This is a genomic window from Williamsia sp. Y844 (assembly GCF_056786475.1).
In genome coordinates, this window is sequence record NZ_JBXCJB010000004.1 from 803,049 (window position 1) to 859,421 (window position 56,373).

57 protein-coding genes and 1 tRNA gene (1 of these 58 cut by a window edge) are annotated in these 56,373 nt (G+C 64.2%); 27 read left to right on the forward strand and 31 right to left on the reverse strand.

What is annotated here, in order from left to right:
- The 3 genes in view from AC1TQG_RS24950 to AC1TQG_RS24960 are tightly spaced (at most 12 nt apart) and all read left to right on the forward strand, a layout consistent with a single transcriptional unit that may run on beyond the window.
- Nucleotides 1-379 carry the final stretch of an MCP four helix bundle domain-containing protein gene (locus tag AC1TQG_RS24950; RefSeq protein WP_482141483.1) on the forward strand. The gene continues 980 nt to the left of window position 1, outside the view, so the window shows 379 of its 1,359 coding nt (coding positions 981-1,359); the start codon falls outside the window, past its left edge; it ends in the stop codon at nt 377-379.
- Nucleotides 376-1,368 (forward strand): glutamate ABC transporter substrate-binding protein, encoded by a 993-nt coding sequence (locus AC1TQG_RS24955; RefSeq protein WP_482141264.1) that lies wholly within the window; start codon nt 376-378, stop codon nt 1,366-1,368. Before AC1TQG_RS24950 ends, AC1TQG_RS24955 begins: the two co-directional genes overlap by 4 nt.
- 12 nt (nt 1,369-1,380) lie before the next feature.
- A complete protein-coding gene (locus tag AC1TQG_RS24960; RefSeq protein ID WP_482141266.1) occupies nt 1,381-3,717 on the forward strand; it encodes a serine/threonine-protein kinase in 2,337 nt (778 codons plus the stop codon).
- A 9-nt stretch (nt 3,718-3,726) separates the two neighbouring features.
- On the opposite strand, the gene AC1TQG_RS24965 is transcribed toward AC1TQG_RS24960, so the two are convergent.
- Genes AC1TQG_RS24965 through AC1TQG_RS24990 form a run of 6 tightly spaced genes read right to left on the reverse strand, consistent with a single transcriptional unit; the run spans nt 3,727 to nt 9,365 of the window.
- Entirely contained in the window at nt 3,727-4,134 is a 408-nt protein-coding gene (locus tag AC1TQG_RS24965) for a MaoC/PaaZ C-terminal domain-containing protein (RefSeq protein ID WP_482141268.1), read from the reverse strand.
- Complete coding sequence (locus AC1TQG_RS24970) at nt 4,131-4,526, reverse strand: FAS1-like dehydratase domain-containing protein (protein WP_482141270.1); 396 nt, start codon at nt 4,524-4,526, stop codon at nt 4,131-4,133. Before AC1TQG_RS24970 ends, AC1TQG_RS24965 begins: the two co-directional genes overlap by 4 nt.
- On the reverse strand, nt 4,523-5,719 hold the full coding sequence (locus AC1TQG_RS24975; RefSeq protein WP_482141272.1) for an acetate kinase: 1,197 nt from the start codon (nt 5,717-5,719) through the stop codon (nt 4,523-4,525). The genes AC1TQG_RS24970 and AC1TQG_RS24975 overlap by 4 nt, the downstream gene beginning before the upstream one ends.
- Entirely contained in the window at nt 5,712-7,799 is a 2,088-nt protein-coding gene (gene pta / locus AC1TQG_RS24980) for a phosphate acetyltransferase (protein WP_482141274.1), read from the reverse strand. The genes AC1TQG_RS24975 and pta overlap by 8 nt, the downstream gene beginning before the upstream one ends.
- 29 nt (nt 7,800-7,828) lie before the next feature.
- Nucleotides 7,829-8,398 (reverse strand): TetR/AcrR family transcriptional regulator, encoded by a 570-nt coding sequence (locus AC1TQG_RS24985; RefSeq protein WP_482141276.1) that lies wholly within the window; start codon nt 8,396-8,398, stop codon nt 7,829-7,831.
- A gap of 10 nt (nt 8,399-8,408) precedes the next feature.
- Nucleotides 8,409-9,365, reverse strand: coding sequence for a DMT family transporter (locus tag AC1TQG_RS24990; RefSeq protein ID WP_482141485.1), 957 nt, complete (start codon nt 9,363-9,365; stop codon nt 8,409-8,411).
- Nucleotides 9,366-9,419: 54 nt separating this feature from the next.
- Between AC1TQG_RS24990 and AC1TQG_RS24995 the strand changes: the two genes are divergently transcribed.
- Nucleotides 9,420-10,316, forward strand: coding sequence for a LysR family transcriptional regulator (locus AC1TQG_RS24995; RefSeq protein ID WP_482141278.1), 897 nt, complete (start codon nt 9,420-9,422; stop codon nt 10,314-10,316).
- A 33-nt stretch (nt 10,317-10,349) separates the two neighbouring features.
- Nucleotides 10,350-11,168 (forward strand): DUF1206 domain-containing protein, encoded by an 819-nt coding sequence (locus AC1TQG_RS25000; protein ID WP_482141280.1) that lies wholly within the window; start codon nt 10,350-10,352, stop codon nt 11,166-11,168.
- 87 nt (nt 11,169-11,255) lie between these two features.
- Here AC1TQG_RS25000 and fgd read toward each other — a convergent pair whose 3' ends face one another.
- Nucleotides 11,256-12,263 carry a glucose-6-phosphate dehydrogenase (coenzyme-F420) gene (fgd, locus tag AC1TQG_RS25005; RefSeq protein WP_482141282.1) on the reverse strand — a complete coding sequence of 336 codons (1,008 nt, stop codon included), beginning with the start codon at nt 12,261-12,263 and terminating at the stop codon, nt 11,256-11,258.
- Nucleotides 12,264-12,402: 139 nt separating this feature from the next.
- Here fgd and AC1TQG_RS25010 point away from each other — a divergent pair, with 139 nt between their 5' ends.
- Nucleotides 12,403-14,295, forward strand: coding sequence for an ABC transporter ATP-binding protein (locus AC1TQG_RS25010; protein ID WP_482141284.1), 1,893 nt, complete (start codon nt 12,403-12,405; stop codon nt 14,293-14,295).
- Nucleotides 14,296-14,307: 12 nt separating this feature from the next.
- Here the strand turns inward: AC1TQG_RS25010 and AC1TQG_RS25015 are convergent, their stop codons facing one another.
- Together AC1TQG_RS25015 and AC1TQG_RS25020 are read right to left on the reverse strand one after the other, a co-directional pair.
- On the reverse strand, nt 14,308-15,198 hold the full coding sequence (locus AC1TQG_RS25015; RefSeq protein WP_482141286.1) for an oxygenase MpaB family protein: 891 nt from the start codon (nt 15,196-15,198) through the stop codon (nt 14,308-14,310).
- Between the two features lie 55 nt (nt 15,199-15,253).
- A complete protein-coding gene (locus tag AC1TQG_RS25020) occupies nt 15,254-16,228 on the reverse strand; it encodes an alpha/beta hydrolase (RefSeq protein ID WP_482141288.1) in 975 nt (324 codons plus the stop codon).
- A 201-nt stretch (nt 16,229-16,429) separates the two neighbouring features.
- On the opposite strand from AC1TQG_RS25020, the gene AC1TQG_RS25025 reads away from it, so the two are divergent.
- The gene (locus AC1TQG_RS25025; RefSeq protein WP_482141290.1) at nt 16,430-20,296 is read left to right on the forward strand and encodes a Pls/PosA family non-ribosomal peptide synthetase; all 3,867 of its coding nucleotides are present in this window, start codon (nt 16,430-16,432) and stop codon (nt 20,294-20,296) included.
- A gap of 5 nt (nt 20,297-20,301) precedes the next feature.
- Here the strand turns inward: AC1TQG_RS25025 and AC1TQG_RS25030 are convergent, their stop codons facing one another.
- Nucleotides 20,302-20,721 (reverse strand): DoxX family protein, encoded by a 420-nt coding sequence (locus AC1TQG_RS25030; protein ID WP_482141292.1) that lies wholly within the window; start codon nt 20,719-20,721, stop codon nt 20,302-20,304.
- A gap of 196 nt (nt 20,722-20,917) precedes the next feature.
- Here AC1TQG_RS25030 and AC1TQG_RS25035 point away from each other — a divergent pair, with 196 nt between their 5' ends.
- Complete coding sequence (locus tag AC1TQG_RS25035; RefSeq protein ID WP_482141294.1) at nt 20,918-22,282, forward strand: M1 family metallopeptidase; 1,365 nt, start codon at nt 20,918-20,920, stop codon at nt 22,280-22,282.
- Entirely contained in the window at nt 22,283-23,527 is a 1,245-nt protein-coding gene (locus tag AC1TQG_RS25040) for an MATE family efflux transporter (protein ID WP_482141296.1), read from the forward strand. It abuts the gene before it with no gap.
- Here the strand turns inward: AC1TQG_RS25040 and AC1TQG_RS25045 are convergent.
- Nucleotides 23,471-24,331, reverse strand: coding sequence for a glycosyltransferase family 2 protein (locus AC1TQG_RS25045; protein WP_482141487.1), 861 nt, complete (start codon nt 24,329-24,331; stop codon nt 23,471-23,473). The two genes, AC1TQG_RS25040 and AC1TQG_RS25045, sit on opposite strands and share 57 nt — an antisense overlap.
- Before the next feature lie 111 nt (nt 24,332-24,442).
- On the opposite strand from AC1TQG_RS25045, the gene AC1TQG_RS25050 reads away from it, so the two are divergent.
- Together AC1TQG_RS25050 and AC1TQG_RS25055 are read left to right on the forward strand one after the other, a co-directional pair.
- Complete coding sequence (locus AC1TQG_RS25050) at nt 24,443-25,171, forward strand: glycosyltransferase family 2 protein (protein WP_482141298.1); 729 nt, start codon at nt 24,443-24,445, stop codon at nt 25,169-25,171.
- A gap of 8 nt (nt 25,172-25,179) precedes the next feature.
- Entirely contained in the window at nt 25,180-25,557 is a 378-nt protein-coding gene (locus AC1TQG_RS25055; protein ID WP_482141300.1) for a DUF2304 family protein, read from the forward strand.
- Here AC1TQG_RS25055 and AC1TQG_RS25060 read toward each other — a convergent pair.
- Nucleotides 25,551-25,853, reverse strand: coding sequence for an ArsR/SmtB family transcription factor (locus AC1TQG_RS25060; protein ID WP_482141302.1), 303 nt, complete (start codon nt 25,851-25,853; stop codon nt 25,551-25,553). The two genes, AC1TQG_RS25055 and AC1TQG_RS25060, sit on opposite strands and share 7 nt — an antisense overlap.
- Before the next feature lie 33 nt (nt 25,854-25,886).
- Here AC1TQG_RS25060 and AC1TQG_RS25065 point away from each other — a divergent pair, with 33 nt between their 5' ends.
- The 6 genes from AC1TQG_RS25065 (at nt 25,887) to AC1TQG_RS25090 (ending at nt 31,504) form a co-directional block, all read left to right on the forward strand.
- On the forward strand, nt 25,887-27,503 hold the full coding sequence (locus tag AC1TQG_RS25065; RefSeq protein WP_482141489.1) for an ABC transporter substrate-binding protein: 1,617 nt from the start codon (nt 25,887-25,889) through the stop codon (nt 27,501-27,503).
- Nucleotides 27,504-27,520: 17 nt separating this feature from the next.
- A complete protein-coding gene (locus AC1TQG_RS25070; protein WP_482141491.1) occupies nt 27,521-28,492 on the forward strand; it encodes an ABC transporter permease in 972 nt (323 codons plus the stop codon).
- Nucleotides 28,489-29,319, forward strand: coding sequence for an ABC transporter permease (locus AC1TQG_RS25075; protein WP_482141304.1), 831 nt, complete (start codon nt 28,489-28,491; stop codon nt 29,317-29,319). The genes AC1TQG_RS25070 and AC1TQG_RS25075 overlap by 4 nt, the downstream gene beginning before the upstream one ends.
- Entirely contained in the window at nt 29,316-30,083 is a 768-nt protein-coding gene (locus tag AC1TQG_RS25080) for an ATP-binding cassette domain-containing protein (RefSeq protein ID WP_482141306.1), read from the forward strand. Before AC1TQG_RS25075 ends, AC1TQG_RS25080 begins: the two co-directional genes overlap by 4 nt.
- Nucleotides 30,080-30,691: an ABC transporter ATP-binding protein gene (locus tag AC1TQG_RS25085; RefSeq protein ID WP_482141308.1), complete on the forward strand. Its 612-nt coding sequence runs from the start codon at nt 30,080-30,082 to the stop codon at nt 30,689-30,691. Before AC1TQG_RS25080 ends, AC1TQG_RS25085 begins: the two co-directional genes overlap by 4 nt.
- A gap of 126 nt (nt 30,692-30,817) precedes the next feature.
- Nucleotides 30,818-31,504 (forward strand): HEAT repeat domain-containing protein, encoded by a 687-nt coding sequence (locus AC1TQG_RS25090; RefSeq protein ID WP_482141310.1) that lies wholly within the window; start codon nt 30,818-30,820, stop codon nt 31,502-31,504.
- A 290-nt stretch (nt 31,505-31,794) separates the two neighbouring features.
- Here AC1TQG_RS25090 and AC1TQG_RS25095 read toward each other — a convergent pair whose 3' ends face one another.
- On the reverse strand, nt 31,795-31,941 hold the full coding sequence (locus AC1TQG_RS25095) for a hypothetical protein (protein ID WP_482141312.1): 147 nt from the start codon (nt 31,939-31,941) through the stop codon (nt 31,795-31,797).
- Between the two features lie 16 nt (nt 31,942-31,957).
- On the opposite strand from AC1TQG_RS25095, the gene AC1TQG_RS25100 reads away from it, so the two are divergent.
- A complete protein-coding gene (locus tag AC1TQG_RS25100; protein ID WP_482141314.1) occupies nt 31,958-32,425 on the forward strand; it encodes a globin domain-containing protein in 468 nt (155 codons plus the stop codon).
- 265 nt (nt 32,426-32,690) lie between these two features.
- Here the strand turns inward: AC1TQG_RS25100 and AC1TQG_RS25105 are convergent, their stop codons facing one another.
- Together AC1TQG_RS25105 and rfbA are read right to left on the reverse strand one after the other, a co-directional pair.
- Nucleotides 32,691-33,323, reverse strand: coding sequence for a dTDP-4-dehydrorhamnose 3,5-epimerase family protein (locus tag AC1TQG_RS25105; protein ID WP_482141316.1), 633 nt, complete (start codon nt 33,321-33,323; stop codon nt 32,691-32,693).
- A gap of 37 nt (nt 33,324-33,360) precedes the next feature.
- Complete coding sequence (gene rfbA, locus AC1TQG_RS25110; protein ID WP_482141318.1) at nt 33,361-34,236, reverse strand: glucose-1-phosphate thymidylyltransferase RfbA; 876 nt, start codon at nt 34,234-34,236, stop codon at nt 33,361-33,363.
- Between the two features lie 83 nt (nt 34,237-34,319).
- Here rfbA and rfbB point away from each other — a divergent pair, with 83 nt between their 5' ends.
- A complete protein-coding gene (gene rfbB / locus AC1TQG_RS25115) occupies nt 34,320-35,324 on the forward strand; it encodes a dTDP-glucose 4,6-dehydratase (RefSeq protein WP_482141320.1) in 1,005 nt (334 codons plus the stop codon).
- 6 nt (nt 35,325-35,330) lie between these two features.
- On the opposite strand, the gene AC1TQG_RS25120 is transcribed toward rfbB, so the two are convergent.
- Complete coding sequence (locus tag AC1TQG_RS25120) at nt 35,331-35,906, reverse strand: TetR family transcriptional regulator (RefSeq protein WP_482141322.1); 576 nt, start codon at nt 35,904-35,906, stop codon at nt 35,331-35,333.
- A gap of 102 nt (nt 35,907-36,008) precedes the next feature.
- Here AC1TQG_RS25120 and AC1TQG_RS25125 point away from each other — a divergent pair, with 102 nt between their 5' ends.
- Entirely contained in the window at nt 36,009-36,905 is an 897-nt protein-coding gene (locus tag AC1TQG_RS25125; protein WP_482141323.1) for an SDR family oxidoreductase, read from the forward strand.
- Here the strand turns inward: AC1TQG_RS25125 and AC1TQG_RS25130 are convergent.
- Nucleotides 36,890-37,819 (reverse strand): NAD-dependent epimerase/dehydratase family protein, encoded by a 930-nt coding sequence (locus tag AC1TQG_RS25130; protein WP_482141325.1) that lies wholly within the window; start codon nt 37,817-37,819, stop codon nt 36,890-36,892. The genes AC1TQG_RS25125 and AC1TQG_RS25130 overlap by 16 nt on opposite strands.
- Nucleotides 37,819-39,846 carry a DUF6541 family protein gene (locus AC1TQG_RS25135; RefSeq protein ID WP_482141327.1) on the reverse strand — a complete coding sequence of 676 codons (2,028 nt, stop codon included), beginning with the start codon at nt 39,844-39,846 and terminating at the stop codon, nt 37,819-37,821. The genes AC1TQG_RS25130 and AC1TQG_RS25135 overlap by 1 nt, the downstream gene beginning before the upstream one ends.
- An 84-nt stretch (nt 39,847-39,930) precedes the next feature.
- Between AC1TQG_RS25135 and AC1TQG_RS25140 the strand changes: the two genes are divergently transcribed.
- A complete protein-coding gene (locus tag AC1TQG_RS25140; protein ID WP_482141329.1) occupies nt 39,931-40,473 on the forward strand; it encodes a GNAT family N-acetyltransferase in 543 nt (180 codons plus the stop codon).
- 10 nt (nt 40,474-40,483) lie between these two features.
- Here AC1TQG_RS25140 and cysC read toward each other — a convergent pair whose 3' ends face one another.
- From cysC to AC1TQG_RS25160, 4 genes are all read right to left on the reverse strand, one after another.
- Nucleotides 40,484-42,343, reverse strand: a complete 1,860-nt coding sequence (gene cysC / locus AC1TQG_RS25145) for an adenylyl-sulfate kinase (RefSeq protein WP_482141331.1) — start codon at nt 42,341-42,343, stop codon at nt 40,484-40,486.
- Entirely contained in the window at nt 42,343-43,275 is a 933-nt protein-coding gene (cysD, locus tag AC1TQG_RS25150) for a sulfate adenylyltransferase subunit CysD (protein WP_482141333.1), read from the reverse strand. Before cysD ends, cysC begins: the two co-directional genes overlap by 1 nt.
- Nucleotides 43,272-44,075, reverse strand: a complete 804-nt coding sequence (gene stf0 / locus AC1TQG_RS25155; protein ID WP_482141335.1) for a trehalose 2-sulfotransferase — start codon at nt 44,073-44,075, stop codon at nt 43,272-43,274. The genes cysD and stf0 overlap by 4 nt, the downstream gene beginning before the upstream one ends.
- A gap of 82 nt (nt 44,076-44,157) precedes the next feature.
- The gene (locus AC1TQG_RS25160) at nt 44,158-44,928 is read right to left on the reverse strand and encodes an IclR family transcriptional regulator (protein ID WP_482141337.1); all 771 of its coding nucleotides are present in this window, start codon (nt 44,926-44,928) and stop codon (nt 44,158-44,160) included.
- A 153-nt stretch (nt 44,929-45,081) separates the two neighbouring features.
- On the opposite strand from AC1TQG_RS25160, the gene AC1TQG_RS25165 reads away from it, so the two are divergent.
- Both AC1TQG_RS25165 and AC1TQG_RS25170 read left to right on the forward strand, forming a co-directional pair.
- Nucleotides 45,082-45,855 (forward strand): CoA transferase subunit A, encoded by a 774-nt coding sequence (locus tag AC1TQG_RS25165; RefSeq protein ID WP_482141339.1) that lies wholly within the window; start codon nt 45,082-45,084, stop codon nt 45,853-45,855.
- The gene (locus AC1TQG_RS25170; protein ID WP_482141341.1) at nt 45,855-46,523 is read left to right on the forward strand and encodes a 3-oxoacid CoA-transferase subunit B; all 669 of its coding nucleotides are present in this window, start codon (nt 45,855-45,857) and stop codon (nt 46,521-46,523) included. The genes AC1TQG_RS25165 and AC1TQG_RS25170 overlap by 1 nt, the downstream gene beginning before the upstream one ends.
- Here the strand turns inward: AC1TQG_RS25170 and AC1TQG_RS25175 are convergent.
- Nucleotides 46,520-47,296, reverse strand: a complete 777-nt coding sequence (locus AC1TQG_RS25175; RefSeq protein WP_482141342.1) for a PIG-L family deacetylase — start codon at nt 47,294-47,296, stop codon at nt 46,520-46,522. The genes AC1TQG_RS25170 and AC1TQG_RS25175 overlap by 4 nt on opposite strands.
- Before the next feature lie 149 nt (nt 47,297-47,445).
- On the opposite strand from AC1TQG_RS25175, the gene AC1TQG_RS25180 reads away from it, so the two are divergent.
- Nucleotides 47,446-48,678 carry a lipase family protein gene (locus AC1TQG_RS25180; protein WP_482141344.1) on the forward strand — a complete coding sequence of 411 codons (1,233 nt, stop codon included), beginning with the start codon at nt 47,446-47,448 and terminating at the stop codon, nt 48,676-48,678.
- 5 nt (nt 48,679-48,683) lie between these two features.
- On the opposite strand, the gene AC1TQG_RS25185 is transcribed toward AC1TQG_RS25180, so the two are convergent.
- Genes AC1TQG_RS25185 through AC1TQG_RS25200 form a run of 4 tightly spaced genes read right to left on the reverse strand, consistent with a single transcriptional unit; the run spans nt 48,684 to nt 51,093 of the window.
- Nucleotides 48,684-48,986: a cytochrome C oxidase subunit IV family protein gene (locus AC1TQG_RS25185; protein WP_482141346.1), complete on the reverse strand. Its 303-nt coding sequence runs from the start codon at nt 48,984-48,986 to the stop codon at nt 48,684-48,686.
- A 4-nt stretch (nt 48,987-48,990) separates the two neighbouring features.
- A complete protein-coding gene (locus AC1TQG_RS25190; protein WP_482141348.1) occupies nt 48,991-49,581 on the reverse strand; it encodes a cytochrome c oxidase subunit 3 family protein in 591 nt (196 codons plus the stop codon).
- Between the two features lie 19 nt (nt 49,582-49,600).
- Nucleotides 49,601-50,353, reverse strand: a complete 753-nt coding sequence (locus AC1TQG_RS25195; RefSeq protein WP_482141350.1) for a hypothetical protein — start codon at nt 50,351-50,353, stop codon at nt 49,601-49,603.
- Entirely contained in the window at nt 50,350-51,093 is a 744-nt protein-coding gene (locus tag AC1TQG_RS25200) for a hypothetical protein (protein WP_482141352.1), read from the reverse strand. The genes AC1TQG_RS25195 and AC1TQG_RS25200 overlap by 4 nt, the downstream gene beginning before the upstream one ends.
- Nucleotides 51,094-51,191: 98 nt before the next feature.
- On the opposite strand from AC1TQG_RS25200, the gene AC1TQG_RS25205 reads away from it, so the two are divergent.
- Nucleotides 51,192-51,785, forward strand: coding sequence for a TetR family transcriptional regulator (locus AC1TQG_RS25205; protein ID WP_482141354.1), 594 nt, complete (start codon nt 51,192-51,194; stop codon nt 51,783-51,785).
- Nucleotides 51,786-52,284: 499 nt separating this feature from the next.
- On the opposite strand, the gene AC1TQG_RS25210 is transcribed toward AC1TQG_RS25205, so the two are convergent.
- Nucleotides 52,285-52,653, reverse strand: a complete 369-nt coding sequence (locus tag AC1TQG_RS25210) for a hypothetical protein (protein WP_482141356.1) — start codon at nt 52,651-52,653, stop codon at nt 52,285-52,287.
- On the opposite strand from AC1TQG_RS25210, the gene AC1TQG_RS25215 reads away from it, so the two are divergent.
- Complete coding sequence (locus AC1TQG_RS25215) at nt 52,646-52,786, forward strand: excalibur calcium-binding domain-containing protein (protein ID WP_482141358.1); 141 nt, start codon at nt 52,646-52,648, stop codon at nt 52,784-52,786. The two genes, AC1TQG_RS25210 and AC1TQG_RS25215, sit on opposite strands and share 8 nt — an antisense overlap.
- Nucleotides 52,787-52,856: 70 nt before the next feature.
- Here AC1TQG_RS25215 and AC1TQG_RS25220 read toward each other — a convergent pair.
- Nucleotides 52,857-52,932 (reverse strand) — tRNA-Thr (locus tag AC1TQG_RS25220).
- Between the two features lie 60 nt (nt 52,933-52,992).
- Nucleotides 52,993-54,072: a phosphotransferase gene (locus AC1TQG_RS25225; protein WP_482141360.1), complete on the reverse strand. Its 1,080-nt coding sequence runs from the start codon at nt 54,070-54,072 to the stop codon at nt 52,993-52,995.
- Nucleotides 54,073-54,205: 133 nt separating this feature from the next.
- Between AC1TQG_RS25225 and AC1TQG_RS25230 the strand changes: the two genes are divergently transcribed.
- Nucleotides 54,206-55,078: a hypothetical protein gene (locus tag AC1TQG_RS25230; protein ID WP_482141362.1), complete on the forward strand. Its 873-nt coding sequence runs from the start codon at nt 54,206-54,208 to the stop codon at nt 55,076-55,078.
- 28 nt (nt 55,079-55,106) lie between these two features.
- Here the strand turns inward: AC1TQG_RS25230 and AC1TQG_RS25235 are convergent, their stop codons facing one another.
- Nucleotides 55,107-56,360, reverse strand: a complete 1,254-nt coding sequence (locus AC1TQG_RS25235; protein ID WP_482141364.1) for a DNA polymerase III subunit delta' — start codon at nt 56,358-56,360, stop codon at nt 55,107-55,109.
- Nucleotides 56,361-56,373: the final 13 nt, after the last annotated feature.

The following is a 56,373-nucleotide window of genomic DNA, read 5'->3' on the forward strand; positions in this document are numbered from 1 at the left end:
GATCGACGTGGTACTCAACGAATATCTCGATGACGAAAGCAAGGACGTCGCAGAGGACTCCGTCACCGACGCCCTCGATGCCCTCGCACTGTGGCGCGACGCCCACGCAGCGATGCTCGAACGCACCAACGCCGGCGACTTCAACGGCGCCACCGCCATCGCCGTCGGGGACAACCCGGACGGTTCGGCGGCCGCATACACCGCGCTGGACGACGCACTGGTCGACGGCATCACCCGCACCCGGGAAACCTTCCGCGACGACATCAACACCGCCCGGGTTGTGATCGGATACGCCGGACTGGGAATCCTGCTGCTGGGGATCGCCGCAGGCGTCGCGTCAGCGGTCGGCATCGCACCACGGATTCGGGAGTATCGATGACCACGCGACGCACTTTCCGGCCGGCTGCGGCCGCCGCCGTCATCGCGGTGAGCGCAAGCCTCCTCGCGGGGTGCGTGCACGCCGCGGCACCGCCGAATGATCCGCCCTCGGCCACCGCGGTCTGGCCCAGCCCGGCCGGTGTCAGTACCGATGTTCCGGTGGAAGCGCCACCGGCCACCGAATCCTGCGACTCCACCGCAAGCCTGGCTCCCGGACCGCTTCCGACGCCCGGACAGATGCCGGCGGGCAGCAGCATGGAGGCCATCTACAAACGCGGCTGGCTCAAGGTCGGCCTCGACATCGGCTCGAACCTGATCTCGTTCCGCGATCCGGTCAGCGGGACCATCGAGGGATTCGATGTCGACATCGCCAAGGAGATCGCGCGCGGCATCTTCGGGGATCCCGAACGAATCGAGTTCCGGATCCTCAACTCCGACGACCGGATCAGCGCGCTCAAAGACGGATCGGTCGACATCGTCGTCAAGACCATGAGCATCACCTGTGACCGGCTCGAAGAGATCGCCTTCTCCACGGTGTACTACGAAGCATCTCAGCGCATACTGACCATGCGGAGCTCCGGCATCAACGGTGTTGCCGACCTGGCAGGCAAAAGGGTCTGTGCCGCACGCGGGACCACCTCGATCGCCCGCATCCAGCAACGGGTTCCCGATGCCATCGTCGACACCGTGTCCTCCTGGGCGGACTGCCTGGTGATGTTGCAGCAAGGTCAGGTGGATGCGGTCTCGACCGATGACGCGATCCTCGCCGGGATGGCGGCCCAGGATCCATACGTCCACGTGGTCGGCCAGAGCCTCGGCGAAGAACCGTACGGGATCGGCATCAACAAGAACGACGAGGACATGGTGCGGTTCACCAACGGGATCCTCGAGCAGATCCGCAACGACGGCACCTGGTTCGAGATCTACAACAAGTGGCTCTCGATCCTGGGTCCGAAATACTATCCACCGCAACCCGAGTACCGGGATTAGGACGCGAATCCGTTGACTGATCATCCTTCCTCCGACAAGACCCCTGAGGTCGGCACGCAAGCTGCCACCCTCAGGGATCTCGAGGTGGGTACGGAGCCGTCCGGTGTCCGTCACGCCGAAGTCCCGACGCAGGCCGTAGGGACTGACACGGACTTCACCGAGCCGACCTTGCGCGCACCGGTCGGCAGCACGAGCCAGCCGAACCTCCTGGTACCCACCAGCCGGAGTTCTCGTAGTCGCCGGCGGATGGGCGGCGGCCTGGTGGATGTGCCGCGGATCCACGACATCGAACCGTTTGACGCCGTGATGGACGACGCCGTCATCCCCGAGGCAAATCGGTTGTGCTGGAAGTGCGGTCGGCCGGTTGGCAGGTCGTCGGGTGAGGGCCGTGGTCCGCTCACCGGCACCTGCAACAACTGCGGGGCCCGCTACTCGTTTGTCCCGGGGCTGAGCAAGGGGACGATGGTCGCAGATCAGTACGAGATCGTCGGTGCCATTGCCTATGGCGGCCTCGGCTGGATCTACCTGGCCATCGACCACAACGTCTCCGATCGGCCGGTCGTCCTCAAGGGACTGCTGAACTCGAAAGACTCTCAGGCACAGGCCGTTGCGCTGGCAGAGCGCCAGTTCCTGGCATCGGTCTCACACCCCGGAATCGTCAAGATCTACAACTTCGTCGAGCATCCCGATGTCGGCGACAACACCTTCGGCTACATCGTGATGGAGTACATCGGCGGTAGCACGCTCAAGGACATCACGTCCGCCGAGGACGAATCCGGTTCGCACCGAAAGCAACTGCCACCGGAACAGGCGATCGCGTACCTGCTCGAGGTCCTGCCCGCCGTCACATATCTGCATTCGGTCGGCCTGGTGTACAACGACATCAAACCCGAGAACATCATGATCGGCAGCGAAGACGTCAAGCTGATCGACCTCGGTGCCGTCTCCCGGATCAACGGTTACGGTCACCTCTACGGCACCCCCGGATTCCAGGCACCCGAGATCGTCAAGACCGGGCCGCAGGTCGCATCCGACATCTACAGCCTCGGACGCACGCTGGCGGTGCTCACCGTCGACATGCCGATGGAGAAGGGCCGCTACCTCGACGGTCTTCCCGACCCCGCGGATGTGGCGCTGTTCCAAGAGAATCCGTCATTCTATCGACTGTTGCAGCGCGCCACGAACCCCGATCCCACCCAGCGATTCGCCTCCGCGGACGAGATGGCCGGCCAGCTCCTCAACGTGTTGCGTGAGACCGTGGCAGCCCACACCGGCATACCCCGGCCCGGGTTGTCGACGGTCTTCAGTCCCCAGCGGACAACCTTCGGCACCGAGATGATGCTCGCACCGGTGGACGGCATCCTCGAACCGGTCCGCACCAGAAGGAGTCTGGACACGATCGACATCGTCGCAGCCCTTCCGGTCCCACTGGTCGACCAGTCGGATCCGGCTGCCGGGCTGCTCAATTCGACGGTGTTGTCGGAGCCGACCCAGACACTCGACTCGATCCGCAGCGCGCGCGAAGGCGGCCTGTCGTCGGTCATCGGCACCGACCCGTCCGATGATCATCCATCCCGAGAGATCGACCTGATCGAGGCCCGCGCGTACCTCGAGCTCGGCGAAGCGCAAACCGCCCTCAATCTCCTGCACGACGCGACCGAACACCACGGAAAGTCTTGGCGCACGGACTGGTTCATCGGGCTGGGGACCTTGTTGACCGGCGACGTACCGACCGCGCACGAACGCTTCAACGACGTCCTTTCCGCGATGCCCGGTGAGGCTGCGCCCAAGCTCGCCGTCGCCGCCACCGCCGAACTGATGGGCAACCACGACGTTGCGCTGCACCACTACCGCACGCTGTGGCAGACCGACCGCGCCATCATCACCGCCGCGTTCGGCCTCGCGCGGATGCGGTTTGCGAAGGGCGACATCCCCGGTGCCGTCAAGGCGCTCGACGATGTGCCACCCACCAGCCGCCACTACAACGCCGCCAACTGCACCTCGGTCCTCACCCTGGTCCACGGCCGCGACCCCGCCGAGGTCTCCGAAGACCAATTACGCGAGGCTGCACGGCGACTCGAGTCGATGTCGGATGCCGAGCCCCGCAAGCAACGACTGGTGATCCTGGTCCTGGGTATCGCACTCGGCTGGATCCATCGCCGCCCCGACCAGTCCCCCACCGACGCGTCCGCGCGGGGTGACATCCTCGGCTATCCGTTCAACGACCACGGGCTGCGGGTCGGCTGCGAACAGTCATTGCGCCGACTCGCCCGCAGCACGGTCAACCGCACCCAACGCTTCCGCCTCGTCGACCTTGCCAACTTCGTTCGGCCGCATACCTTGTTCTGAGCGCGCTGATCAGCCCACGAACACCCGGAACGGCCGCAGCACCAACTGGCCGGTCTCTTTGAGCCTCATCTGGATGTCGATCCGGATCTCCTCGTCCGACACGGCACCGACCACGCCTGATACCGAGAGTTCCGCCGGGACGTCGTCCAGCACCACAACGGGTTTGACGAACCTGGTCTCGTACCGGAGGAATCGATGTGGTTGGTCTTCGAGCCACCACATCACATGCCCGACCCCGATCCCGACCGTCAACATTCCGTGTGCCACCGGACCGTCCAAACCGACTGCGACTGCAACCTTTTCGTCAACGTGGATTGGGTTGTTGTCCTTCGAGGCCCGCGCGTAGGCACGTATTCTCTGCTGGTCGATCGTCTCGGACACGTTGAACAACTCGGTCCCGACCGTGAGATCGCTCATTCGGCTGCCTCGGTCTCGCAGATCAATGCCGAGTTGACCCGTACGATCTCGTGCCCGTCCGGGCCGGTGACCATGGAGACGATCTCGAACTGCGTGATCGCCGCCCTCGCCCGCACGTTCGTCACCGTCACGCTCGTGTTCACCACGTCACCCGCCCTCAAAGGTCTTGTGTAGATCGTCGTTTCGGCCGTGTGGACCACACCCATGAACGGCACGTCACCGATGGTCAGGAACATCTTGATCGCGGGACCCAAGACCACATTGACAAAGCTCGGCGGCGCTTCGCCGGAGGTGGCCTGCGGTCCACCGATCACCGCCACCACCTCGTCGATCTCCGCCTGCGTCACCTCGTATGGTGACTCCGGCGAGACCTGCGTGCCTTCAACGATCATGAGAGTGCCTCCACTGCTTGCCGCGCTATGGCGAGTTCTTCGTTGGTCGGCACCACGAGCACGGTGACCGGGGAATCGTCGGTTGAAATGATCCTCGGCTCACGACTTCTGGCCGCATTGCGTTCGGCATCGAGCACGATGCCAAAGTTTTCGAGCCCGGCCATGGCGTCCGCACGAACATTGACAGAGTTCTCCCCAACGCCCGCAGTGAACACGATGGTGTCGGTTCGGCCCAATGTCACCATGTAGGCGCCGATGTACTTGCGCAACCGGTGAATATAGACGTTGTAGGCAAGTGTCGCGTCCGGGTCGCCCTCCTCGACTGATCGGGTGATCACACGGAAGTCGTTCTCCCCACACAAACCCTTCAACCCCGACCGACGATTGAGCACCGCGTCGATGTCAGCGACATCCAGACCCGCCGCGCGTTTGAGGTACATCACCACGCCCGGGTCGATGTCACCGCTTCGCGTCCCCATCACCAGACCTTCGAGCGGGGTCAATCCCATCGACGTCTCGACCGGCTTGCCGCCCGCGATGGCAGACGCAGATGCACCGTTACCCAGATGCAGCACAATCTGATTGATACTTTCCAATTCGACGTCCAAGAACTCGGCGGTCCGCGACGATACGTACGCGTGTGATGTGCCGTGGAATCCGTACCTGCGGATGTTGTGTTCGAGCGCCAACTTCCGGTCGATCGCATAGGTGGCGACGTGCTCGGGAAGTCCGTGGAAGAACGCCGTGTCGAACACGACCACGGAGGGCACCTCGGGCAGCAACTTCCGGATGGCTTCGATTCCCAGAAGATTTACCGGGTTGTGCAGCGGGGCCATGTCTTCGAGTCCCTTGATGGCCTCGATCAGATCCTCGTCCACCACGGTCGGCCGATACAGGTCCGGCCCACCATGAACCACCCGGTGGCCAACCGCGGCGATGCCCTCGGATTCCAGGTCATGCCCGGAGGACTTGAACAGTGCGAACGCCTTGGACAGCCCGTCTTGGTGGTCGATGACTTCACCGACGTATTCGTTGCGGACATCCCCACGGACAAGCAGCACCCGTCCCTGCGACTCCCCGATGCGTTCCACCACACCATGTGCCACCACGAAACCCGAATCCGGCTGCACCAGCTGATACTTCAGCGAAGAGGAACCGGCATTGAGTACCAGGACGGTATCGGGCTCACTCACCGGCGATCCCCTGTGCCTGGATCGCGGTGATCGCAACCGTGTTGACGATGTCTGACACCAAGGCACCTCGCGACAAATCGTTGATCGGCTTACGCAGCCCTTGCAAGACCGGACCGACAGCCACGGCATTGGCGCTGCGCTGCACGGCCTTATATGTGTTGTTACCCGTGTTGAGATCGGGGAACACCAGCACGGTGGCCCGGCCCGCGACCTCGGAACCGGGCATCTTCGCACTCGCAACCGCGAGGTCAACCGCGGCGTCGTATTGAATCGGCCCTTCCATCAACAGTTCCGGCGCCCGCTGCCGGGCCAGGCGGGCGGCCTCGCGCACCTTTTCCACATCGGCGCCACTGCCGGATTCGCCTGTGGAATACGACAACAGCGCCACCCGTGGTTCGATCCCGAACTGGGCCGCTGTCGCCGCTGACGAGATCGCGATGTCGGCCAACTGTTCGGCGGTCGGGTCCGGGATCACCGCGCAATCACCGTATGCCAGAACATGATCGGCGAGACACATGAAGAACACACTCGATACCGTCGAAATACCCGGAGCCGTCTTGATGATCTCGAACGCAGGCCGGATCGTGTGGGCGGTGGTGTGCACCGCACCGGATACCATGCCGTCGGCGTAGCCGAGATGCACCATCAGGGTGCCGAAATACGACACGTCCTTGACAATGGTGCGGGCCCGCTGCGTGTCCATCCCCTTGTGTTTGCGCAGCTCGGTATAGACCGCACTGAACTCGTCGAGCAGGTCGGATGTGGTCGGATCGATCACCACCACGTCGGACAGGTCGACCCCGAGCTCCGCCGCCCGATCACGCACCGCCCGTTCGTCGCCCAGGATCGTCAGATCTGCCACCTGCCTGCGCAGCAGGCGCCCGGCAGCGCGCAGGATCCGGTCGTCGCCACCTTCGGGCAGGACGATCCGTTTGCGGAACTTGCGGGCACGCGAAATCAGCTGGTACTCGAACATCTGCGGAGTGACGACCTCTGGAATCGGTAGCTGGAGCTTCTCCAGCATCGCGACCGCGTCCACGTGCGCTTCCATGAGGTTCAAGGCTATGTCGATCTTTCGGGCCGAATCGACTTTCATCCGGGCGCGGGCATTTACTGCAGCCCTTGCTGTTTCGTATGTTCCCTGTTCGCAGCAGAAAATAGGTAGCGCGGAGTTGAGGCCTTCGACCAGAGCGGCGATCTTGGGGTGGGGCTTGAGACCGCCGTTCAGGATGATGCCGGAGAGCTTCGGGAAACCATCGGCCGAATTGGCGGCCACCAGGGCGAGCAGCACGTCGGACCGGTCAGCAGGCGTGATCACGGCCATCCCTTCCGTCAGACGTTCGAGGATGTGCTCGACGGTCATCCCGCCGACCATCACCTGCACTGCCTCCCGGCCGAGCAATTCCGGATCGCCACTGTACATTTCGCCGTCGAGTTCAGACATCAACTCCGCAACTGTCGGAGCGACCAGCAGCGGGTCCTCCGGCAATGCCCAGCAGGGCAGCCCGGTGGCCAGCTCGAGTGCGGCCTTCACCTCCCCCAACCGATTCGGCTCGCAGCGGTTGGCGATCAGCGCGACGGCCTGCGCGTGATTGGCCGACAACTCCGCCAGGCACAGCTCGGCCAGGGACACCACCTCATCCTCGGTGCGGGAAGCCGCCTTGAGCGCCAACAGCATCGGAGTCTGCAGGTTCGCTGCGATGCGCGCGTTGAAGCTCAGTTCCGATGGGCTCGCGACATCGGTGTAGTCGGACCCGACGACCAGGACCGAATCGCAACGCTCCGCCACCGCATGGAACCTGTTGACGATCTCGCTGAGGGCGGCATCAGGATCGGCGTGGACCTCCTCATAGGTCACGCCGATACAGTCTTCGTAGCTCAGATCGCTGGAATCGTGCTCGATCAGCAGTTCCAGGATGTAATCGCGCCGACCGGAGTTCGTCCGGGAAATGGGACGGAACACCCCGACCCGCCCACCGGAGGCCGCCAGCAGATGCAAGACCCCAAGCGCCACTGTCGACTTGCCCGTGTCGCCTTCAGGCGATGCCAGATAGATGCTGTTCGACGTTGAAGCGCCCATGCGACCAGCCTAGACCCGGCCGCCGCGCGTCACTCGACCGCGCGGACCGTGGAGCGCACCACCATCTCTGCGATGTCCTCATCTGACATCGCACTTCCGGGAATCAGCATGTAGGAGTAAACAACCCGGACCATGAACTCCGTGGCCCGGCGCGCGTCGGGGATGAGCGCGGCCTCCAATTCGGGTTCGGCGGTGAAATTTCCGACACTGTTCGCCACGATGATGTCGACGATGGTGGTGGCCGCGTCACGATCAGGCCCACGGGCGACGATCGTGGCAATGATTTCTTCGGGCTCGTTGCGCAGAATGTATTGCAGCGCTTCGTGTTCCCTGATATACGCGAGGACGTTGACCACCATCGTCGACACCTTGGCGGCCGGCTCGGTCTCCGAGGCGATCCAGCCCGCGATCAGATCACCCAGGCTTTTGACCTCGCGTTCGACGATCGCCTGCACCAACTCGTCGCGGCCACCGAACATCCGGTATGCGGTCGCCCGGCCGACGCCGGCGTGCCGTGCCACAGACGTCAGGCTCAACGCCCTTGCGCCGAAACGCTCCACGACGGCGATGGCGACGTCGACCATCCGATCTCGTTCCATACCCCTGAGATTAGGAGGTGACCACAGGTTCTGGCGATTGCGCACCGGCTCGACCGCGACGGCGACTGATTGCCACACCCGCCAGTGCCATCGCGCCACCGACCAATCCGAGCAGCGTCGGGACCTCGCCGAGGAAGATCCAGGACAGGACGATCGCGATCGCCGGTACCGCCAGCGTGGTGGCCGCCATCTTCCCCGCATCCGTCCGCGAAAGCGCATAGGCCCAGGTGAGGAAGGCGATGGCGGTGGGTCCCACACCCAGGAAGACAACTCCCGCGATCGCTCCGGCCGAGGCCTGCGACAACTCGGAGACGGCCTGCGGAGCAAATGGGATGGTGGCGAGGAGTCCGGCAACGCAGCCGACCCAGGTCGCGGTGATGGCATCGACTGTTCGCAGCGCCACCTTCTGCATGAGCACACCGATCGCGTAGAGCACAGCGGTGATCAGGCCCAGGATGATCCCGAGCTTGTCGTTGTTACTGCCACCGGACCCGCCGAGTGCGATGAGGAGCACCCCGGAAAATGCCACCAGGATGCCGATCACCAGTTGCCGCGGAAAGCCCTCGCCCAAGAACAGACCGGCGAACACCGCCACCAGGATCGGTGCGAAGTTCACCAGCAACGCCGCGGTCCCGGCGTCGAGGTGCTGCTCGGCCCAATTGAGCAACACCGTGTAACCCGCGAACCACACCAGCCCGTAGCCGACGACCAGCACCAATCCCTTGCCCCGGGGAAGCGGGCGGCGGTAGCGCAGCGCGATGATCACCAGGACAACCGAGCCGACACCCAGCCTTGCCACCGTCATCGGTCCCGGGGACAACGTCTCCCCGACAAACCGGATGACCACAAACGCCGATGCCCAGAGCAGGACGGTCACCGCGGCCGCCACCACGGCCAGGTTGTTCGCCAGCGCGGCTTTCACGAGTTGCCTGCTTTCATGACTTCCACCTTCACCCACACAACCCATAAGCACAAGTAATTTTTCCTTGGTGTCACTTCAGTGCAGCTGTACATTGGGAGGATGTTGGATGTCCATCGCCTGCGAATCTTCCGTGCCGTGGTGGCTGCCGGCTCGATCAACGAAGCGGCCACCGCACTCGGGTACACCCCGTCCGCGATCAGTCAGCACCTGACGGCGCTGCAGAAAGAGACCGGCCTGACCCTGATGGAGAAGGACGGCCGCGGCATCAAACCCACTGCGGTCGGGCTGACGGTCGCCGACGAGGCCGCAAAGGTTCTCGAGCGCCTTGCCGAACTCGAATCCCTGGTCGCCGATCTGCGCTCGGGCCGGGTTGGCAGCCTGTCCGTGAGCTACTTCTCTTCGGCAGGCGCCGCCTGGATACCCCCGATCATCGCGACCCTCACCCGCGAGTACCCCAATCTGCGCGTCGAACTGCGGCTGATCGAGTTGGCGCACGACAGCTCGGGTGATCCGGACGTCGAGATCTACGTCGACGGCGCCGCGTCCACGTCGCTGCGCGGCTACGACGTCCAACAACTACTCGCCGAGCCCTACGTGGTGGTGCTGCGTGACGATCACCCACTCGCCCGACGCGAACACGTCGACCTCGGCGCCTTGCGCGACGAGCGGTGGGTCGACAACGACGTCTCCCGCGGGCCGTGCAGGCAAGCGATCCTCGATGCCTGCTCGGTGGTGGGCTTCAGTCCCGGTTTTCACATCGAGACCCACGACTATCCGACCGCGATCAGCTTTGTCGCGGCCGGTGTCGGTGTCACGGTCCTGCCATCGCTGGGTGCCGGCATATTGCCACCGGGTGTGGTCAGTCGACCGCTGATCAACCCGACTCCGATGCGCACCATTTCGGTGCGCACCCGTCAGGCGGTGCGCGGCAACCCGGCCGTGCAACGGATCATCGAGCTCCTGCGCGAGCGCGTCGCTCTTCCTGAGGCGGCCTGACCCACGGCACACCCGGATGTGATGAGGTGTCTCATGGCCGACAACCAAATAACCCAGGCAGTGGACAAAGCCACCGACAGCAACCTGTTCGAACGGGCCGCGCGCGGCGGCCACATCGTCAGCGGGATCCTGCATCTGCTGATCGCCTACATCATCCTCCGGCTGGCCTTCGGGTCCGGCGGTAGTGCCGACCAATCGGGCGCTCTCGCCCAATTCTCGGGCAAACCCGGCGGCACCCTGGTGCTGTGGATCGCCGTCGTGGCATTCGTCGCGATGGCGCTGTGGCGCATCGCGGAAACAATCGTAGGTCCGCACGCCACCGAACCCGGAAGCGGCGACTCGGGTGTCTCCGGGCTCTTCGACCGCGCGAAGTCGGCCAGTGTGGCCGTCGTCTATTTCGGGTTCGCCATCTCTGCGGTGCAGTTTGCCCGCGGTAGCGGCCAATCGAGCGGCAAGCAGAACGCGGGCCTGTCGGCGCGGTTGATGGAGAACACGGCAGGCAAGACACTGCTCGTCGTGGTCGGACTGGTCATCATCGCGGTCGGCGGATATCACGTCTACAAGGGCGTGACCAAGAACTTCCTCGACGACCTCAAGGTCACCGACAACAAGCTGGTCACCCCACTCGGGGTCGTCGGTTACACCGCGAAAGGTCTGGTCCTGGTGGGTGCCGGCATCCTCGTGATCGTCGCGTCGATCAAGTCGGATCCGTCCAAGGCCACCGGCATCGACGGCGCGGTCAAGACCCTCGGCGAGGCGCCGTTCGGCCAGTTCTTGATGGTCGTAGCGGCATTCGGGATCGCCGCGTACGGGCTCTACAGCTTTGCGATGGCACGCTACTCCCGCATGTGAACCCCGATGATGTGGCCTTTTGGCGGCGCCCACCTGGGGTTTTGTTCGCCAGAAGGCCACATCATCGGAGGGCCGGGGGGTTGGGGGTCAGCCCAGCTTGCGTAGGCGGGGTTCGAGATCCTTCTGGAAGTTGGTGAGGAATCGGGCCTGGTCGTGTCCGGGAGCGTGGAACACCAGGTGGTTGAGGCCCGCGTCGGTGTACGCCTTGACCTTCTCGACGGCTTCGTCGGGATCGGAGGCGACGATCCAGCGCTTGGCAACCTGCTCGATCGGCAGTTCGTCGGCGAGGCGCTCCATCTCGGTCGACGAGTTCACGCTGTGCTTCTGTTCCGGTGTCAACGACAGCGGCGCCCAGAAGCGGCAGTTTTCCAAAGCCAGCGCGGGATCGGGGTCGTAGGAGATCTTGATCTCGATCATCCGGTCGATGTCCTCGAAGTTGCGCTCGGCTTTCTCGGCACCTTCCTTGACCGACGGGATCAGCTTCTCGGTGTAGAGCTCCATGCCCTTGCCCGAGGTGCAGATGAAGCCGTCGCCGCTGCGACCGGCATAACGGGCCACCACCGGACCACCCGCGGCGATGTACACCGGGACCGGCTGCTCGGGAATGTCGTACATGTACGCGCCCTGCGTCTTGTAGAACTCGCCGTCGAAGTTGACCTCTTCGCCGGTCCACAACTCGCGCATCAACTTGACCGCCTCACGCAACCGCGCGAACCGTTCCTTGAACTCGGGCCACTCGCCCTGAAATCCGGTGGCGTATTCGTTGAGCGCTTCACCGGTGCCGACACCGAGCATGATGCGGCCGGGGTACATGCACGCCATCGAGGCAAACGCCTGCGCGATCACCGCCGGGTTGTACCGGAACGTCGGTGTCATCACCGAGGTACCGATCTGCACCCGTTTGGTCCGCTCGCCCACCGCAGCCATCCAGGCCAGCGAGAACGGGGCGTGGCCTCCGTTATGACGCCACGGCTGAAAATGATCCGACACCGCGACAGAATCCATGCCGTGCTCTTCCGCGGCCACCGCGATCTCGACCAACTCGCGAGGATTGAACTGCTCCGCCGAAGCCTTGTACCCGAGTCGCAAAACCACCGTGTCTCCCTTGATCACTATGTGCACCGTTGATTCCAGTTGACCACAACCCGCCGGCCGAAGCATTCATCGGCCGATCAGCACCGCACTTCACCAGCGGTTTGACTTCAAGTGAACTTGAACTTCTACAGTTGGTGTCATGAGTATGGAGTCAGTTGCCTGGAACACGATGTACCGGTCGGCGAACGGGCCCGACCTCGATAGAGAGAGGCAACGGGGGAACCGCGGCGTCACGGTGCGCCGGATCATGGAGTTTGCCTCGCCACATCGCGGCAAGTTGACCGTCTTCATGATCCTCAGTGTGGTGGTCGCGATCCTGACCGTCCTGACGCCGGTCCTGGCCGGCCAGGTGGTGAACCACATCGTCGACGGCGGCATGGCCTCGACCGTGGTGTGGCTGTCGGTCCTGATCGCGCTGATCGCGCTCGCCGAGGCCGCGGCCGGACTCGTGGTGAGCTGGCTGTCGTCCACCATCGGTGAGGGTCTGATCTACGACCTGCGCCGGGCCGTATTCGACCACGTTCAGAAGATGCCGGTCGCGTTCTTCACCCGAACCCGCACCGGCGCCCTGGTGAGCCGCCTCAACAACGACGTCATCGGCGCGCAGCGGGCGTTCTCCGACACCCTCTCCGGGGTGGTGTCCAACATCGTCACGCTGACGCTCACCGTCGCGGTGATGATGTCGATCAGCTGGCAGATCACCCTGCTGACATTGGTCCTGTTGCCACTGTTCGTCGTTCCGGCCCGGCGCATGGGCAAGCGGATGCAGGCACTGTCCCGGGAGGCCGCCGAGTACAACTCCCTGATGTCCACCCAGATGACCGAGCGGTTCTCGGCTCCGGGCGCCACCCTGGTGAAGTTGTTCGGGCGCCCCGATCATGAATCTGACGAGTTCTCCACCCGCGCAGACAAGGTGCGGGCCATCGGCGTACGCCGCTCACTGGCCCAGAGCATCTTCGTCACCTCGCTGACACTGGTCTCGGCCCTGGCGCTGGCCCTGGTCTACGGTCTGGGCGGCTACCTCGCGGTCAACGGTCATCTCGACGCCGGCGCCGTGGTTTCGTTGGCCTTGCTGCTGACCCGGATGTACGCGCCGCTGACCGCACTCGCCAATGCCCGGGTCGAGATCATGAGCGCCGTCGTCAGCTTCGAGCGCGTCTTCGAGGTCCTCGACCTGCCGCCGCTGATCACCGACAAGGACGACGCGGTGACCGCACCTTCGGGCCCACAATCGCTGACCTTCAACAACGTGCGGTTCGCGTACCCATCGGCCGACAAGGTCTCGTTGGCTTCACTCGAAGAAGTCGCGATCCTCGATACCCGCGGCGGTGACCAGGTCATCCACGATGTGTCGTTCACCGTGCCACCGGGCAAGATGGTGGCCCTCGTCGGCAGCTCCGGCGCAGGCAAATCGACGATCGCCCAGTTGGCCACCCGCCTGTACGACGTCGACGGAGGTTCGATCCGGCTGGGCGACACAGATATTCGCGATATCGAGAGCGGATCGCTGCACCGCTCGATCGGACTGGTGACCCAGGACGGGCACCTGTTCCATGAAACTGTCCGCCAGAATCTGCTGTTCGCCAGCCCCGACGCCTCCGAGCAGGACATCTGGGACGCGTTGCGTCGCTCTCGACTCGACGGCCTGGTGGCAAGTCTGGCCGACGGTCTCGACACCGTTGTCGGAGAACGGGGATACCGCCTCTCCGGCGGCGAGCGTCAGCGCCTGACCATCGCGCGACTGCTCCTGGCACAACCGTCCGTGGTGATCCTCGACGAGGCGACCGCCCACCTCGACTCCACATCGGAAGCCGCTGTGCAGGAAGCGCTGGGCGAAGCACTCGCCGACCGGACATCAGTGGTGATCGCTCACCGCCTCTCGACCATCCGGGCGGCCGACGAGATACTCGTCCTGGAAGAGGGCCGCGTGGTCGAACGCGGCACACACCTCGATCTGCTTGCGCGTGGCGGGCGTTACTCCGAGCTGTATCGAACCCAGTTCTCGGACAACAACTCCGCGCCGGCCAAGTGAAACGGCCACCCCTCAGGGCCGTACACCTGCCCGGGCGAATCCCTTCAGCGCAAACTTGTTGTAGCGGACTGTGGCGGGCAGCTTCGAATAGATCGGATCGAAGGCCCGAACGGCGGCACAGAACCGCCGGTAGTTGCGTTCCTTGCGGTCACTCCACGGCAGGTTCAACTGCCTGCGTGAGCGTTCCGGCAGACCCCCGGTGGTGATGAATGCCGCAAACGGATTGACGATCGGTGAGATCACCTTCCAGACAACGGGTTTCATACCGGGCGGCAGCGGGTAGCCCTTGGTGACGAAGCCGACGCCGTAACGCGCTGTCTTGTGCGGGACGAGTACCTCGTCGACCATGTGATCCCAGTACGCAACGAAGTCGGCATACGTCGCCGGGACCGGCCGTTCGCTGACACCGTAACGGCGGTACCAGGTGACCGACTCGGCGTAGATCTGCTCTTTCTCGGCGTCGGTGAGCTTCTTGATGAAGCGGTCGGTGGCCTCCAGGACGATGTCGACAAACGTCGCATGTGCCCAGTAATAGGTCTCGGGATTGAGCGCGTGGTACCGCTCCCCACCGGGCATCTCGCCCTTGATGTCGACGTGGAAATCACGAACCGTCGGTCCGGCACTGTCACCCTCTGGCGCATAGACGGTGCCGTAGATACCCGGCAGTGAGCGCTTGATGCGGGCAAACGGGTCCTCGAAGAACACTGAATGTTCCAGGACCGCCTGGCCGAGTTCGGGCAGCATGTTCTCGAGCACACCGGGTCGCGGACCCAGCAACGTCACCCGACTGTCCCCGAAATAACGCCAGGTCAGCGACCCGGGGCCCAGCGGTGCGCCGACAATCTCCGGGCGCGCATCGTCGGCCTCCGATTCGGCTGCCGTCGTGTCGATTGCGTCGGTCATGAGCTTGACGGTAGCAGCAATGGAACATATTCGGAAGATTGTGCCAACGCACTGCCTAACTGGCGCCCCGCAGGTGTGCGCGCCCACCTCGCGCGGCTGCTGCAACGGCGTCCTTGGCGAACCGCGCTGTCCTCGCGATGGCTCGACGTGCCTCCGGATGGCGCCCCGCCAGCGCGGGAAATGCGTGAACCTGCCAGGCATAACTGTGCATCTGCACCTTCACCCCGGCCGCGGTCAGCGACTCCACCAGTTCGAGCGCGTCCGGCTCGAGCATCTCGCCTTCGGCGGTGACGACGATGGTCGGCGGAAAGGCCGCGGGTGGAACGTCCACGATCCGGCGGACCCCGTCGAGTTCGATCGGCCCCTTGTCGAATTGCGGCCGGAGCGCGGCAAGTTTGCGGATCGGAAGGTATGCATCGCCACGGCTCGAGCGGTTGGGATTGCCGCCGAGATCGAGGTCGAGGAAGGGCGAGTACCCGATATACGCCACGGGAGAGGGCACTCCGTCGCGGTGGGCCAGCTCGACGATCTTGCCCGCGAGGAACCCGCCGGCCGAATCACCCGCCACAACAACGTGTTTGAACCCCCGTTCGGTCACCAGTTCCAGGTAGGCCTGATAGGCATCGGCGACGGAGGTTCCCACGCCTGCCTCCGGAAGTTGCCGGTACGCAACCGAATACACGGGCAGGTCGACGTGCTCGCACAGCTTCCCGGCGACCGCCCGATGCGTGGCCAGGCCACACACGACGAGCGCCCCACCGTGCAGATAGAGCACGGCCGCTGCTTCATCGCGACCACTCGGGCGGGCGGGTACCGACAGTTCTACCGGCCGGCCGGCCAAGGTGATCTGCTCACGCGCCACAGACTTTCCCTTCGGGCCAAGGGCGAAGATCTCATCAATGAGATACAGCGGCCGCAGCCCCACGGCCCCGATGGGCCAGAGCGCAAGGGTGGGCTTCACAAAGAGCCGCGAGCCCATCCAGATGGGGTACGACCGCAGGCTCGGTCGTGCATGTCTAGTCACCGACATCTCAAATCCCCTTCGCCATGACCAGGGCATATCGTCTTGAACAGTGAATTCTAGACAAAGATTTCGTGAAGTTACACCTACCACTCCGCAGTTGGGTCCACCTGAGTACCTCACGCGAGGGGCCGATGTGGTCTCGTTGCATCGCATGTCCATGACCGGGCTGCAACACTTGTTCGGACGACGTGGAGAGAAAGGCCCTTGGTGACAGCTCCGACCCTCGCGCAATTCAGCAGATCTGCGCAGGCGCCAACCGCACGGACCCTCATCGATGTACTGACCGAGACCGCGTCAGTACATCCGGATGCGCCGGCCATCGATGACGGCGACACGATTCTCACGTACGCCGAATTGATGGATCTCGTCGATGAAGGTGCGACCTGGCTCGGCACGCGTGGGATCGGGCGCGGCGATCGTGTCGGAATCCGCATGCCGTCGGGTTCGCGCGAGCTGTACCTGGCGATCCTGTCGACTCTGGCGGCCGGTGCGGCCTACGTGCCCGTCGACGCGGACGATCCGCCGGAGCGGGCCGGCCTGGTGTTCGGCGAGGCCGGCGTGGCGGCGGTGCTGGGCGCCGAGGGCCTGCGCTGGCCGGCCGATCTCGGGCTCTCCCGTGGCGAGGGTGTCGAAAACCCGACGCCACCGACCATCGAAGACGACGCCTGGATCATCTTCACCTCCGGATCCACCGGCACACCCAAGGGTGTGGCTGTCACCCACCGCAATGCGGCGGCGTTCGTCGATGCCGAGGCCTTGATGTTCCTGCAGGACGAACCACTCGGTCCCGGCGACCGGGTGCTCGCCGGGCTGTCTGTGGCCTTCGACGCGTCCTGCGAAGAAATGTGGCTGGCGTGGCGTTACGGCGCCTGCCTGGTCCCCGCGCCACGATCGCTGGTGCGTTCGGGCATGGACCTCGGGCCGTGGCTCGTCCAGCGTGACATCACCGTGGTGTCCACGGTCCCGACGCTGGCCGCGCTCTGGCCCCCAGAGGCCCTCGAAGCCGTCCGCCTGCTGATCTTCGGCGGCGAGGCCTGCCCGCCCGAACTCGGCGAACGGCTGGCAGTCGACGGCCGCGAGGTGTGGAACACCTACGGCCCCACCGAGGCGACCGTGGTGGCCTGCGCCGCCCGACTCGACGGGAGCCGACCGGTCCGGATCGGATTGCCACTGGCCGGCTGGGATCTGGCCGTGGTCGACGGCGAACAGAAGCAGGTCGACTTCGGCGAGGTCGGGGAACTGGTGATCGGTGGAGTCGGGCTGGCCCGCTATCTGGATCCGGTCAAAGATGCCGAGAAGTTCTCGCCGATGGAGACATTGGGCTGGGAGCGCGCGTACCGCAGCGGCGACCTGGTCCGGTTCGAGGCCGAAGGCCTGGTGTTCATGGGTCGCGCCGACGATCAGGTCAAGGTGGGCGGGCGACGCATCGAACTCGGCGAGGTCGACAACGCCCTGCAGCATCTACCCGGAGTCGCCGGTGCCGCCGCGGCCGTCCGGAAATCGGCGGCAGGCAATTCATTGCTGGTCGGCTATCTCGTCTCGACCGACCCCGATTTCGACCTTGACCGCGCCCGGGAACAACTCACCGATCGGCTGCCTGCGGCCCTGATCCCGCGACTCGTACTGGTGGACGAACTACCCACCCGGACATCGGGCAAGGTCGACCGCAATGCACTCCCCTGGCCGGTGCCTTCCGGCGATGGCGAGACCGACACCGGCGACCTCAGCGCGACCGAGGCCTGGTTGGCCGGGCATTGGGCAACGGTGCTCGGTGTCGGCATCACCAACGCGAAAGCCGACTTCTTCTCCGAGGGCGGCGGGTCGCTCGCGGCCGCCCAGCTGGTGACCGTCCTGCGCCAGCGGTTCCCCACCGTCACCGTCGCCGACATCTACGACCATCCCCGGCTCGGTTCGCTGGCGCAGATGCTCGACGACCTCAACCCGGGCGCGGTGGTCGAGCCCCGGATCGTCGAACCGACGCCACGCCGAACCGGACTGGCCCAGGTCGCGCTGTCCGTACCGCTGACCACCCTGACCGGTCTGCAGTGGGCGACCTGGTTGGCCATCGTGAACAACGTCCTGTCGGCGGCCTTCGACTCATCCTGGATCCATCCGATCAACTGGTGGATCGTTCTCGCCGCCTTCATCATCTTCATCACCCCACTCGGCCGGATGCTGACCGCCGCGGCGGGCATCCGGTTGTTGCTGGCCGGGGTCCGCCCCGGTGATCATCCCCGCGGCGGGTCGGTACATCTGCGGCTGTGGATCGCCGAACGCCTGACCGAGGCCAGTGGTGCCGCAAATCTCTCTGGCGCGCCCTGGATGATCTATTTCGCCCGTTCGCTCGGTGCCCAGATCGGCCGTGACGTCGACATGCACACGTTGCCGCCGGTGACGGGCATGATCACACTCGGCGACGGCTGCTCGGTCGAACCCGAAGTCGACCTGTCCGGTTGGTGGATCGACGGGGACGTCGTCCATATCGGCGAGATCGAGATCGGTGCCGGCACCAGTGTCGGTTCGCGATCAACGCTGTTGCCGGGAGCGAGAATTGGCGCGGGCGCCGAAATCGCACCGGGTTCGGCCGTGATGGGCCGGGTCAAGGGCGGCCAACGCTGGGCCGGTTCGCCTGCGGTCAAGACCGGTAAGGCCCAGCGTCCCTGGCCGGAGGAACGGCCCGCGAGGCGCAGCTACTGGGTGCCGATCTTCGGGGTGTCGTCGGTGTTGCTGGCCGGGGTTCCGCTGGTGTCCCTGGCTGCCGGTCTGACCATCATCGGCAGCTGGGCAGGCGGTGCCGACGACCTCGAGTCGGTGACGCTGCGCGCGATGGCATTGCTGCCTGCCGCGACCCTGCTGAGCCTGCTGGTGTTCGCCGTGCTCACCGTGGTCCTGGTGCGGTTGCTGTCGATCGGAATGCACAAGGGCTATCACCCGGTGCGTTCCCGGGTCGGCTGGCAGGTCTGGGCCACCGAGCGGTTGATGGACTCGGCGCGGACCTTCCTGTTCCCGCTGTACGCCTCATTGTTGACCCCGGTCTGGTTCCGGATACTGGGCGCCGACATCGGCAAGGGCACCGAGATCTCCACCGCCCTGGTGATCCCGAAGTTCACCACGGTCGGCGACGGCGCGTTCCTGGCCGACGACACCATGGTCGCGTCCTACGAACTCGGTGGCGGGTGGATGCACATCGACGAGGCCAAGATCGGCAAACGCGCGTTCCTCGGCAACTCCGGCATGACCGGACCCGGCCGCAAGGTCCCGAAGAACTCGCTGGTGGCCGTCCTGTCGGCCACACCGAGCAAGGCGAAATCGGGTTCGAGCTGGCTGGGCAGTCCGCCGGTGCGCTTGCGCCGGTCCGCGGCCCGGACCGATACCTCCCGCACGTTCGATCCACCGACCAAACTGAAGGTCGCCCGCGCGATCGTCGAGACGATGCGACTGATCCCGGTGATGGTCAGCTTCGGTCTGGGCCTGCTGGTACTGATCGCCCTGCAGTACGTCGTGATCGAGACCAACTACTACGTGGCGGCCCTCGTCAGCGGGCTCGTGCTGCTGATCGCCGGTGCCGCTGCCTGCTGTATCGCCGCGGCCGCCAAATGGACTGTGGTCGGCCGTATCCGGGCCACCGAATATCCGCTGTGGAGCTCGTTCGTCTGGCGCAACGAACTCTCGGATGCCTTTGTGGAAACGGTCGCCGCCCCCTGGTTCGCGAACGCCGCCACCGGAACACCCATCCTCAACGTCTGGCTGCGGATGCTCGGCGCCCACATCGGCAAGGGCGTCTGGTGCGAAACCTACTGGCTGCCAGAGGCCGACCTGGTGACCCTCGGAGACGGCGCCACCGTGCAACGCGGTTGTGTGGTCCAGACCCATCTCTTCCATGACCGGGTGATGGCCATGGACGAGGTCGTCCTTGGGCCCGGCGCCACGCTCGGACCACACTGCGTCGCGCTCCCGGCCTCCGGACTGGGCGCAGGCGCCACCGTCGGACCCGCCTCACTCGTCATGCGGGGCGATGTTGTTCCCGATTCCACCCGCTGGCAAGGGAACCCGATCGCACCGTGGAACCCGTGATCGCGCTACACCTTGTTTCGGCGCCGTCGGCTCATCAGGTAGCCGTCGGCTCCGACGCGGCCGGTATCGGCGAGCCCGACGGCGACCAGGCCTGCGATCAGGGCGAGCGGCAGTTCATAGCCGTTGTCGTAGTTCCAGAACCCGTTGTCGATGTGGGCGTAGAAAATCGCGCCGATCATGTCGGCGATCAGCAACAGCGACACCAATGGCGTCAGCACACCCAGGATGAGCAGGATGCCACCACCGAATTCGACCAGTGCGGAGTACCAGGCCGCGGCGGCAGGCCACGGGATGTCCAGCGACTTGAAGTACGCCTCGGTGGCATCGATTCCGTTGGTGTGCAACTTCTGCCACCCATGGAAGATGAAGATTATGCCCAGGATCACACGTGCGACCAGGGATGCGAAACTTCTCGATGTACCCATGACTATGGTCCTTGTCCTCGGGAAAAAATACGTCGCCTTCAGCGGCTATCTGCCCCACGGGTCTTGAAGCACCGTCGCCTGGGCGGCCATGTAACGTCTCCACCGATCACGAATCGGCGGTGCGACGTCATAGATGTCCACCCACAAGCCATTCAACGCGATCGACGATGCATATCGGAACCGAACAGGAGGATTTGTGCCAGGTAAACTCGGCAGGCGCTCCTCCCGGACCGGGCAGTCGCTGTTGGGCGACCCGTCGGACGGAATCGACCCGTATCTGCCTGCCAACGGCAATCTCGGATACCGGGTATCGCGCTACGACCTCGACCTCGAATACAAGGTCGCGACCAACCGGCTCGCCGGAGTCGCCGCCATCACCGCGACCACGGTCAGCAACCTGAGTCGATTCAGCATCGACCTGTCCTCCGCGCTCAAGGTCGAACGCGTCACGATCAACGGCAAGCGTCCGGCCCGGTACAGCCACCGCAGCCACAAGCTCAACATCACGCTGGCCACCGAACTCCCCGCAGGCGGCGGGATGATCATCGTGGTCAAGTACGCGGGCAACCCCAAACCGATCCGCGGCCAATGGGGCGAGGTCGGCTGGGAAGAGCTCACCGAGGGTTCACTGGTCGCCGGCCAGCCCAACGGGGCCGCATCCTGGTTTCCCTGCGACGACCACCCGAGTTCCAAAGCGGCTTACGGCATTTCGATCACCACCGACAGTCCCTTCATGGCGGTTGCCAACGGCGTTCTCAAGAGCAAGCGCACCAAGGCCGCCCAGACCACGTGGGTCTACGAGCAGATCGAGCCGATGGCATCCTATCTGGCCACCGTCCAGATCGGCGTGTATACCCGAAAGACGCTCAGTACCAAGCCCGTTCCCATCCACGCCGTGATCCCGCCGCGGCTGCACAAAGAGTTCGACCTCGACTTCGCCAAGCAGCGGTCGATGATGGAAGAGTTTGTCGACATGTTCGGCCCGTATCCGTTCCCGGAGTACTCGGTGGTGGTCACCGACGACGAACTCGAGATCCCGATCGAAGCCCAGGGCATGTCGATCTTCGGTGCCAACCACTGCGACGGCACCGGTTCGTCCGAGCGTCTGATCGCACACGAATTGGCACATCAGTGGTTCGGCAATTCACTGACGCTGAACCGGTGGAAGGACATTTGGCTGCACGAGGGATTCGCCTGTTACAGCGAGTGGTTGTGGTCGGAACGGTCGGGCGGACTCAGTGCCGAGGCCCAGGCCCGCAAGTACTACGGCCGGTTGTCGGCATCCCCCATGGATCTGGTGATCGGCGATCCCGGACCCAAGAACATGTTCGACGACCGGGTCTACAAACGAGGCGCGCTGACGCTTCATGCCCTACGGAAGCGTGTGGGCGACAACAACTTCTTCGACCTGCTCCGGGAGTGGACGAAGGACTACCGCTACAGCTCGGTGACCTCGGCCGACTTCACCGGCCTGGCCGCCAAGCACAGCCCGGAGCCGCTGAACGATCTGTGGCAGAGCTGGCTCGACGAGAAGCCGCTGCCTGCGTACCCGGGTGTCTAGATGAGTCGGGTGGCCCTGGCGACCGTGATCGCCGCGGTATCCGGCTATCTGGTCCTGCTACTCGCGGCCCGCGCCCTCGGCGCCGACGGCTACGCGGCGTTCGCGGTGTTCTGGGCCGCGTACGGACTGGCCACCGGAACGCAGAACGGGCAACTCCAGGAAACGACCCGCGCGGTCCGGGGCGCCCGGATCCGGGGCGTGGACGGGAACGACGCCCGGCCGATGCCGCTCAACGCCGCCGTCGGGATTGGGTTGGCCCTGGTGGTGGCGGCGACCTCGATCGGCTGGGCCGGCGCGGTATTCGAGTGGTACCGAGTCGAATCGGTGCTGTTGCTCGCCGCGGGTGTCGCGGCGTTCGGCATCTATGCCGGCCTCGGCGGAGCCCTGTCCGGCCTGGGTCGGTGGGGACCCTTTGCCACCCTGCTCATCGTTGATGCGCTGATCCGGCTGGGGCTCACCGTCATTGCCGTCATCGCCGGATGGGGTTTGTTCGCGTTCCTGGTGATGACCATCGCGGGCACCATCTCGTCGGCGATTGTTGTCCTGTGTCTGCGGCCTGCCCGCGCAGCGCTGGGGGCCCGCGGCGATGTCCCGGTCCGGGAACTGGCGCGAAACACCTTCACGGCCATGGCCGCAGCGCTGGCCAGTGCGGTCCTGGTGATGGGCTTCCCGGTACTGATCAAACTGTCCACCTCCGGCGACCTCGACTCGGTGGCCGGCGCCGTGATCTTGGCGGTGACCCTGACCCGGGCTCCACTACTGGTGCCGCTGAACAGCTTTCAGGGCGTCCTGATCAGCCGGTTCGTCGAGAATCGCGACCGGGTCACGGCGTCACTGATGGCCCCGCTGCTGATCGTGACCGGCGTCGGCGTGATCGGTGCGGTCGCGGCCTGGTTTGTCGGGCCGTGGTTGCTCGAGACCGTCTTCGGCGCCGACTACCGACTCTCCGGTGCCACCATCGCCGCGCTGACAATCGGCGCGGTGGCGATGGCTGTCCTCACGCTCACCGGCGCGATGGCCCTGGCCGTCGGAGCGCACCGTCTTTACGCAACCGGCTGGTGGGTGGCCACCACCGCAAGCGTCGCCCTGCTGTTCGTGCCTGCCGACCTCGAGGTGCGGGTCTCGATCGCCCTCATCGCCGGACCATTGATCGGGATGGCCGTCCACCTGTGGGCCGCGCGGTCGACGTCAACCGACGACGTGCCGGACGAGCGTGGAGACAATCGGCCACTGCCTGCCGAGTAGCGCTCCGGGCACCAGCGTCGCCGCATTCAGCCGTGAGGTCGGGTGGCGCCGCGCGGCACGGGCCGCATCGGGCCAGCCGATCTCGACGCACCGCTGCGCCTCGTCTGAAAAGAAGGCGCGTTCCTCATCGAATCGCCTACCGTCGACGGCCTGCAGCGAACTCACCGATTCGGTGTGCCTGCGGTAGGAAAAGGTGACGCCTTCGGTGAGGACAAGCGCCCCACCTGCCCGCGCGATGTCGAGGAGCAGGGCCAGGTCGAGCACGATCTCGAGGCCGGGCCGGAATCCGATCGGCTTCGCGACCGAGGTCCGCCACACCAGGGACGGGAAGTACGTCCAGTTGCCGCGGTACAGACTCGCTGCCAGCGCCTCACCCTGCAGAACGGCCGGTGCCTGCGGTGTCATACGGGCCTTCACCCGGTCACCCAGCGGGTGGACGACGGCGTCATCAGCGTCGATGACCTGCACGCCCGGTTGCACCACAGCTGCGGCGGGATGCGCGTCGAGTGCGGCCATCGCGTTGGCCAGATGCTGCGGCGCCATGACGTCGTCGCAGCCCATGAGGGTGAACGCGGGTGCCTCGACAAGGTCCACACAGCGCCGGAAGTTGCCGTTGACGCCGAGATTCACGTCGTTGCGCAGGTACTGCACGCGGGCATCGCCGAGCGACTGCAGCCAGCGCGCGGGCTCGGGGTCGGGGTACTGGTCGTCGACCACCACCAACCGAAAGGCGGTGAAGGTCTGATCCAGCACGCTGCGGACCGCGGCTTTCAGTTGATCCACGTCACCGTAGAACGGCAACATGACGTCGACAGCGAGCACGCTCCGCAGAGTACAGCGGTGATACCGATAGACTGCCTATCGGCCCGACAGCGGTTGGGTTGTCCGGGACCTGGTTCGGTATCCGGTCGATGTGTGCGTGGAGGTGTGGTCATCGCTGTCTCACCCGCTGCCACCGATAATTCCGATGTCTGGCTGATCGTTCCGGTGTTCAACGAGGAACCGGTGATCGCATCGGTGATCACCGCAGCCAAGAAGACATTCCCGAATATCGTCTGCGTCGATGACGGCAGCAAGGACAATTCCGTCTCCGAGATCCGGGCCTCGGGCGCCGATCTCGTCCGCCACCCGGTGAACCTCGGCCAGGGGGCCGCGATCCAGACCGGTGTCGAATATGCCCGGGCACAGCCGGGCGCCCAGTACTTCGTGACGTTCGACGCCGACGGCCAACACCAGGTCGACGACGTTGTCGCCATGCTGGCACGGCTGCGCAGCGAGCCACTCGACATCGTGATCGGCACCCGTTTTGCCGAAGACCGCAGCAAGAGCGTCCCGCTGTTCAAGCGGATGGCACTGCGCACCATCGTCTTCCTCAGTCCCCGGACCCGCCGAATGGGTCTGACCGATGCCCACAACGGTCTGCGCGTCTTCAACGCCACGGTGGCAGGCCAACTCGACCTGATCATGAACGGGATGAGCCACGCATCGGAGTTCGTCGCGCTCATCGATGAGCACAAGTGGCGGGTGTCCGAACAGCCCGTGACCATCCTCTACACCGAGTATTCGATGGCCAAGGGCCAGTCGCTGCTCAACGGTGTCAACATCTTGAGCGACGGTCTGCTCGGTGGCCGGATGAGGCGGTAGCACACCCAATGCTGGTCATCCAGATACTTCTGATCCTTGCCGTACTCCTGATGGTCGGCTACTTCATCACCCGCCGCGGCAGTGCCAGGGCCTCGGCGTGGGTCAAGTTGATCTTCTTGGCATTTCTGGCCTTTGGCGTCTACGCGCTGTTGCGGCCGGACGATCTGACAGTGATCGCGGGCTGGGTCGGGGTCGGACGTGGTACCGACCTGGTGCTGTACGGACTGGTGGTGGCTTTTGCCTTCACCACGATCAGCACCTACCTGCGGTTCCGTGATGTCGAGATCAAATACGCGCGGCTCGCGCGGTCGGTGGCGCTGCAGAACGCTGCGCGCGAGAACGACCACAAATCACCGGAGGACCCACCCGCCGATCCGGCTCAGTGATGGTGCGGGTGCTCGGCGCCCATGATGTCGTGCAGGATTCGGTGCACGATGGCATCCGCCACGACGCGGTAGTGGACGGAACGGCCGGTCTTCGTGGTGGTCACCCAACCCTGATCCCGTAGTGCCCGCAGGGACTGCGACGCAGCGTTCTCGGTGATCCCGGCCGCCTCGGCGAGTTCGGCCACCACTGCCCCGGGATGTTCATGCATGTGGGTGATCAGGCGTAAGCGGGTGGAATCAGACAGCAGGGCAAAACGTTTGGCCCAATCGTCGATGTCACCTTGGGGCTTGCTCACGATGCTAGGCTACGGCACACATCAAATGTGTCCATCCAGACATATATCGAGGCGAGGGGTTCCACGGTGTTCGTGCCACGGCGTCTGACATTGCTTGCAACCGCGGGCGCCCTGATCCTGACCGGGTGTTCCTCACCATCGGTTGAGGACTCGGCTCGCATCGTGCTCGCCGATAGCCAGGAACTCGGCGGGTACAACCCGATATCGGGTTACGGCGCGCTCGGCGTATCCCCGATCTACGAGGGACTGTTGCGCCCGGAGGCAGACACCGACACCGCATTGCCTGCACTGGTCCCCTCGCTTGCCGAAAGTGCCCCCGAGCCGGTCGGTCCTCGCAGATGGCGTTTGGCGCTGCGCCCGGATGTCAGATTCTCCGACGGTTCGGAGTTCGATGCGGCGGATGTGGTCGCCACATATGCCGCGGTCCGCAATCCGGTTGTCGCGTCCGAGATCTCGGCCAGCCTGGCACCCGTTGTCGATGTCGCCGCCGACGGACCGAATGCCGTGACCGTCACCATGAACACCGACGCCGACCCTTCGCCGTATCTCCTGCTCGGTATTGCGCCGTCAGAGATGATCGAGGATGCACCGGCCGCCGACTGGGCGCTGAACACCAAACCTGTTGGCACCGGCCCTTATGAGCTGGAAAGCCTGGACGCCGATCAGGCCGTGATGGTCGCCCGCTCCGACTATCGGGGGTCACTACCGCAGGTGACCACACTGGTTTTCACCCACAGCCCCGACGACAACAGCCGGTCCGCGCAGATCTCGACCGGTGAGGTCGATGGCGGTCCCCTGCCCCCGAAGATGCTCGCCGCCCTCGACGGCCGCGACGGCATCGCGACCGTCGGAGTCCAGTCGGCCGACTGGCGCGGGGTGTCTTTTCCCAGCGACAACGCCTTCACGGCCGATCCCCGGGTGCGGCTCGCCATGAACCACGCCGTCGACCGCTCCGCCATGATCACCGATGTCCTGGCCGGCCACGGCCGGCCCGCCAGCACACCGGTGGCGGCTGTCTACGGGGACGCCTACAACCCGGATGCGGTCTTCGACTACGACCCGGCGCAGGCCGCGACAATTCTCGACTCCGCCGGGTGGCGGATCGCAGGAACCGGAGATGTCCGCGAAAAAGATGGCGTCCAAGCATCATTCGAGTTGCTCTACAACGCGCAGGACACCCTTCGACGCGATCTTGCCGTCGCATTCGCCGCGGCCATGCAGCCGCTGGGCATCAAGGTCACACCCCGTGGCAGTAGCTGGGACGACATCGAAACCAGAATGGGCACTTCGGCAGTCCTACTCGGCGGCGGAGATACGCCGTACAGCATCGACTCTCAGGTCTACAACACACTGCACACCCGTGTCCCGGATTCGTCGCCCTACTCCAACCCGGGCAACTTCACCACCCCCGGATTGGACCAGCTCCTGCAGCAGGCCCGCGAATCGGCGACCACACCGGAGAACGACGCCCGGTACCGCGAGATCCAGACCATGTACTTGGCGCAGCCGTCGTCGGTCTTCCTGGCATTCCTCGACCACACCTACGCCTACCGCGACCTCGGCTGGCAACAGAGCGCGCCCATCCTCGAACCGCACTCCCACGGGGTGACATGGGGACCGTGGTGGCGCATCTCCGCCTGGCAACGGTGAATGCGACACGGCGCCGGATGGTTCCGGCGGTTCGTCTGCTGGGGCTTCGCGCACTGATCGCGATCCCGGTGACCGTCGCGGTCTCGGCCGCCATCTTCCTACTGGCGTCGTTGTCGCCGTTTGATCCACTGGCCGCCTATCTCGGCGACAACTATCAAAGCGCCACCCAATCGCAGCGACAGGCAACTGCTGATGCCTACAACACCGACCAGTCCTGGTACGGCGCGTGGTGGCAGTGGATTCGCGATCTGCTTCACGGCGATCTGGGTTGGTCATCGACCCAATCACTGCCGGTGGCAGAGGTTCTCACCAGCAGGTTGCCGTTCACCCTCGGCCTGTCCGCGGCCGCGTTGCTCGCCGCAACGCTCATCGCTGTCGGGCTCGGTGCGGTGGCCGGTATGCGCCGCGGTGGCCTCGTCGACAGGCTCTGCTCGGGCGCATCCGCACTGTTCGCATCGGTTCCGCCGTTTGTGGTGTCTCTAGTCCTGGTGTCGGTACTGGCCGTGGGGCTGCGTTGGTTCCCCACCTCCGGTGCCCGCGATCCCGGAGATCCGTACACGGCATCCGGGATACTGACGCACGCCGTGTTACCCTTTGTGGCACTGACACTTTCACAAATCCCGTGGTTGCTCCTCACCACCCGGGCGTCGGTTGTCGAATCAATCGGCTCCGATGCGGTCCGAGCCGCACGGGCACGGGGCATCGGCGGCGCGGCCCTGATGCGTGGTCACGTTCTTCCCACCTCGGTGGCCCCGACGCTTGCCCTGCTCGGGACCCGATTGCCCGAGGTCATTGCCGGCGCGGCCATCGTCGAGACCATCTTCGGCTGGCCGGGCGTGGCATCGGTACTGGTCGAATCTGCTGCGGCACTGGACTTTCCGCTGATGGCCGCGCTCGCGGTCGGCTCCGCACTGGCCGTGCTGCTGGGATCCGCATTGTCCGATGCCGCCGCGACAGCGCTGGATCCACGGATCGGGATGGCAGCATGACCGCGCAGTCACTGAGGCGGCGGCGGACAATCCGGCACTGGCCGTGGTTGCTGCTGTTGGTTATCGCAGTGTTCGCCGTTGTGGCGCCGATCGTGGCCGGCGAGCAGGTGGCCGACTTCAGCCGAGCACTACTGGCCCCCGGCATCGATCAGCCACTGGGGACCGATCATTCCGGCTACGACTTACTCGTCCGCACGGCAGAAGGTCTGCGTATCTCACTGGCGATGGCCGCGATATGTGCCGTCGTCGCAACACTTCTGGGTGTTGCCATCGGCCTCCTTTCGGTAACTGCGGGCGGCTGGATCGATGCCGTGGTGATGCGGGTGGTCGACGGATTCAACGCCCTGCCCCATCTTGTTGTCGGAATCGTCATCGCCGCACTGTGGCGCGGGGAACCGCTCGCGATCATCGCCTCCATCGCCCTGACCCATTGGCCGGCCGTGGCGCGGGTCGTCCGCGCGGAACTGTTGGCTGGCGCTGAATCCGGATGGGTGCACACAGCTCGTCTGGCCGGCGCCTCACGCTGGTTTGTGGCGCGGCACCACCTCTTACCTGCGGTCGGTGGTCAGGCGTTGGTGGCGATGGTGATGTTGTTGCCCCATGCGGTGTGGCATGAGTCGACGCTGTCGTTCCTGGGTGTCGGACTGTCGCCGGATCGGGCCAGTCTGGGCACTCTGCTCGGGCAGGCACGAGGCGACGTGATGCTCGGTGCCTGGTGGACGCTGGCCGTCCCCGCCTGCGCGCTGGTCCTGACGGCCCTGGCCATAGCGGCCGCCGCCTCCGGGCTACGGCGGCGGATGGAACCACCACGGGGAGTGATCTGGTGAATGCGGGCGCTGATATCCGGGGCCTGAAGGTGGACATCGCCACGCGGGGTGGTCGGGATTCGCCGAGTGTGACCGGCCTCGACGGTGTCGACCTGACGTTGACGCGCGGCGAACTGACCGCGCTCATGGGCGAATCCGGTTGCGGCAAATCACTTGTTGCGGTGGCACTCTGTGGTCTCCTCCCGCCCGGGTGCAAGGTCAGCGGCGCCGTCGAGATCGAGGGGCAAGCGATCGCCGCCGACGACGAGAAGCGCTGGCGCCAGATCCGCGGGCACCGCGTCGGCCTGGTTCCCCAATCTCCGGCCACCTCCTTCACCCCGGTGCGGACTGTCGGGTCTCAGATCGAAGAGTGCATTCACGTTTTGGATGGCGCCCGCAGTGCCAAGGAGTTGGCCGAACTCGCCGAACTCCCGGTTTCGGCGCTGGAGTTGTTTCCACACGAGTTGTCGGGCGGCATGGCCCAACGTGCCGCGATTGCTGCTGCGCTGGCCGGCAATCCGTCGGTGGTGGTGGCCGACGAACCCACCTCCGCGCTCGATCCCGACCTCGCCGCAGCGACCTGGAGACTCTTACGCTCGACTGCCGACGCCGGCGCAGCCGTCCTTGTCATCACCCACGATGTGACAAGCCTTTTCGCGGCAGACATCTGCGACTCCGTTGCACTGATGCGTGCCGGACGGATTGTTGCCGACGGTCCGCCCGCGTCGGTGCTACGCATCGACAACACCTACGTCAGCCAGTTCTTCGATGGAGTTGCAGTGTGAACAGCCATATCCTGCAGGCCAAGTCGATCTCTGTTCGATTCGGCGACCAAACCGTGTTGGAGAACGTCGACCTCGAGGTGAGATCAGGCGAGATCACCGGCGTCGTCGGTCCTTCCGGAACCGGAAAGACAACCCTGCTTCGGGTGATGGCGGGTCTACAGACTCCAGATTCGGGGAAGGTCTCCTACAACGGCAGCCCCGAGACGGCGCCCGGATCATTGGCCATGCTCGACCAGCATCCGCGCCTGGTCTGCAATCCTCGCTGGACACTGTCGCAGATCATCACCGAACCTGCCGACATCGCCGGTCGCATTGTTGATCTCGCCGCGGTCGCCGAACGCGTCGGCCTCGATCTACAATTACTCACCAGATTTCCGACCCAAGTCAGCGGCGGACAACTCCAACGCGCCTGCATCGCACGGGTACTCGTCGGCGAGCCGGCATTTCTTCTCTGCGACGAGCCCACCGCCATGCTCGACCCCATCGCCACCACTGCCGTCATCGAGCTCTTGCGGCAGTTGTCCGACGACGGTACGGCCATTGCGCTCGTCAGCCACGACCACGCACTACTTGATCGGCTCTGCACCTCGGCGAGAGTGCAGTTATGAAGGCGCCGGCCCAGTAGGTTCCTTCACAACTGCAGCCTCAACCAGGTGGTGACGGTACTGCTACAGGCGTGCGTTTCGACCACACTGGTGCCCGTAACCTTGGCATTGAGCGTGGGAGGGCCTCGAATGGTCAGCAAAGCCGACTGGCAGCAACAACTTGAGCAATTGGACCGGTCGTCGTGGCCGGCCTTCCTCGATGCGAATTCCGGACTTCCCGGTCCACGGGGCGACATCGAGTTGGCAATGGCACTGGCAGAAGTGGCCGACAGCGACTTTGTCGATGACCTGCTCAGCAGCAGCGACGAGTACCGGACATTCTGCGGCGCAATCTGTCTCGGCACCCGCGCCGCAGAAGATGAAGTGGCCACGCGCATGCGAGCTTTGGCCGCCGATGACCGGTGGCGGGTCCGCGAGGGTGTCGCCATCGGTCTGCAGCGCCTCGGCGATACCGACCCGGCTGCCCTGAAACTCATCGTCAACGACTGGGTAGACGATTCCGACCCATTGGTGCAGCGGGCAGCCATTGCCGCGATCTGCGAGCCACGCCTGCTGCGCAATCCGGGCGCTGCCGCGGTGGCGATCGACGCCTGCAAACGCGCCAGTGCGCATTTGGCGGCCCGGCTGCTGCAGACACGTCGAGATCCAGGGGTACGCACTCTCCGGCAAGCGCTCGGCTACTGCTGGAGCGTAGCCGTCGCTGCCAATCCCCTACCGGGCCTGGCCGAGTTCGGGAGCCTTGATGATTCAGACCCCGACATCGCGTGGATCATCACCAACAACCTGCGCAAAAAGCGGCTCGCACGCCTGTTGTGAGCCGGACTCCCGAACGTCCTAGCCGACAGTCGGATCTGCCAGTGCCTGCAGGAATGCGGTGACATCGTCGTGGTCAGGTAGCAGTCCAGAGGCTCGCGCTTGGGCCAATGTTGGTGCGGTGGTGTCTTTGTCGCTATATGAATTCGTCCGTGAAACTCTTCGCCTAACGGATCGTCAGGAATCGACCCCTTGTGATACCCACCACAGCTATGCTACCAATGAAACAGAGATACGACAAATGTTTCATTGCTTCAGCCTGCACGGCCCGACGTGACCATACATGGACAACCTCAACAGACGCGACGGGCGGCGCGGACATGAAAGACGGTCACCTGGCGCTCCCTGCCCACCACTGCCAGGGCAACCCGGAAGCGGAGAGTTGTCGCTTCATGCTCGGCAGCGAGATCACGCAACGGGGCCAGTTCTCGAGACTGCACAGAAAGGACACCCCCCATGGACCAGAACCTACTCCAGCAAAGCCTGACACTGGTGGCCGCGGACGATCCTGACTTCACGGTTCGCTTCTACGAGCGCCTGTTCGACGAATACCCCTCGGTGAAAAAGCTTTTCGGAGAAAACATCCGCCCACAGGCCACGATGTTGCAACAAGCCATTGCCTCCGTCCTGGACCATCTTGATGACCCCAGTTGGCTCCAATCGACTCTGGGATCTCTCGGCAGGGTGCACGCCTCGCTCGGGGTCACACCGCACATGTACGGCTGGGTGGCAACAACATTGATCACGACCATGGCTGACATCGGTGGCAGTGAGTGGACCGATGCCATGTCCGAGGCCTGGACGGAGGCCCTGACCGCAGTGGCCGAGATGATGCTCGATGCCTACCCGCCAGAATCATCTGGCGTTGAACCCGGCACTGACAACAAGCAACTACTCAGCGGCCTGGACCGGGGACGAAGGTAAAGGCATTCTCAGATTTCTCCCTTATGCCAGCTGCACTCGTGGCGCCGCATCGGGGAGATTGGGTGAGCCCCATCTATGCGACATCGTTTGTAGATGAACTCGCCCGCATTGATTGACAACAATTCACGGACGACAAGGACCACTATGCTGCTTACGATCTTTTACTTCATCGAATCCATCGACAACGCCCTCTGGGACCTCGCCGAGTCGGTGCTCACTGGCAGCGCCGCCTAGCATCGACGGTGTTCGGTCAACCCCCACCGTCCTAGCCGGTGGTATCCGGATCAGCCAGTGCGCGAAGGAATGCGGTGACGTCATCGAAATCCGGAAGTAGGCCGGACTCTCGAGCCTGGGCCAATGTCGGTGCGGCAGTGTCTTTGTCGGAGAGCGTGTAAGTCAGGGGGCTGCCGTCTCGGGCTGCGCTGGGTAGGTCAAGACCGAGTGCGGGATCCAGGGGGCAGATGCCGTGTTCGCCGGTGGGGTTGTAGCCGGCCGAGCACAGGTAGGTGACCACCGAGTCGTCTTCGAGGCAGACGAAGGCGTGGCCTAGGCCTTCGCCGACGTAGACCGCTTTGCGGTTGGAGTCGTCGAGCAAGACGCCTTCGGATTGGCCGAAAGTCGGTGAGCCCACGCGGATGTCGACGACGATGTCGTAGATCGCGCCTTTGGGGCAGCTGACGTATTTGGCCTGCCCGGGTGGGATATCGGCGAAGTGCACACCGCGCAGCACTCCGGCCGCGGACACCGACAGGTTGGCCTGTTGCAGGTCGAAGGGGTGACCGATGGCTTCGGAGAGCACGTCGGCGCGGAACGATTCCATGAACAACCCGCGTGGGTCGCCGAACATCTTGGGAGTGACGACAAAGGCACCGTCGATGGACAGGGGCTGGATCTGCATGATGTCAGTGTTCCATCTCGTCAGCGTTCAATGGTCGTCAGTGGTCTTTGCCGCGCTGCAGCAGGTCCAAGAGGTAGCTGCCGTACCCGGATTTGAGCAGTTTCGTTGCGGCGGCTTCGAGTTGGTTGTCGTCGATGAATCCACGACGCCAGGCAACCTCTTCTGGGACAGCAATTTTCAGCCCCTGGCGTTGTTCGACGGTGCGCACGAAGTTCCCGGCGTCGAGCAGGGAGTCGAAGGTGCCGGTGTCGAGCCAGGCGGTGCCGCGGGGCAGGACTTCGACCTGTAGGCGGCCCTGGTCGAGGTAGGTGCGGTTGACGTCGGTGATCTCGTATTCGCCGCGGGCGCTGGGCTTGAGGTTGGCGGCGATGTCGATGACGTCGTTGTCGTAGAAGTACAGGCCCGGAACCGCGTAGTTGGATTTGGGGTGTTCGGGTTTTTCTTGCAGATCAACAGCTTTGCCGTCGGCATCGAAATCGACCACGCCATAGTCTTCGGGGTTGCGGACCCAGTAGGCGAACACCGCACCGCCGTCGATGGTCTGGAAACGGTTGAGTTGTTCGCCCAGGCCGGGCCCGTAGAAGATGTTGTCGCCCAGGACCAGTGCCACCGAATCTGTGCCGATGTGATCGGCACCCAACACAAACGCCTGCGCCAGACCGTCCGGACTCGCCTGAACCTGATAGGTCAACGACAATCCGAACTGGGAGCCGTCACCGAGGAGAGCCTTGAACGCTGCTTCGTCGTGAGGCGTGGTGATGATCAGGATGTCTCGGATTCCCGCGAGCATCAGCGTGCTCAGCGGGTAATAAATCATCGGTTTGTCGTATACCGGCACCAGCTGTTTACTGACACCCTGAGTGATCGGATGCAACCTCGATCCGGTTCCCCCGGCCAGAATGATTCCGCGCATGGTTCACACCATAGGGTGCGGGTCCTGCGACTGCCCAGAACTGACCCGGTCGGTAGGGTTGCACCAGCGAATGGAGGCAGCAAATGCGGGTATTGATCACCGGTGGCGCCGGATTCATCGGCGCCAATTTCGTGCACCGCACCCTGGCCACCAGGCCAGATGCGCAGATAGTCGTCCTCGATGCGATGACCTACGCCGCCAACGCCCAATCATTGGCACCGGTCGCCGACCGCATCGAGTTCGTCAAGGGCGACATCGCCGACAACCAACTGGTCGACACACTGATCGCCGAGGCCGACCTGGTGGTCCACTTCGCAGCCGAATCCCACAACGACAACTCGCTGGCCGACCCCACCAGCTTTGTCCATACCAATATCGTCGGCACCTTCTCGCTGCTCGAAGCGGTCCGCAAACACAACGTCCGCTACCACCACATCAGCACCGACGAGGTCTACGGCGACCTCGAACTCGACGACCCACACCGCTTCACCGAAGCCACCCCCTACAACCCCTCGAGCCCCTACTCCTCCACCAAAGCCGGAAGCGACCTACTCGTACGCGCCTGGGTCCGCTCCTTCGGAGTACAAGCCACCATCTCCAACTGCTCAAACAACTACGGGCCCTACCAACACATCGAAAAGTTCATCCCCCGCCAGATCACCAACGTCCTGAGCGGCATCCGCCCCAAGCTCTACGGCACCGGCACCAACGTCCGCGACTGGATCCACGTCAACGACCACAACGACGCCGTCTGGACCATCATCGACAAAGGCCAGATCGGCGAAACGTACCTGATCGGCGCCGACGGCGAAGCCGACAACCGCACCGTCATCGAAACCATCCTCGAACTCACCGGCCAACCCAAAAACGCCTTCGACTTCGTCACCGACCGACCCGGCCACGACCTGCGCTACGCCATCGACTCCACCCGCCTGCGCACCGAACTCGGCTGGCAACCACAATTTCTCGACTTCCGCGCCGGCCTGGCCGACACCATCAACTGGTACCGCGACAACCCCCAATGGTGGCAACCCCTCAAACAAGCCACCGAAAACAAATACGCCACCACCGAAAAAGTGGTTGAGTAGCGATCGTCAGGTATCTCGGCAATCCGCCGCGAACTGAGCTCCCAACTCAGACATGGTTGCGTGGATACAACGCGCGAAATCGTCCCCCGAATCGTCGCTCAGCCACATTTCGAAACCGACCTTGAACACCGTGACCCCGACTTCGGCGAGCAGCGCGGCCGCGGTATCTGCGACACCTCGGGCGCGTAGCGCTTCGGCGATCGCCGACGCAAGTCTGGCAAGTTTGAGGAGTTCGCGTTCCTCCAAGCTGGAGTTCGCCGCGATGACGGCGGCCCGTCGACGTGCATCGTCCCGGTCGAGCAGAACCTCCCCGATGGCCTCGATCGCGGCGACCACCACATCGATCGCATCCAGTTCAGACGAGGCCGACGAGATCGCGCCGACAACAAAGTTCTGCAACTCATCGGACTTCCCGAACAACACCTCCCGCTTGTCCGCGAAGTGGCGAAAGAACGTGCGTTCGGTGACGCCCGCCCGCTGCGCGATCTCCAGCGCCGTCGTCTGCTCGAATCCGCGCTCGCCAAAGAGATCGACGGCAGCGCCGATCATGCGGCCGCGCGCGTCCGGTTCCCATCGTGCCATCGCAGAAGCTTAGCGATGTCAGCATCTGACATCATATGCTACTCTGATGACAGTTACTGACATCAGGCCCGGGAGTTCCGGACCATCGACAAGGAGAGATTCATGCGCGTATTTGTGACCGGGGCCTCCGGTTGGATCGGTTCGGCCGTGGTACCCGAACTACTCGACGCCGGACACGAGGTGGTCGGCCTCGCCCGTTCCGACACTTCCGCGGCAGCACTGGGCACCGCGGGCGTCGAGGTACATCGCGGCAGCCTCGACGACCTCGAGGTCCTACGCAAAGCAGCCGACGCCGCTGACGGCGTCATCCATCTCGCCTTCAAACACGATTTCTCCGACTTCGCGGGCGCCGGCCGCACCGAGCGCGCGGCCCTGGAAACGCTGAGCGAAACGCTTGTCGGCTCCGATCGCCCCCTGCTCTTCGCGTCCGGCGTTGCCCTCATTCGCCCGGGACATGTTGCGACAGAATATGATTCCACTCCGATGAGCGGTCCCGACGCACCCCGCGGCGGTGGCGAGGCACTGGCGCTGGGCTATGCGGCGCGAGGCGTGCGATCGGTGGCCCTTCGGTTCGCTCCCACCGTGCACGGCGACGGCGACCACGGCTTCATGTCGACGATCGTCGGGGTCGCACGCGAGCGCGGCGTGTCCGGGTACATCGGAGACGGATCGAACCGCTGGCCTGCGGTGCACGTGCGCGACGCCGCTCGAATGACGCGACTGGCCCTCGAGAAGGCACCGGCGGGTTCGGTGGTCCACGGTACGGCGGAAGAAGGCATCACCGCGCGAGAGATCGCAAACGTCATCGGCCGTCACCTCGACGTCCCCGCGCTGTCGGTGGCCCCGGAAGACGTTGCAGCACACTTCGGTTGGATCGGAGCCATCTTTGGGCTCGACATACCCGCCTCGAGCACGATCACAGGACAGCTCTTGGATTGGACCCCGACACACACCGGGTTACTCGATGACCTCGAGGCAGGGCACTACTTCCGAAAGTAGTCGACGGTCGCCGCTATGCCTTCGGTCAACGGCACCGCAGGCGTCCAGCCGAGTACCTTGCCGGCGTGTGAACCATCGATCGACGAATCCCGGACGTCACCGAGCCGAGCCGGTTCGAAGGTGGGAGTGTCTGCGGCACCGGCCGCGGCAGCCACCATCGTGTGCAGGTCACGGTCGGACGTCTGGACTCCGGTACCGATGTTGAACCGTTGTCCCCCACCATCTTCGGCGGAAGCCAACACGAACCCGGCGACCACATCGTCGACGTACACGTAGTCGCGGGTGTTGCCGCCGTCGCCGAACAACTTGGTCGGCGCCCCGGAGAGAAGATGCTTGGCGAAGATCGCGACCACGCCCGCCTCACCATGTGGATCCTGGCGTGGCCCATACACATTCGCGGGTGCGATGTGGGTGCAGTCGAGTCCGTAGAGCGACCGGTACATGTTGAGGTAGATCTCTCCGCTGACCTTGGCCGCGGCGTAGGGACTCATCGGCGCCAACGCAGCCGTCTCTGCCACCGGCAGATGCTCGGGTGAGCCGTAGATCGAACCGCCCGACGACGTGAAGACGATCTTGCGGACGCCCGCGAGCCGGGCCGCCTCGGCGAGCCGAATCGTCCCCAGCACGTTCACGTTTGCGTCATGCAGCGGATCGGTCACCGACGCCCGGACATCGATCTGCGCGGCGAGATGGAAGATGACCTCCGGATTGGCCTGCGCAACAACCTCATTGAGGTCAATTGTGGTGATATCACCTTCAATGACCGTCGCACCGCGCTCGATTGCATCGGCGAGATTCTCGCGGCGACCCCGCGAGAAGTCGTCGAGGACAACCACCTCGTGCCCCTGCTCGAGAAGCCGGTCGACCAGCGTCGACCCGATGAAACCGGCGCCGCCGGTGACCAATGTCCGCATTACCGCGTCCCATTCCGTACTTCTTCGGTGACCTCGAAGATGGTCACGTTGCCTTGGCGATAGATTTCCCGCAAACCCGGTGCCCCGGACTCCCGCAGTTGCAGGTAGGGGTCACCAGTGATGCCCTCTTCTGGTCGCGGTGGACCCTGCTGGAACCACCAGTAGCTCGGCGGCGCGTCGATGACGTAGCGGATGTTCAAGTCGCGGACGATCTGATCGATCTCCGGGTCGCTTCCGATCTTGGCAACATTCCAGAAAAGGTGAGCCTGGCGCTCACTGAAATCGTTGGCCCGATAGAACGGGAACAGTGGCGTCAAACCGGCCACCGGATACATCCAGCCGGTGCCCTGGTCGAGGTTGTTGAGGATCACCGTGTCACGGGCATCAGGTTGCTGCGCAAGCCATTTGTAGGCCTCGACATCCTCGACTCCGATGCGCAGCTCGCTCCGGTACTGGGTGGCGATCTTGCCGTTGTCGGCGTAGCGCCACACCCCGGCGCCCAGGACCAGCAACAAACCGACCACTGCGACCGCCGGAATCACCAGGGCGTTGTCGCGGAACCGTTCTCGCCTGGCCAGCAGACCCGCCGCCCACAAGACCGCAACGCCCACACCGATTCCCGCCGCGGTGGCGGTGAACATCGACACGACAAAGGTGAGTCGGTGCACCGAATTGTAGAAATATCCGCCGAGGGCACCCAACAGCTTTGTCGGCAGCCCGCCGTAATCGTAGATCGCGTTTGCCGCGGTCAGGACGAACGTAATCCACGCTGCCACCATGCCCCAGCTTCTGGACCACACCAACCAACCCAACCCGATTGCAGCCGGAATCAGCAGGTAGATCAGCGGGTAATTGTCTTCGAGCAAATCAGTGCCTTGAAATGCCGCACGCGCCAGCGCCTCGGCCGCAGTGGCGTCCGGATCGCGGAACCCGTAGCCGGACAACTCGTTGTTGTCCGACATCTTGAGGGTGCCGATGATCACCGGACTGATCAGCACCAGCGCCGATGCGCCGATCGCAGCCAGACCGGTGAAGTCGCCAAGTCTGCCGCGCACCGGCGACCACAGCCGCTGCAGCAGCCACCACAGTCCGACGATGACTGCCACAACAACAAGCCCGGACGGATGCGTCGCGGCGGTACCGGCAATGGCCAGCGCGGCGGCCAGAATCCGTCGCCGATCGGTCAGCGCCGAGGCGACCAGAACCGCGGTGACCGGCGCCAGGGAGACGCCAACCGCGTTCGGGACGGCGGTGAAGGCCAGCTCGACGTACGGAAGCGAGGGGAACACGGCGGTGATCGCGGCGGCCAATGCGGCGAACACCGCGGCCCGGTCGGGATCAAGCCGGCTGCGGCCGAGCCAGTAGGCAAGCGCACCGATGCTGATCGGCAGCGTGAAAGCGAGCACCGCGGGTGAATAGACGTTGTAGATCTCCACCGTGTCGGCACCGGTCAGCGAATACAGCAGGGATCCCAGCGAGTGCCACGTGTTCGGGTAGTAGTTGAAACCGCCCGTGTCGTAGTTCATCAACTCGCCCATGTGCAGCGCTGACGCATCGCCGCTCTCATGAATCCAGCGCAGCGCGTCGGCATGCCAGAGCGCATCCCACACCTGGGAGATGTTGTTCAGGCCGAGGAACGTGGTGCCCATCAGCCGCCGGATCGACGACATCATGATGATCACCGCGCCCAGCAGCACGCCCCCGGCCATCAGCAGCAGCGACCGCCTGCTCGGACCCGGAGTGTCGGTGACCGGCGTCGGCGCGAGCCACCCCAAGCGGCGGGCGCAGCGATCCCAGCCCCAGGCGATCAGCCAGCACAGCACCACCATGAGCAGCGCGGTGAGCAGATTCCACGGTATGGAGACGATGCCGTACAGCACCGTGAACACGCCGACCATGCCGAAAGTGAGGGGCGCACCCGCCGCCACGGCCACCGGCCAGGGCAACGACATCCGCCGGCCGACAAGTGCGCCGGGCACGATCATGATCACCGCGGTGACCACCGTGACCCATGCGGCCAGCAGCATTCAGATCCCATCCGTCGCTTGTGAGTCTCGCTATCAGGTTTGGTTAGACCTTAAACGAGGCTTGTGCACACTAAGTTGGAGCATATGGACTGGCCACGTCATATCCCGACATTGACCGATCGGGTTGTCACCTTGCGGCCGCTGACCAGTGCCGATGCAACGTCCGTACAGGCCGCGAGTCAGGATCCGCTGACCGTGGCGTACACCGTGGTGCCGAGCCCGTACACCGCTGCCGATGCCCGCGACTTCGTGGAGAGCCGGTCGGTGCGGGTCTGGCCCGGATTCGACCTGGCCATCGTCGACGACGCGAACAGCTTCCTCGGACTGTGTGGTCTGCACGCCGAAGACGACGACGCGATCACCACCATCGGATACGCGGTGGCCCCGTGGGCCCGCGGCCGGGGCATCGCCACCCGCGCAACTCGGCTGCTCGTCGACTACTCATGGCAGATCGGTGCCGCCCGGGTGAGCCTGGACGCCTACGCCGAGAACGCCGGATCACGGGCGGTCGCCCGCAAGTGTGGATTCGTCGAGGAGGGCATCGCGCGGTCGGGCGCACTGGGTAAGAACGGTCGTCGTCACGACGTGGTGATGCACGGACTCCTGCGTACCGATCCCGGCGCGTAGCGGAGGCCTCTCACCCCTCGCGACCCGCCAGGATGTCGAGAATCTTCTTGACCAGCGTGTCCGAATCCGCGCCGGTCGTGTCGATCACGAGGTCCGGGTTCTCCGGGGCCTCGTAAGGCGTGTCAATCCCGGTCAGCCCCTTGAGTTCACCGGCCCGGGCCCGGGCATACAACCCCTTCGGGTCACGGCGCTCGCACTCCGCCAGCGGTGTGGCGACATGGACTTCGATGAACGGCAGGTCCGCGGCCGCACTGAGCGCCCGCGGAATCTCCCGGTCCGAACGCAGTGGCGAGACGAGTGAGGCGATGGCCACGACTCCGGCATCGGCGAACAATCGGGTCAGATGACCGACCCGGCGGATGTTTTCGGCCCGGTCACCCGCCGAGAACCCGAGGTCGTCGGAGAGTCCGTGGCGGACGTTGTCGCCGTCCAGCAGGTACGCGACCCGCCCGGCCTCGACCAGTTCGCGTTCCAGGGCAACCGCCACAGTCGATTTGCCCGATGCAGGCAGTCCGGTCAGCCAGATCACCGCGCCCCGCTGCCCGACGGCGCTCCAGCGATGGTTTCGTTCCAGCGCCGACGGATGCCATTTGATGTCGCTGCGTTTGCGTTCACCGGGTTTGACCACCCTGGCCTCGGTGATCGTTCCGGCGCCGACGGTGTCGTTGGAGTTCTCGTCGATCAGGATGAACGCGCCGACGTCCTTGTTCGACGAATACGGGTCGGCCACCACGATCGAACTGGTGCGCAGTGTCACGGTTCCGACGTCGTTGAGGGCGAGTTCAACCGGATTCTGCTCTTCGGCAAGGGTTTCCGGATCAAGACGACTGCTGATCTCCTGTACCGTTGCGCGCACGGTCCGGGTGGTCTGCTTGAGTCCGATCCGGTCTCCGGCCCGCAACGGGGTCTTGGAGAACCAGCAGACGGTGACGTCGAGTTCGCGGGCAGAGACCGGCAGGTGTGCGTCGTCGGAGCCGCTGACGATCATGTCGCCGCGACCGACGTCGATGTTGTCGGCCAGTTCCACCGACACCGACAGCGGCGCCACCGCAATGGTGCGATCGGCATCCAGGGTGTCGAGGGCGGTGACAGTGCTCCGCGATCCGGAGGGCAACACCAGGACCGGATCCCCCACCTGCAGGGTTCCGGCCGCCAAGCGTCCGGTGTAGCGGCGGCGCTCTTTGTCATCCGGTCGCGAAACCCATTGCACAGCAAGGCGAACCTCGGTGGGTAGCGGAGCAGGTGCGGTCAGTTCGACACCTTCGAGGAACTCCAGCAACGTCGGACCGGTGTACCAGGGCGTGTTGTCGGAGCGGGTGACCACGTTGTCGCCGATCTTCGCCGCCAACGGGACCACCGTGAGCCCCTTGACACCGAGTCGCGCTGCGAGCGTGTGTAACTCGGCCTCGACCTCGTCGAACCGCTCTTCGCTGTAGTCCACGAGATCGATCTTGTTCACGGCCGCGACCAGATTTGGGACGCCGAGGAGCGTCGCGATCCGGGCATGACGGCGGGTCTGCCGGACCACGCCGGCGCGGGCGTCCACGAGCAGCACCGCAACGTGGGCATTCGACGCACCGGTGAACATGTTGCGCGTATACCGCTCGTGCCCGGGTGTGTCGGCCAGGATGAAATTGCGTGTGGCCGTGGAGAAGAAGCGATAGGCGACGTCGATCGTGATGCCCTGCTCGCGTTCGGCCCGCAGGCCGTCGGAGAGTGCCGCGAGGTCGGCAACACCCTCGGTGTCGGTCACGGATTCGAGGTGGTCGATGGGCAGGCTGTCGGTGTCGTGCAGCAGGCGCCCGATCAGGGTGCTCTTACCGTCATCGACCGATCCGGCGGTGGCCAGCCGCAACAGTTGGCGAGTCATCAGAAGTACCCCTCTCGTTTGCGGTCTTCCATGGCCGCGGCGGAGGTCCGGTCATCGGCGCGGGTCTCGCCACGCTCGGACACCGTCGACGCCGAGATCTCGGTGACCACATCGGCAATGGTGGTCGCCCGGGAACGGACCGCACCGGTGATGGTCAAGTCACCGACCGTCCGATAACGAACCCACTCGACGCTTGCGATCTCTTCGTCGGCGGGACCGGTGTACTCCGAGGTGGCCAGCAGGATGCCGTCGCGCTCGAACACCTCACGCTCATGCGCGAAGTAGATCGGCGGCAGCTCAAGACCTTCGAGTTCGATGTACCGCCAGATGTCGAGTTCGGTCCAGTTGCTCAGCGGAAACACCCGGACCTGTTCACCTTTCCGGATCCGGCCGTTGTACAGCGACCACGGTTCGGGCCGCTGCGACCGGGGGTCCCACTGGCCGAACTCGTCGCGGAAGCTCAGTACCCGTTCCTTGGCCCGCGCCCGTTCCTCATCACGGCGGGCGCCTCCGAACGCGGCATCGAACCTGCCTGCCTCGAGAGCGTCGAGCAAGGTCCGGGTCTGCAGGCGGTTACGGGATCCGGCTGGTCCCCCGACCTCCTGCACTCGACCGGAGTCGATGGATTCCTGCACCGAACCCACGATCAGTCGATGTCCGTCCGCCGCGAGTCGCCGATCCCGAAACTCGATGACCTCGGGAAAGTTGTGGCCGGTGTCGATGTGCAGCACCGGGAATGGCAGCGGCGACGGACGAAAGGCCTTCTCCGCCAACCGCAACAGGACAATGGAGTCCTTACCCGCAGAGAACAGCAGGACCGGCCGTTCGAGTTCGGCCACCACCTCCCGGATGATGTGCACGGCCTCGGCTTCGAGTATCCGCAGTTCGTCCACGTGTGTGACGTCCCCGGTGATCTCCGTGCTGCTGCTCATGTGGGCAATCCCCTTTGTTCTGCGTCTTCGCGATAGCGCTCTACCCACTCATTCGAACGACCGTTGGCCTGCCGTTCCAGAACGGGCGGCGGCGCGGAGGCAGGATCGAGGCCCAGTTCGATCAGGATTCCCGAAATGACCGTTGTGGTGTCGCGGGCCAGATCGCGATAGTTCACCTCGATCGGCGTTATCGCCTCGTCGGCGAACCACTTTCGCCAGCCATCTTCCTGGTTACGCAGGATGGACACGAGATGCGCAATGCCGTCTGCGTTGTACTCCGCGGTGTCGTCGAGCGCCGGTGGCGCCTGGCCACGCCAGACCTGGGTCTGCACCGCCCGCCAGAACGAAACCGCCTGCGGCACCGGGTCCTCACGGTTCACCTTGATGAACAGGGGATCCTCACCGAGGACATCGAACAGCGCCGATCGCAGCCCGGTTCCACTGCGCCCGGTCAGGCCCGCAGCACGCTCGATGACCAATGGGGTCTGATTCCACATCAACTTGCCGCCCCAGACACCGTTTCCGGTGCGGCCGTAACTGGAGATCCGAGTTCGCCACTCGTCGCTGGTCTCCGTTGTCGGGGTACCTGACTCCAGTGGCGCAAGGAGTTTCAGGATCTGCGGGTCGTCGATCCCGGCAAACCACTGCCGGGGCTGCGGTGCGCGCGACGTGCTCGGCAGATACTGGAAGTACTCCTCGGGCTCACCGGCAATACCGGTGTATCGCAGGCATTCCACAAGCAGCGTGCTGCCGCTGCGCTGCGATGCACAGACAAGGTAAGACCGGGGGCGCGTTGCCATGGCACTGAATATAGAGATATCTAGCGTCGGCGCAATTGATGAGAGCAGCTGTTAATCAGAACGATTCAAAGTATTGACTTTGTCAGGATTTGAGTCTGCCGGACAGCAGGTGCGCCTGTTCGAGTAGCAGAACGCCCATCTCTCCGATCCGCTCATCCCGAAAGCGGGTCTGCACCCCCGTCAGACTCAATGCCCATGCGGGTCGTCCGGTCCGGTCGAACACCGCCGCGCCGATGCCCCAGCTGCCGTCCACGATCAGCGCCGGATTGACCGCGTAGCCGGTACGTTTGGTCAACGCGATGCGTTCCCGAATATTTTCCTCTGAATGCACTGGGCCCCAATCTTTCTCGGGCTTCATCCGGGAGAAGTAGTCGTCGACGTCGCGGTCCGGGAGATGACTGAGAATCGAAAGACCCGCCGAGGCCACACCCAACGGGAACCGGATCCCCTCGTGCAGCACATGGGACCGGAGCGGGAAGCTGCCCTCTTCCCAGAGCAGACAGACGGTCTCATCGCCGCGCCGAGCCGACAGGAACGCACTCTCCCCGGTCTCACGAGCGAGCTTGATCAGGACATCGTGGGCCTGATCGCTGATGTCGTATCGATTGGCCGCACCCACCCCGAGCAGATACAACTCGGGACCGAGCCGCCACCGTCCGGTCTCCAGGTCCCGGTCGATGAGTCCTTCCTCGGCCAGCGAGGTCAACAGCCGGTGGGCCGTGGGCCGCGCCAGGTCGGTGGCTTTGCCCAGATCGGTGGTCGAGGCACCGCCCGGCTCGGCGGAACCCACCGCCCGCAGGAGCGCACCCACCCGGGCGACCACGTGCGAGCGAGACGGCGAATTCGCGTTCATCAGATGAACGTACCTGACGTCACTGATCGCTCCGCGACCACTTTCGCGACGATTTGCCGGTTCACTTGATCCCCCGAGCAGCAAGGTTGTTGACTGAAACCCGACATCGTCGGCGTTTGCTGTATGGACGCGACCGATTGCCCGAAGAAGCGAATGGGAGAAATAGTGAGTTCAAAGGTCTACGAGTCGGCCGCGAGCGCAGTCGCCGACATCAAGGACGGCGCATCGCTGGCCGTCGGAGGATTCGGGCTGTGCGGAATCCCCGATGCGCTGATCGAGGCACTGGCGGAGACGAAGGCCGCCGAGCTCGAGGTCTTCTCCAACAACTGCGGCGTCGACAATCAAGGGCTCGGCATCCTGCTGGGTCTCGGCCGGATCCGCCGGGTCACCGCCTCCTACGTCGGTGAGAACAAGGAGTTCGCCCGGCAGTACCTGGCAGGCGAACTCGAGGTCGAACTGACCCCGCAGGGCACCTTGGCCGAGCGCCTGCGTGCCGGCGGCGCGGGCATCCCCGGCTTCTACACCCCGGCCGGCGTCGGCAGCCCCATCTCGGACGGTGGCATGCCCTGGCGTTACGCACCCGATGGTTCCATCGCCATTTCGTCCCCGCCCAAGGAGACCCGCGTCTTCGGCGACAAGCGGTACGTCCTGGAAGAGGGCATCAACGCCGACTTCGCGCTCGTACATGCCGAACTCGGCGACACCGACGGCAACCTGGTCTTCAACAAGACCGCCATGAACTTCAATCCCCTGGCCGCGATGGCGGGCAAGATCACGATCGCGCAGGTCGAGCGACTCGTCGAACCGGGCGAGATCGATCCGGGAGCGGTGCACCTGCCTGGCGTCTTCGTCCAGCGCATCGTGCACACCGGACCCCAGGAGAAGAAGATCGAAAAGCGCACCGTCGCAACCGAAGGAGCCAAGTGATGTCTGCCCCCACGGTCACCGGATGGACCCGCGACCAGATGGCCGCCCGCGCGGCGGCCGAGATGATCGACGGCGAGTACGTCAATCTCGGCATCGGTCTGCCCACCCTCATCCCGACGTATCTCGGCAACGATGTCCGGGTCACCCTGCATTCGGAGAACGGCATCCTCGGCACCGGCGGCTACCCCACCGATGACGCTGTCGACGCCGACCTCATCAACGCCGGAAAAGAAACGGTCACCGTCAATCCCGGTGCGGCATTCTTCGATTCGGCCCTGTCCTTCGGCATGATCCGCGGCGGCCACATCGACACCGCGGTACTCGGTGGCATGCAGGTCTCCAAGACCGGCGACCTCGCCAACTGGATGGTCCCCGGCAAGATGGTCAAGGGCATGGGCGGGGCGATGGACCTCGTCCACGGCGCCGCCCGCGTCATCGTCCTGATGGAGCACACCGACCGCGCCGGTAACCCGAAGATCCTCGAGACCTGCACCCTGCCGCTGACCGGCCAGGGTGTGGTCAACCAGATCATCACCAACCTGGGCATCATCGACATCGTCGGCGACGGCACGCTGGTGCTGAAGGAACTCGCACCGGGAGTGACCGCCGACGACGTCATCGCAGCCACCGGAGCACCCCTCACGGTTGAGTTGGCTTCGCCGGCCTAAAGCGGAAGCGCGGTCTCCTTCGGCCCGGAGTGGTGGGTTTCGCCGGCGCGGCGGAACCACTCCAGGCCGAAGGCCGCCCGCAACGCGTCGACGGGCATGTCCAGGAACGGTCCGAAGTCGCCGACCTGCGTGGCATGCGCAACCATCGCCGCCCGCTTGGCCTCGATGAACGCGGTCACGTCGACTTCCGTGGTGATCTGATCGCCCGGGACCCCGATCTTGTCTATGTTGGGTGCGTCCTCGGCATCCCACTGGGCGTTGGCCTTGACCAGCGCGCGGAAGTGGTCACGGTTCATCACGCTCTCGTACGCGTGGGGTGTCCCGGCGATCTGCGAGGCCCGCAGCCCCACATGATGTACCTGGATGTGGTCGGGGTGGCCGTAACCGCCGTAGCTGTCGTAGAACGTCACGACATCGGCCCGCTCTTCGGTCAGGATGTCTGCCAGCGCCTGCGCCGAAGTCTCCACCGGGAGATTCGCAAACGCCTGCGGGTTGTCGTTCTCGGGAGTCCCCGCCATACCGGAATCCGAAAATCCCAGCATCACAACACGATCCACACCCAGCGCCTCCGCCGACTTCGCCAGTTCATCGCGCCGCCGTTCGATCAGTGATTCACCGTCGGCGAGGATCCCCTCCGGGAACTCCCCGGCGGCGCCGTCGGTGGCAGTGACAAGCACAACCCGATGTCCGGCCTCAGAGGCTTGGCGCATCGTGCCGCCGGTCCCGAACACCTCATCGTCGGGATGCGCGTGAAAACATACAAGAACACTCATGACCTATCCCTTGCTCAGCGGTACCGCAGGACCGAACACTGCAGTCTAGCCACTGAAGTAATTCACCCGAATCCGCGCGAACAAACATTAATCTCGGTTAACCTGTGCGCGAAGTCGCCACCATGAGATCACCTTGGGGGATAACACTCATGCCGCGTTCACACATCACCAGCCGATACCGCCTGTCGACGACGACCCTGACCCTGTGCATTGCCGTGCTCATCGGGGCGCTCATGTCCCCCGTACCGGCCGGAGCAGCACCGCTGTACCCGACGCCGTTACCGGATCGGTTCTACCAGCAACCCCCGGACCTCGCGGACAAGACACCGGGGGACGTCCTCGCGGCCCGCCCGATGCCCGCTTTGCCCGCATTCCCTGACACCACAGTCACTCTCATCAAGTTCCGGTCCACGAGCTCCGAGGGCGAACCGATCGCAGCGACGACCACACTGCTCACCCCGCGAGGCCACCAGAACAACGGGCCGCTGCTGTCGTATCAGCACATCATCAACGGCCTGGGCACCAAATGTGCTGTGTCGCAGGAGTTGTACACCTCAGACCCGAATCTCGCGATCCGAGAGGCGCCTGGTCTGAACGTCGCACTTGCCCGCGGCTGGAGCGTGGCCCTGCCCGACCACCTCGGCCCGAACAGCGCCTACGGTGCCGCCAAGCTGGGTGGACAGATCACCCTCGACGGCATCCGGGCAGTCCAGGCGCTACCGCAGTCGAACACCGACCAGAGCCCGGTGGCAATGGTCGGATACTCCGGGGGCGGGATGGCCACCGCCTGGGCGGCCGCTCTGCAACCTACCTACGCGCCGGATCTCGACATCGTGGGCGCCGCCGAGGGCGGTGTTCCGATGAACCTCACCCAGATGGCCGAAGGTCTTGGCCTGCAACCTCATCCGGCTTTTGGACTTGCGTTTGCGGCGGCCATCGGCCTGGAGAGGGAGTATCCCGACCGGCTTCCCATCAGCGAGCAACTCAACGCCCGAGGTTTGGCGCTGCGCAATCAGATGGCCAACGGGTGCACCAACGACATCCTCGCGGGCGGAGCCGGCTTGAGCGCACGAATGGTCGCGTCATCGGAGTCGCTGGCCTCGGACCCGCGGGCTCGCGCCGTGCTCGATGAGAACAGCGTCGAACTGTACGCCGGTGTCCCGACCATCCCCATTTTCGAATGGCATGCGCCGAATGACGCGTTGATCCCTGTCGCAGCGATCGAGAACACTATCAGGCGCTACTGCGCCGCGGGGACAAAGGTCGACTCCGCCCAGATCCCGAGCCCCGACCACCTGACGACTGCGGTCTTGGGCGCACCCGTGGCGTTGAACTATCTCGATGAACGCTTCCGGGGGATCCCGGCGCCGAGCACCTGCTGACGCTTTCAAAGAAGATAGATCACCAGGATCGCGGTCCAGAGAACAAGAAGCCAGGCGTCGGTGGCCGTCTTCAGCCACTTCGGAGCCGATCGCACCTCCATGAAGTACCGAATGATCAGCCGGCCCTTGATGAAACCCAGCACGATCACGGTGACCGTGATCGCGACACTGGCACCGGTCGAATCGCCGGCATGTCCGGGTGCCAGCCACCATGATCCGATCGTGATGCCACACAACACGATCCATGCGTAGTTGATGGCACGGGTCGATCGATCGCCGCGCTCGACCCGATCAGTTGTCGTGGTCACCGGTTCACCTCATCACGTAGAGCAGCGCAAAAATGACAACCCACAGCAGGTCGACCATGTGCCAGTAGGTGGCCCCGGATTCGACCATCGAGACACGTCGGCGCCGGGGGTTGCGAAGTTCGCGCACAACAACTCCCATCACCACCAGGCCGATGAGCACATGGAGCAGATGCACGCCGGTGAGCACGTAGTAGAACGAGAAGAACTCATCGGAATTGGTGTAGCCCTGCGAGATCTTCGACCACCACTCATACGCCTTGATGCCGATGAACACCATCCCGAGTGCACCGCAGGCATAGATAAGACGTACGGCCCGGTCCGGATCACCGGCCCGTGCAGCGTGGACACTGCGCGCGATGAACCATGAACTCGTCAGCAGCACAATTGTATTGACCACACCGAGGTTGATGTCGAGATGCTGCTGCGACGCCAGATAGGCATCCGGCGACATGGACCGATGCACCATGAAAATGATGAAGTAGCCACCGAAGATGACCATGTCGCCGAGCACCATGACCCACATGTGGCCATCGCCAGGCAGGTGTCCATCCCGCTCGTTGACGGAAATCGGTTCCGATGACAGAGATTTTGTCACTGACCAGGTCCTTGGTTGTTCAGTCGAGCGGCGGGGAATCGATGGGTTCTTTCGCGGTGGCGATCCTGAGCAGCACGATCATTCCGCACAGCCAGACACTGAACACCACCACCGCCCACCAGAACGAGATCGAGCCGTTCCAGGCGAATGGCCCCGAATCGAAGACAAACATCTGGGTTGCGATGACTTCGGTTACGATCTGCCAAATCGTCACGTAGGCAAACCATTTGGGGAAGATCTCGTTCTTGTCATACAAAATCGCCACAGCCAGTGCAAAGTATGCGGCCGTGAAACATCCCAACGATCCGTTGTACGAGAGCAGGCCCAGGTCGTACAGCATCCCCAGTTGCTGCGGATCCCGATCGGCGCGGAACGTTGCGGTCAGGAAGACGACCGCAACGAGAAGGAACCCCGGCACCGCCCCGACCGCCATGCCGCCCATGTAGCCGTAGGCGAACACGGACCCGCACGACATCCGCTTCATGTGGTAGAAAATCAGGCCATTGGTCAGCGCCGCACCGCCGAGAATCACCAGCAGCAGCGTGAATCCGACCTGGATGGTCGCGGCGTGGGCGTGGAAGAAGTCCACCGCCTGCTGGTCACCGACGTCGGGGCGCGGCGGCGGAGTGACCCTGGCCAGCAGCACGAAGACGGCCCCGAAGATCGCATAGAACGCCGGAAAGATCCAGTAGACGATCCAGACATCAGGCTTGCCCGCCTGCTCCGGCTGGTCGGCGTCAGACAGTCCCCGCCCCGGCAGCAGGATGCTCATCGCGCCACACCTTCTTCGGCGCCCTGGCGCTGCAGCGCTGCGCGGAGCACGAAGAACATCACGATCACAAAGGCTGCGACGGCGCCGTTGCGCAGCCAGAACGACAGCAGACCGTCCCAGGCCAGCGGCCCGGTCTTGGCCACTGCGGCACCGGCGGCGGGGAGCATCGCGATCGCGGTCGCAAGCGAGTAATGACCTACCCAGCGCGGGAAAACCGGGTTGGGTCCGTTGTCGAAATAGACGGCGATCGCCAGTAGCAAGAACTGCGCGACCACCATGCCGATCGGCGCGATGAACGTGATCCATGCGAGGTCATTCAGCAGAAGGACCAGTTCCGGGTTGCGATCCGGACGGAACGCCGCGACCAGGAAAAAGATGTTGGAGAGGGCAAAAATGGTGGCACCGCTGACCGCCGCGGTGAGGTAGCAGTAGGCGAACACGTGGCTCTGCGTGGCCATCCGTTTCATCTGCACCACGATCACCAGGAAGAACGGCAAAAGCATGACGCCGCAGAGGTTGTAGGTGACCATGCTGAATCGGATCCACGCGGTGTTGTCGCGGTAGAACGCGGCGACCTCCTCGGCAGGCATGGTGGGCGGCATCGGCGGCCAAAAGCCCGGGAAAGCGACAAACGCAATCAGCATCACCACGGCAAACACCGGCCCCGTCCACAGTGCGACGAGCTGTGTCCGGATATTCGCGGTCTTCGGGAGATCTTCGGCCTCGACGAGGAACTGCATGTATCGAGGAAACCACGCCTGGCTGACTGAAGTCAGTGAATTCGCTAGACTCGTGCCGGGGGTCGAGCAGGAGGTGGACCATTTCGGTTACGGACAAGGTGTCGACGCGCGAGACCAAGCGACTTGCCACCCGCGAGCGACTCTTGGAAGCGGCGGTCGCCGAGTTCCAACGCGACGGGATGGCGGCGGCCGACATCGCCACCATCGTCTCCGCAGCAGGCGTGGCGCACGGGACCTTCTTCTTCCACTTCCCAACCAAAGAACATGTCCTGCTCGAACTCGAGCGCCGCGAGGAACTCCGGATCGCAGAGAGCTTGGCAAAGTTCTTCGACACCACCCACACCGTCGAAGACACGTTGACCCAGATGGTCCGCGAGCTCGAGGACCTCGAAGGGCGACTGGGCAGCAAGCTGTTCAAAGACTTTCTGGCACTGCATTTCTCAACCACTCGCCCGCCCCAGGAAGAGTGGGAACATCACCCGGTGATCATCGCGGTGATTCAGGAGCTGGAACGAGCCCGCGACCGCGGCGAATTGCCACCAGAAACCGACGTCTTTCACCACGGTGTCTTCTATCTACTCGGCATGTACGCCCTCTTGGTCACCATCCCCGAATCCCCCGAGGCACGTACGCCAATCGTCGAGAAATACGTGACCATCGCTTTGCAGGGTATGACGGTCGCATCTCAATGAGGCCGCTTCGGGGTTCAGCCAGTTTTCACCCTGCTTCGGCGCCATCGCGCGGGTCCCGCAATCGGGCGACAAACTCAGGTAGATCTCGGCTGAGTCACGGGTGAGGTTGCCGGGGACCACACGTGCTGACGTAGCCTTCGGTTGACAGGGGTGTTAGGTGCAGCGACAGCTGCGGCCATCCGCCGCACTGCGCCATTCGTGACGTGGGTAAGACCGGCGCGCCGGAAACGTCACTGGCACCGGCACATTCAAGACCCACGTTTCGGAGCTGTTCTTTGGTCAGCATTCAGAACGAGCGTTGAGTATTCAGAACCCTTCAGGGTCAACCAGAACCGCACCAAAGAACGAAGTCCAATCGATACTCAGTACAGAGCGAAACGACACTGACGCAGGCATCCGCGGTGGTCGCGAATACGGTTCGCAATCAGTAACTTTCAGATCCTTGACGAGCACTATTCATCTATTCGGGTGCTGGCTCCGTGGATCAAAGTGCGGAAAACTAAACATCCTTGGGACTCACGAGAGACCCTGATGTCGAATTGGGGATACTCATGCGTAGTCGTTGGATACTGGCCGTCGGTGCCGCACTGATCATCGGTGCAAGCACCACCGGATGCTCCGATTCGAGCGACACTACCAAAACCAGCACCCCGGCTTCCACAAAGGTGACCACCAGTTCACTCACCCCGTCGACCTCAACAACCACCACCGCCACCACGACAACAACGACGAGGCCGGCGCCCGTCACCACGACAACGGCGACCCTGGTGCCCGTCACCACGACAACGGCGACGCCAGTGCCAGTCGTACCGACCACCACCGAAGCGACATACACGCCACCGGAGGTGGTGGAGCCCGAGGTGCCCAACGTATCCGACTCCACTTACTACAAGAATTGCGCTGAGGTCCGCGCCGCCGGTGCCGCGCCGATCCGCGCAGGCGACCCCGGTTACAGCACAGATCTCGACAGAGACCGCGACGGCGTGGCCTGCGAAAAATAGGCTCGCCCGCGCTCGGACAACTCGAAACAAAAATCCCTTCCCCTGTCAGTACAGGAGAAGGGATTTTTCGTGGAGCCGCCTGCGAGAATCGAACTCGCGACCTTTTCATTACGAGTGAAGCGCTCTACCGACTGAGCTAAGGCGGCGTGCTGCACCAGGCAGCGCCAGCCAGTCTATCCAGCGGTCACGCCGAGGACCAAACCGGCTCAGGTGACCGGCAGGTGAGGGGGAACCAAGCCCAGGTCAAAGGACTTTTGGGCCAGATACTGCGCCGCCGCGATCTTCTCCGCGAGGTCGGTGGTAGCGCCTGCGACCTCGAACCCGTTTCGGATCACCGCGGAACCGACAAAGCCGGCCCACACGGTCGACGCGTCGACGTTCATCCCACGGGCGACCAGCCCGGCGGTGTACTCCTCGACGATCCGGTCGATGACGTCTTCCCCCAACCCCAGCACCGGACTGTGACGTCCGAACACCAACTGACCGAGATCGAATCCCACCGCGTGACGTGGCATCTGCGCCAGGTCGATGAGCACGGTCCTCCCACCGCCACTCGGATCGGCAACAAGGTTGTCCGGCGCAGCGTCGCCGTGCACCGGCGTCTGAGGGAGCTCCGACAGGTCGGCAAGGAGGAGCTCGATGTGATCGCCGACCCACAGCAGGTCGTTGATGAGGTCCGTCGGGATTGAATTGTCGAGGGGTTCGGCCAGCATCTCGGCAAGCAGATTCAGGTCCGATGCCTGAACGCGACTGTGCGCGATCATCGACAGCGCAAACCCGTCGTCGAACTCCTGCGACAACGGCGATCCGGCTGCCGCCCGGTTGCCTGACAGCTCGCCCAACAGGCGCGCTGCATTCTCGAATTCACCTGCGGTGGAGAATAGTTGGACATCACCGAGATCCTCCAGCCACATCGATCGCATGTGCGAACCGTGCCACTGCGTGCCCAACAATGTCACCGTCCGCAACCCCTCGGGGCAGCGCGCCGCCACCTCTGACAGCACGTCCGGGTCCTGCGACCAGGGAAACGTGCGCAGGAAGAACTCTTGAACCGGCGGAGCCAGCTCGGCCAGCACCGGCCACTTCGCCGGATGGCGTAACACCTTGACCACCGCCGACGCCTGTCCCTGCTCGCCACGCAGGTGGACCCGCCACAGACCGGCCGTCCCCGGCGCTGCGACGTCGAATTCGAGCGGCTCCGAACGGTGGTCGACGTACTGCCCGATTTTCAACTGCTGCGCGACGTCACACAATGTGGATTCGTCGGGCGTGGGCAGCTCGATCATGGCCGGCTCCAGGGCATCTGCTGAGTTGATGAACTCATTCGATGGTAAGACCGGCGACCACCTCGATGAGCGGGTTCGGCCTGATCAGTTGGACTGTCAGCCCTGATCAGTAGGGTTGCGCAGAGGAGGTTTGATGGCCGAGAACGCGGAACTGCGGGTGGTGGCCTTGTCGATTGCGGCACTGGCCGAACTCGGTGTCGAGGTGCGCCCCGTCGACGACCCCCAGTATGGCGACGTCTATCTACTCGGCCCCGACTCCGAGCGCTACTTTCTCCACACCCTCCTCCGCACCTGCCAGTCCCTGCCGGAGGACGAATGGGCCGACTACGTCGAGTACTACTTCCGTCAGCACTTCAAAGGTCTGAGCGCTCCTGATGCCGAGGAGTTGACTGAACCGGCGTTGCTCGCTGAGGTACGCACCCGGCTGGAAACGGACACCGCCGTCGATCCCGTACTCACGACAAATTATGCACGCCCGTTCGTCGGCAACCTGGTGGTACATCTGTGCCGCGACCTGTCGACCACCGTCGAAACCCTGACCGACCGGAGTATCGCTTCCCGTGACCTCGATCTGCTGTACCAGGCCGGCCAACGCAACACCGACGCCGAAACCTTTGACGCCATGGAGCACCCCGTTGCCGGCACCAGCGCGATCACCGCTCTACAAGGTCCATCACTTTTTGTTGCCACGAAGGCCCTGAACATGCCGAAGGTGATCGACACTGTCCTGGGCAGCGCGGAACACGGTGTGTTGTTCAGCGTCCCGCATGACCATCTCCTGATGCTCCACCCGGTGACCAACCTGCAGTCAACGGTCGCCCTCCGAGAGATGATCGGTTACACCCACAGGCAGGCCGCCGACGCACCCGGCGGCACCATCAGCCCTCACACCTTTTTCTGGTACGGCGGTCGGGTGCAACAGATCACGCAGTACGACCCCGTCAAAAAGGCCGTCGCAATCGAGAATCACGGCATGTTCTTCGACGCGCTCAGTCGATTCATCTGAGCCGTGCGCGCGTCAATGCCCCGAACGGTCAATGTCGCAGAGCCATACCGATTTTGGCAACCATCGCGTCGACGGCAAACTTGGGTTTCACGTTGAGCCCGAGCACCTCCCGACATTCGAGCACTGCCTCCACGCAGGTCAGCAGCTCTTCGCGCGACGCGTACCGCGCCATCCCCTGAGTCTGTTCGGCCATATCCGGGTGCATCGCAACCACTCTGGCGCCGTAGGACGCGGTCAGCGCATCACGGAACAGTGCTGCCAGATCCACCAACGCCCGATCGAGGAGATCGCGGCTGGTGCGCGTCTGCCGCGATTTCTGCCGCTTCTCGAGGTCCTTCAGGATGCCTGCCGATCCGCGTAGCGCCCCGGCCGCACCCTTACCGGTGCCTCCGGCGCCCAGCGCCATCCGCATCTCCTCGGTTTCGGCCTCGTCCAGCTTGGCGCTGATCGCCTTCGCAGCGGCCTCCGCGGACTTCACGAGCTCTTCGGCCGCCTGATACGCCCGCGCACTCGATGTCGCGGCTCTGGCCAACCCCAACGCCTGCGTGCGCTCGTCGCGCGACTGCTGATCGGTGGCCAGACGGCGGGCCCGACCCACGTGGCCACCACACACCGACGCCGCCCACTGAGCAAGTGACGGCTCGATGGAGTCCTGCGCGATGAGAACTTCACTGATGGCTGCGGCGCTGGGCATCACCAGCGGCACGTGCCGACTGCGCGAGCGAAGGGTCACCGAGATGTCCTCGGGGTCGATGCTCGGCGCGCACAGAAGGAACACCGTGCGCGGCGGCGGCTCTTCCACGGCCTTGAGCAACGCGTTGCCTGCCGCCTCGGTCAGTCGATCAGCGTCCTCGATGAGAACAACCTGCCACCGACCGACACTCGGCCGACGCGCCGCGGTCTGCACGATGTCCCGCATGCCCTTCACACTGATCGACAGACCCTCCGGCACGATCCGCCGGACATCGGAGTGGGTCCCGGCCATCACCGTCGTGCAGGCATGACACCGCCCGCACCCCGGCGCGTCCGGCGTCTCGCACTGCAGTGCCGCGGCAAAACACTGCGCGGCGATCGAACGCCCCGACCCGGGAGGCCCGGTGAAGAGCCAGGCGTGGGTCATCGCCGACGAGCCGTGTCGCGGTCCGTCGTGGTCCTCAATTGGAACCTCACCGTGAGACTCGCGCTCACGGATCGCGGCCAGCTGGGCTGCGGCGATGGCCGCTGATGTGAGTTCGGCCACGACCGCATGCTGGCCGACGAGCCGATCGAACACTGTTGTCACAGGTCAACCCTAT

Excerpts from the sequence above, each read along its gene's own strand:
- AC1TQG_RS24955 (WP_482141264.1), top strand. The coding sequence starts at position 376 with ATGACCACGCGACGCACTTTCCGGCCGGCTGCGGCCGCCGCCGTCATC.
- AC1TQG_RS24965 (WP_482141268.1), bottom strand. The coding sequence starts at position 4,134 with ATGAGCGATCTCACGGTCGGGACCGAGTTGTTCAACGTGTCCGAGACG.
- AC1TQG_RS24970 (WP_482141270.1), bottom strand. The coding sequence starts at position 4,526 with ATGATCGTTGAAGGCACGCAGGTCTCGCCGGAGTCACCATACGAGGTG.
- pta (WP_482141274.1), bottom strand. The coding sequence starts at position 7,799 with ATGGGCGCTTCAACGTCGAACAGCATCTATCTGGCATCGCCTGAAGGC.
- AC1TQG_RS24985 (WP_482141276.1), bottom strand. The coding sequence starts at position 8,398 with ATGGAACGAGATCGGATGGTCGACGTCGCCATCGCCGTCGTGGAGCGT.
- AC1TQG_RS24990 (WP_482141485.1), bottom strand. The coding sequence starts at position 9,365 with ATGGGTTGTGTGGGTGAAGGTGGAAGTCATGAAAGCAGGCAACTCGTG.
- AC1TQG_RS24995 (WP_482141278.1), top strand. The coding sequence starts at position 9,420 with ATGTTGGATGTCCATCGCCTGCGAATCTTCCGTGCCGTGGTGGCTGCC.
- AC1TQG_RS25000 (WP_482141280.1), top strand. The coding sequence starts at position 10,350 with ATGGCCGACAACCAAATAACCCAGGCAGTGGACAAAGCCACCGACAGC.
- AC1TQG_RS25010 (WP_482141284.1), top strand. The coding sequence starts at position 12,403 with ATGAGTATGGAGTCAGTTGCCTGGAACACGATGTACCGGTCGGCGAAC.
- AC1TQG_RS25015 (WP_482141286.1), bottom strand. The coding sequence starts at position 15,198 with ATGACCGACGCAATCGACACGACGGCAGCCGAATCGGAGGCCGACGAT.
- AC1TQG_RS25020 (WP_482141288.1), bottom strand. The coding sequence starts at position 16,228 with ATGTCGGTGACTAGACATGCACGACCGAGCCTGCGGTCGTACCCCATC.
- AC1TQG_RS25030 (WP_482141292.1), bottom strand. The coding sequence starts at position 20,721 with ATGGGTACATCGAGAAGTTTCGCATCCCTGGTCGCACGTGTGATCCTG.
- AC1TQG_RS25040 (WP_482141296.1), top strand. The coding sequence starts at position 22,283 with ATGAGTCGGGTGGCCCTGGCGACCGTGATCGCCGCGGTATCCGGCTAT.
- AC1TQG_RS25045 (WP_482141487.1), bottom strand. The coding sequence starts at position 24,331 with ATGTTGCCGTTCTACGGTGACGTGGATCAACTGAAAGCCGCGGTCCGC.
- AC1TQG_RS25055 (WP_482141300.1), top strand. The coding sequence starts at position 25,180 with ATGCTGGTCATCCAGATACTTCTGATCCTTGCCGTACTCCTGATGGTC.
- AC1TQG_RS25070 (WP_482141491.1), top strand. The coding sequence starts at position 27,521 with ATGGTTCCGGCGGTTCGTCTGCTGGGGCTTCGCGCACTGATCGCGATC.
- AC1TQG_RS25075 (WP_482141304.1), top strand. The coding sequence starts at position 28,489 with ATGACCGCGCAGTCACTGAGGCGGCGGCGGACAATCCGGCACTGGCCG.
- AC1TQG_RS25090 (WP_482141310.1), top strand. The coding sequence starts at position 30,818 with ATGGTCAGCAAAGCCGACTGGCAGCAACAACTTGAGCAATTGGACCGG.
- AC1TQG_RS25100 (WP_482141314.1), top strand. The coding sequence starts at position 31,958 with ATGGACCAGAACCTACTCCAGCAAAGCCTGACACTGGTGGCCGCGGAC.
- AC1TQG_RS25105 (WP_482141316.1), bottom strand. The coding sequence starts at position 33,323 with ATGCAGATCCAGCCCCTGTCCATCGACGGTGCCTTTGTCGTCACTCCC.
- rfbA (WP_482141318.1), bottom strand. The coding sequence starts at position 34,236 with ATGCGCGGAATCATTCTGGCCGGGGGAACCGGATCGAGGTTGCATCCG.
- rfbB (WP_482141320.1), top strand. The coding sequence starts at position 34,320 with ATGCGGGTATTGATCACCGGTGGCGCCGGATTCATCGGCGCCAATTTC.
- AC1TQG_RS25120 (WP_482141322.1), bottom strand. The coding sequence starts at position 35,906 with ATGGCACGATGGGAACCGGACGCGCGCGGCCGCATGATCGGCGCTGCC.
- AC1TQG_RS25125 (WP_482141323.1), top strand. The coding sequence starts at position 36,009 with ATGCGCGTATTTGTGACCGGGGCCTCCGGTTGGATCGGTTCGGCCGTG.
- AC1TQG_RS25130 (WP_482141325.1), bottom strand. The coding sequence starts at position 37,819 with ATGCGGACATTGGTCACCGGCGGCGCCGGTTTCATCGGGTCGACGCTG.
- AC1TQG_RS25135 (WP_482141327.1), bottom strand. The coding sequence starts at position 39,846 with ATGCTGCTGGCCGCATGGGTCACGGTGGTCACCGCGGTGATCATGATC.
- AC1TQG_RS25140 (WP_482141329.1), top strand. The coding sequence starts at position 39,931 with ATGGACTGGCCACGTCATATCCCGACATTGACCGATCGGGTTGTCACC.
- cysC (WP_482141331.1), bottom strand. The coding sequence starts at position 42,343 with ATGACTCGCCAACTGTTGCGGCTGGCCACCGCCGGATCGGTCGATGAC.
- cysD (WP_482141333.1), bottom strand. The coding sequence starts at position 43,275 with ATGAGCAGCAGCACGGAGATCACCGGGGACGTCACACACGTGGACGAA.
- stf0 (WP_482141335.1), bottom strand. The coding sequence starts at position 44,075 with ATGGCAACGCGCCCCCGGTCTTACCTTGTCTGTGCATCGCAGCGCAGC.
- AC1TQG_RS25160 (WP_482141337.1), bottom strand. The coding sequence starts at position 44,928 with ATGAACGCGAATTCGCCGTCTCGCTCGCACGTGGTCGCCCGGGTGGGT.
- AC1TQG_RS25165 (WP_482141339.1), top strand. The coding sequence starts at position 45,082 with ATGGGAGAAATAGTGAGTTCAAAGGTCTACGAGTCGGCCGCGAGCGCA.
- AC1TQG_RS25170 (WP_482141341.1), top strand. The coding sequence starts at position 45,855 with ATGTCTGCCCCCACGGTCACCGGATGGACCCGCGACCAGATGGCCGCC.
- AC1TQG_RS25175 (WP_482141342.1), bottom strand. The coding sequence starts at position 47,296 with ATGAGTGTTCTTGTATGTTTTCACGCGCATCCCGACGATGAGGTGTTC.
- AC1TQG_RS25180 (WP_482141344.1), top strand. The coding sequence starts at position 47,446 with ATGCCGCGTTCACACATCACCAGCCGATACCGCCTGTCGACGACGACC.
- AC1TQG_RS25195 (WP_482141350.1), bottom strand. The coding sequence starts at position 50,353 with ATGAGCATCCTGCTGCCGGGGCGGGGACTGTCTGACGCCGACCAGCCG.
- AC1TQG_RS25200 (WP_482141352.1), bottom strand. The coding sequence starts at position 51,093 with ATGCAGTTCCTCGTCGAGGCCGAAGATCTCCCGAAGACCGCGAATATC.
- AC1TQG_RS25225 (WP_482141360.1), bottom strand. The coding sequence starts at position 54,072 with ATGATCGAGCTGCCCACGCCCGACGAATCCACATTGTGTGACGTCGCG.
- AC1TQG_RS25230 (WP_482141362.1), top strand. The coding sequence starts at position 54,206 with ATGGCCGAGAACGCGGAACTGCGGGTGGTGGCCTTGTCGATTGCGGCA.